The organism is Streptomyces ruber, assembly GCF_014648075.1.
In the GTDB taxonomy this organism is placed as follows: Bacteria; Actinomycetota; Actinomycetes; order Streptomycetales; family Streptomycetaceae; genus Streptomyces; species Streptomyces ruber.
Map to the genome: position 1 here is coordinate 632110 of NZ_BMQK01000002.1, position 57212 is coordinate 689321.

Annotated in this window: 45 protein-coding genes and 3 pseudogenes (2 of these 48 only partly in view); 30 read left to right on the plus strand and 18 right to left on the minus strand. The window is 70.7% G+C overall.

Annotated features, from left to right (window positions below; translation table 11 throughout):
• From IEZ04_RS07270 to IEZ04_RS07295, 6 genes are all read left to right on the plus strand, one after another.
• A protein-coding gene (locus tag IEZ04_RS07270) for a hypothetical protein (RefSeq protein ID WP_229820876.1) crosses the window boundary here: on the plus strand, positions 1–95 show its 3' portion. 76 nt of this gene lie to the left of the window's left edge; the window shows 95 of its 171 coding nt (coding positions 77–171); its start codon lies off the left edge, out of view; it ends in the stop codon at positions 93–95.
• Positions 92–538 carry a hypothetical protein gene (locus IEZ04_RS07275; RefSeq protein ID WP_189215850.1) on the plus strand — a complete coding sequence of 149 codons (447 nt, stop codon included), beginning with the start codon at positions 92–94 and terminating at the stop codon, positions 536–538. Before IEZ04_RS07270 ends, IEZ04_RS07275 begins: the two co-directional genes overlap by 4 nt.
• Positions 539–660: 122 nt before the next feature.
• The gene (locus IEZ04_RS07280; RefSeq protein WP_189215851.1) at positions 661–2118 is read left to right on the plus strand and encodes an aldehyde dehydrogenase family protein; all 1458 of its coding nucleotides are present in this window, start codon (positions 661–663) and stop codon (positions 2116–2118) included.
• Between the two features lie 68 nt (positions 2119–2186).
• Positions 2187–2501, plus strand: coding sequence for an SDR family NAD(P)-dependent oxidoreductase (locus tag IEZ04_RS07285; protein WP_189215852.1), 315 nt, complete (start codon positions 2187–2189; stop codon positions 2499–2501).
• 144 nt (positions 2502–2645) lie between these two features.
• A complete protein-coding gene (locus IEZ04_RS07290) occupies positions 2646–3005 on the plus strand; it encodes a putative antibiotic biosynthesis monooxygenase (protein WP_189215853.1) in 360 nt (119 codons plus the stop codon).
• Positions 3002–4243, plus strand: coding sequence for a low temperature requirement protein A (locus IEZ04_RS07295; protein ID WP_189215854.1), 1242 nt, complete (start codon positions 3002–3004; stop codon positions 4241–4243). Before IEZ04_RS07290 ends, IEZ04_RS07295 begins: the two co-directional genes overlap by 4 nt.
• A 399-nt stretch (positions 4244–4642) precedes the next feature.
• Here IEZ04_RS07295 and IEZ04_RS07300 read toward each other — a convergent pair whose 3' ends face one another.
• Positions 4643–5359, minus strand: coding sequence for an SDR family oxidoreductase (locus IEZ04_RS07300; RefSeq protein WP_189215855.1), 717 nt, complete (start codon positions 5357–5359; stop codon positions 4643–4645).
• Between the two features lie 78 nt (positions 5360–5437).
• Between IEZ04_RS07300 and IEZ04_RS07305 the strand changes: the two genes are divergently transcribed.
• Entirely contained in the window at positions 5438–6253 is an 816-nt protein-coding gene (locus tag IEZ04_RS07305) for a helix-turn-helix transcriptional regulator (RefSeq protein ID WP_189215856.1), read from the plus strand.
• A gap of 69 nt (positions 6254–6322) precedes the next feature.
• Here the strand turns inward: IEZ04_RS07305 and IEZ04_RS34645 are convergent.
• Positions 6323–6793: pseudogene (locus IEZ04_RS34645) on the minus strand (DEAD/DEAH box helicase); the annotation flags it as partial.
• Positions 6794–6909: 116 nt separating this feature from the next.
• Here IEZ04_RS34645 and IEZ04_RS07310 point away from each other — a divergent pair.
• The 4 genes from IEZ04_RS07310 (at position 6910) to IEZ04_RS07325 (ending at position 11867) form a co-directional block, all read left to right on the plus strand.
• Positions 6910–9669 (plus strand): ATP-binding protein, encoded by a 2760-nt coding sequence (locus IEZ04_RS07310; protein ID WP_229820877.1) that lies wholly within the window; start codon positions 6910–6912, stop codon positions 9667–9669.
• Positions 9670–9829: 160 nt separating this feature from the next.
• Positions 9830–10654 carry an alpha/beta fold hydrolase gene (locus IEZ04_RS07315; RefSeq protein WP_087788961.1) on the plus strand — a complete coding sequence of 275 codons (825 nt, stop codon included), beginning with the start codon at positions 9830–9832 and terminating at the stop codon, positions 10652–10654.
• 66 nt (positions 10655–10720) lie between these two features.
• Complete coding sequence (locus IEZ04_RS07320) at positions 10721–11044, plus strand: putative quinol monooxygenase (RefSeq protein WP_189215858.1); 324 nt, start codon at positions 10721–10723, stop codon at positions 11042–11044.
• A gap of 130 nt (positions 11045–11174) precedes the next feature.
• A complete protein-coding gene (locus IEZ04_RS07325; RefSeq protein WP_189215859.1) occupies positions 11175–11867 on the plus strand; it encodes an SDR family NAD(P)-dependent oxidoreductase in 693 nt (230 codons plus the stop codon).
• A 103-nt stretch (positions 11868–11970) separates the two neighbouring features.
• Here IEZ04_RS07325 and IEZ04_RS07330 read toward each other — a convergent pair.
• Both IEZ04_RS07330 and IEZ04_RS07335 read right to left on the minus strand, forming a co-directional pair.
• Positions 11971–12527 (minus strand): annotated as a pseudogene (locus tag IEZ04_RS07330) (DUF6328 family protein).
• A 30-nt stretch (positions 12528–12557) separates the two neighbouring features.
• Entirely contained in the window at positions 12558–13235 is a 678-nt protein-coding gene (locus tag IEZ04_RS07335) for a DsbA family oxidoreductase (protein WP_189215860.1), read from the minus strand.
• Positions 13236–14076: 841 nt separating this feature from the next.
• On the opposite strand from IEZ04_RS07335, the gene pcaDC reads away from it, so the two are divergent.
• The 3 genes from pcaDC to IEZ04_RS07350 all read left to right on the plus strand — a co-directional run bounded on the left by pcaDC (position 14077) and on the right by IEZ04_RS07350 (position 16928).
• Positions 14077–15384, plus strand: coding sequence for a bifunctional 3-oxoadipate enol-lactonase/4-carboxymuconolactone decarboxylase PcaDC (gene pcaDC, locus IEZ04_RS07340; protein WP_189215861.1), 1308 nt, complete (start codon positions 14077–14079; stop codon positions 15382–15384).
• A gap of 70 nt (positions 15385–15454) precedes the next feature.
• Positions 15455–16090, plus strand: a complete 636-nt coding sequence (locus IEZ04_RS07345) for an MBL fold metallo-hydrolase (protein WP_189216045.1) — start codon at positions 15455–15457, stop codon at positions 16088–16090.
• 58 nt (positions 16091–16148) lie between these two features.
• Positions 16149–16928, plus strand: a complete 780-nt coding sequence (locus tag IEZ04_RS07350; RefSeq protein WP_189215862.1) for an exodeoxyribonuclease III — start codon at positions 16149–16151, stop codon at positions 16926–16928.
• 48 nt (positions 16929–16976) lie between these two features.
• Here IEZ04_RS07350 and IEZ04_RS07355 read toward each other — a convergent pair whose 3' ends face one another.
• Complete coding sequence (locus tag IEZ04_RS07355) at positions 16977–18776, minus strand: SGNH/GDSL hydrolase family protein (protein WP_189215863.1); 1800 nt, start codon at positions 18774–18776, stop codon at positions 16977–16979.
• 170 nt (positions 18777–18946) lie between these two features.
• Here IEZ04_RS07355 and IEZ04_RS07360 point away from each other — a divergent pair, with 170 nt between their 5' ends.
• On the plus strand, positions 18947–19387 hold the full coding sequence (locus tag IEZ04_RS07360; protein WP_189215864.1) for a DUF6278 family protein: 441 nt from the start codon (positions 18947–18949) through the stop codon (positions 19385–19387).
• 217 nt (positions 19388–19604) lie between these two features.
• Here IEZ04_RS07360 and IEZ04_RS07365 read toward each other — a convergent pair whose 3' ends face one another.
• Both IEZ04_RS07365 and IEZ04_RS07370 read right to left on the minus strand, forming a co-directional pair.
• Positions 19605–21209, minus strand: coding sequence for an alpha/beta fold hydrolase (locus tag IEZ04_RS07365; protein ID WP_189215865.1), 1605 nt, complete (start codon positions 21207–21209; stop codon positions 19605–19607).
• A 123-nt stretch (positions 21210–21332) separates the two neighbouring features.
• Positions 21333–22067, minus strand: coding sequence for a hypothetical protein (locus tag IEZ04_RS07370; RefSeq protein WP_189215866.1), 735 nt, complete (start codon positions 22065–22067; stop codon positions 21333–21335).
• 105 nt (positions 22068–22172) lie between these two features.
• Between IEZ04_RS07370 and ggt the strand changes: the two genes are divergently transcribed.
• Complete coding sequence (gene ggt, locus IEZ04_RS07375) at positions 22173–23972, plus strand: gamma-glutamyltransferase (RefSeq protein ID WP_189215867.1); 1800 nt, start codon at positions 22173–22175, stop codon at positions 23970–23972.
• A 300-nt stretch (positions 23973–24272) separates the two neighbouring features.
• Here ggt and IEZ04_RS07380 read toward each other — a convergent pair whose 3' ends face one another.
• Positions 24273–26852 carry an ATP-dependent Clp protease ATP-binding subunit gene (locus IEZ04_RS07380; RefSeq protein WP_189215868.1) on the minus strand — a complete coding sequence of 860 codons (2580 nt, stop codon included), beginning with the start codon at positions 26850–26852 and terminating at the stop codon, positions 24273–24275.
• A gap of 976 nt (positions 26853–27828) precedes the next feature.
• Here IEZ04_RS07380 and IEZ04_RS07385 point away from each other — a divergent pair.
• The 9 genes from IEZ04_RS07385 to IEZ04_RS07425 all read left to right on the plus strand — a co-directional run bounded on the left by IEZ04_RS07385 (position 27829) and on the right by IEZ04_RS07425 (position 36951).
• Positions 27829–28080 (plus strand): helix-turn-helix domain-containing protein, encoded by a 252-nt coding sequence (locus IEZ04_RS07385; RefSeq protein ID WP_189215869.1) that lies wholly within the window; start codon positions 27829–27831, stop codon positions 28078–28080.
• 115 nt (positions 28081–28195) lie between these two features.
• A complete protein-coding gene (locus IEZ04_RS07390) occupies positions 28196–29569 on the plus strand; it encodes a hypothetical protein (RefSeq protein ID WP_189215870.1) in 1374 nt (457 codons plus the stop codon).
• Between the two features lie 157 nt (positions 29570–29726).
• A complete protein-coding gene (locus tag IEZ04_RS07395) occupies positions 29727–30569 on the plus strand; it encodes a nitrilase-related carbon-nitrogen hydrolase (protein WP_189215871.1) in 843 nt (280 codons plus the stop codon).
• On the plus strand, positions 30566–31876 hold the full coding sequence (locus IEZ04_RS07400; protein ID WP_229820878.1) for an aspartate aminotransferase family protein: 1311 nt from the start codon (positions 30566–30568) through the stop codon (positions 31874–31876). The genes IEZ04_RS07395 and IEZ04_RS07400 overlap by 4 nt, the downstream gene beginning before the upstream one ends.
• 80 nt (positions 31877–31956) lie before the next feature.
• On the plus strand, positions 31957–33357 hold the full coding sequence (gene hydA, locus IEZ04_RS07405; protein ID WP_189215872.1) for a dihydropyrimidinase: 1401 nt from the start codon (positions 31957–31959) through the stop codon (positions 33355–33357).
• 11 nt (positions 33358–33368) lie between these two features.
• The gene (locus IEZ04_RS07410; protein WP_189215873.1) at positions 33369–34391 is read left to right on the plus strand and encodes a TIGR03842 family LLM class F420-dependent oxidoreductase; all 1023 of its coding nucleotides are present in this window, start codon (positions 33369–33371) and stop codon (positions 34389–34391) included.
• A 97-nt stretch (positions 34392–34488) separates the two neighbouring features.
• Positions 34489–36027 (plus strand): NCS1 family nucleobase:cation symporter-1, encoded by a 1539-nt coding sequence (locus IEZ04_RS07415; protein WP_189215874.1) that lies wholly within the window; start codon positions 34489–34491, stop codon positions 36025–36027.
• A gap of 112 nt (positions 36028–36139) precedes the next feature.
• Complete coding sequence (locus IEZ04_RS07420; protein WP_189215875.1) at positions 36140–36469, plus strand: plasmid mobilization protein; 330 nt, start codon at positions 36140–36142, stop codon at positions 36467–36469.
• Complete coding sequence (locus tag IEZ04_RS07425; protein ID WP_189215876.1) at positions 36466–36951, plus strand: PIN domain-containing protein; 486 nt, start codon at positions 36466–36468, stop codon at positions 36949–36951. The genes IEZ04_RS07420 and IEZ04_RS07425 overlap by 4 nt, the downstream gene beginning before the upstream one ends.
• A gap of 10 nt (positions 36952–36961) precedes the next feature.
• On the opposite strand, the gene IEZ04_RS07430 is transcribed toward IEZ04_RS07425, so the two are convergent.
• Complete coding sequence (locus IEZ04_RS07430) at positions 36962–37435, minus strand: ATP-binding protein (RefSeq protein WP_189215877.1); 474 nt, start codon at positions 37433–37435, stop codon at positions 36962–36964.
• 168 nt (positions 37436–37603) lie between these two features.
• On the opposite strand from IEZ04_RS07430, the gene IEZ04_RS07435 reads away from it, so the two are divergent.
• Positions 37604–38179, plus strand: coding sequence for a helix-turn-helix domain-containing protein (locus IEZ04_RS07435; protein WP_189215878.1), 576 nt, complete (start codon positions 37604–37606; stop codon positions 38177–38179).
• Positions 38176–38331, plus strand: a pseudogene (locus tag IEZ04_RS07440) (DUF397 domain-containing protein). Before IEZ04_RS07435 ends, IEZ04_RS07440 begins: the two are co-directional and overlap by 4 nt.
• Positions 38332–38431: 100 nt before the next feature.
• On the opposite strand, the gene IEZ04_RS07445 reads toward IEZ04_RS07440, so the two are convergent.
• The 9 genes from IEZ04_RS07445 to IEZ04_RS07485 form a co-directional block, all read right to left on the minus strand.
• Complete coding sequence (locus tag IEZ04_RS07445) at positions 38432–41527, minus strand: restriction endonuclease (RefSeq protein ID WP_189215879.1); 3096 nt, start codon at positions 41525–41527, stop codon at positions 38432–38434.
• A complete protein-coding gene (locus IEZ04_RS07450; RefSeq protein WP_229820879.1) occupies positions 41528–43522 on the minus strand; it encodes a site-specific DNA-methyltransferase in 1995 nt (664 codons plus the stop codon).
• Between the two features lie 45 nt (positions 43523–43567).
• Entirely contained in the window at positions 43568–44338 is a 771-nt protein-coding gene (locus tag IEZ04_RS07455; protein WP_189215880.1) for a DUF4391 domain-containing protein, read from the minus strand.
• Entirely contained in the window at positions 44335–47511 is a 3177-nt protein-coding gene (locus IEZ04_RS07460; RefSeq protein WP_229820880.1) for a helicase-related protein, read from the minus strand. The genes IEZ04_RS07455 and IEZ04_RS07460 overlap by 4 nt, the downstream gene beginning before the upstream one ends.
• Before the next feature lie 46 nt (positions 47512–47557).
• Positions 47558–47713, minus strand: a complete 156-nt coding sequence (locus IEZ04_RS07465) for a hypothetical protein (protein ID WP_189215881.1) — start codon at positions 47711–47713, stop codon at positions 47558–47560.
• A gap of 109 nt (positions 47714–47822) precedes the next feature.
• Complete coding sequence (locus IEZ04_RS07470) at positions 47823–49187, minus strand: AAA family ATPase (protein ID WP_189215882.1); 1365 nt, start codon at positions 49185–49187, stop codon at positions 47823–47825.
• A complete protein-coding gene (locus IEZ04_RS07475; protein WP_189215883.1) occupies positions 49184–50695 on the minus strand; it encodes a hypothetical protein in 1512 nt (503 codons plus the stop codon). Before IEZ04_RS07475 ends, IEZ04_RS07470 begins: the two co-directional genes overlap by 4 nt.
• Positions 50692–51810, minus strand: a complete 1119-nt coding sequence (locus IEZ04_RS07480; RefSeq protein WP_189215884.1) for a hypothetical protein — start codon at positions 51808–51810, stop codon at positions 50692–50694. Before IEZ04_RS07480 ends, IEZ04_RS07475 begins: the two co-directional genes overlap by 4 nt.
• Positions 51811–51884: 74 nt before the next feature.
• The gene (locus IEZ04_RS07485; RefSeq protein WP_189215885.1) at positions 51885–52760 is read right to left on the minus strand and encodes a hypothetical protein; all 876 of its coding nucleotides are present in this window, start codon (positions 52758–52760) and stop codon (positions 51885–51887) included.
• Between the two features lie 135 nt (positions 52761–52895).
• On the opposite strand from IEZ04_RS07485, the gene IEZ04_RS07490 reads away from it, so the two are divergent.
• The 3 genes in view from IEZ04_RS07490 to IEZ04_RS07500 are tightly spaced (each overlapping or abutting the next) and all read left to right on the plus strand, a layout consistent with a single transcriptional unit that may run on beyond the window.
• Complete coding sequence (locus IEZ04_RS07490) at positions 52896–54536, plus strand: PD-(D/E)XK nuclease family protein (protein WP_189215886.1); 1641 nt, start codon at positions 52896–52898, stop codon at positions 54534–54536.
• Entirely contained in the window at positions 54533–55708 is a 1176-nt protein-coding gene (locus IEZ04_RS07495) for a pPIWI_RE_Y domain-containing protein (RefSeq protein WP_229820881.1), read from the plus strand. The genes IEZ04_RS07490 and IEZ04_RS07495 overlap by 4 nt, the downstream gene beginning before the upstream one ends.
• A protein-coding gene (locus IEZ04_RS07500) for a pPIWI_RE_Z domain-containing protein (protein WP_189215888.1) crosses the window boundary here: on the plus strand, positions 55701–57212 show its beginning. 1926 nt of this gene lie beyond the right edge of the window; the window shows 1512 of its 3438 coding nt (coding positions 1–1512); the start codon lies at positions 55701–55703; its stop codon lies off the right edge, out of view. The genes IEZ04_RS07495 and IEZ04_RS07500 overlap by 8 nt, the downstream gene beginning before the upstream one ends.

The window sequence follows — 57212 nt, forward strand, 5'->3', positions numbered from 1 at the left end:
CCCCGCGCGTCTACTGGGCCTCGATCGCGAACATGACCCGCCGCCTCACCACACCGAGTCCAGCCGGGCGCGACACCCTCGGACTGGCCGCGTGAACGTCATCGAGCTCCTGGCCGGCCTCCAGGCCCAGCACGACAGGACCGCAGCCCGTGCCGACGAACTGCGTGATCAGATCGAGCACTTGACCGCCGCCCTGACCAAGACCGAAGCGCGACTCGCGAACCTGGTCAGCACCCGGAAGGTCATCGCCGAACTCGCACCGGCTTCAGGCCAACCCGCACCGCCCGAGACGAACACCGCCCACCAGGCCATCGTGAACACCTTCAACCAGCATCCCGATCAAGAGTTCCGAGCCGGTGAACTGCACGAACGCCTCGGCATGCCCACCGACGAGGCATCCGTCGACATCACCCGCAGCCGCCTCGGACACCTCACCCGCCAAGGCTTCCTCACTCAACCCGGACGAGGCCGCTACCAGAAGCGGACTCGACGTCCACGGAGAGCCACCGGTCGGGTCTCAGCACTGCCCCGGTACTGAAGCAAGCGAGCCGTCGGCCGGATGTCAGTCAGCTGACGGAGGCTGTCGGCACGGTGGCCGAGCCATTCTCGTGGAGACATCGAAACCGCCCGGTACCCGGGCGAGACCACGAGGAGCGGACCATGAACACCATCGCGCAGCACTGGATCAACGGACGGTGGACCGGCTCCGGCTCCGTTCTGGAATCGATCAACCCGGCCGACGGCACCGTCGTCGGCTCGTTCTACGACGGTGGCGAGGCGGAGGCCTCGGCCGCCGTGGACGCAGCCGCCGCCGCGTTCGAGACCACCGAATGGGCGCGCACTCCCTCGCTCCGGACGACCGCGCTCAGCCGGCTGGCCGACGCCCTAGAGGCCCGGGTACCCGAGGTCGCGGCCATGTTGTCCCGGGAGAACGGCAAGCTGCTGGGTGAGACCACGTGGGAGGTCAGCGGTGCGGTCGGGTGGCTGCGGTACGCGGCGGCCTCTGTGCGCACCCAGACCGCCGGGCGCGCCGCCGAGACGGCACCCGGCCAGTACACCCACTCGGTGCCCGAGCCGCTCGGTGTCGCCGGGATCATTTCTCCCTGGAACTCTCCCATCATGCTGACCGTGCGGGCACTGGGCCCGGCGCTGGCCGCCGGCTGTACCGTCGTGGTCAAGCTTCCGGCTCAGACGGCGCTGACCAATGAGCTTTTCGCGCAGGTCCTGGCCTCGGTCCCGGAGATCCCGGCGGGTGTGGTCAGCGTGTTCACCGAGTCCGGCAACACCGGGGCCCCGTTCCTGGTCTCCTCGGACAAGGTCGCCGTGATCAACTACACCGGCAGTACGCCGGTCGGGCGCCGTATCGCGGCCGCGGCCTCCACCACGCTCAAGCGGCTCGGTCTGGAACTGGGCGGCAAGGCGCCCATGGTGATCTTTCCCGACGCCGATCTGGACATGGTGATCCCGACTGTTGTGCAGTCGCTGGTGCTGATGAACGGGCAGTTCTGCTGCACCGGCTCCCGTGTACTGGTTCACCGGGACATCGCCGACCAGGTGCGCACTCGGCTCACCGCCGCGCTCGCGCAGGTGCGGCTCGGGTCGGGCGACGACGAGAAGGCCCAGCTCGGCCCGGTGATCGACCGGGCGTCCGCCCAGCGGGTGGACGCGATCGTCGAGGAAGCCGCCTCGTACGGCACGGTGCTGCTGCGCGGCGGTGTGGTCACCGACGGCCCGCTGGCCGCCGGGGCGTTCTACCGGCCGAGCCTGATCGAGGTGGACCGCACCGACGTCCGGATCGTGCAGGAAGAGGTCTTCGGTCCGGTCCAGACGTTCGAGATCTTCGACGACGAGGACGACGCCGTGACCAAGGCGAACGCCACCATCTACGGCCTGGCCGCCTCGGTGTTCAGCTCGGACTCGATGAAGGCCCGCCGGATCGCCCGGCGCATCCGCACCGGCACGGTATGGATCAACACCTGGGGAGCCATCAGCGAGGACTTCGAGGAGGGCGGCGTCAAGGGAAGCGGTTACGGCTACCTGTGCGGCCCGCGAGCGATCGAGGAGTTCCAGGCCCTCAAGGTGTACGTGGAGCAGGACCACACCCAGTCCGCTCACTGATCAGATCATCACCTGGCCCGGCGCCCACCTGGGCGCCGGGCAGCCCTCCTGCACAGGAAGGGTGCACCATGGCCTCGATTCTGATCACCGGAGCGACGAACGCTCCTGGTCTCGCTCTGGCTGAGGAGCTTGCGGAAGCCAGGCACCAGTTGCTTCTGCACGGTCGTGACCCGCAGCGACCGGTGCCGGTCGCGCAACGTTTCGGGGCCGGGCAGTACATCGCCGGCCTGTCCGCTCCGGCCGAGACCCAGCGACCCGCGGCCGAAGTGGCGGCACGGCACGGTCGCCTCGACCTGCTGGTCGACAACGCGGGTCTGGCTTCACCTGGAACGGCACCATCCGAAGCATGCCGGCAGACGGATACCGGCAGCGGCTGGCGGTGAGACATCTGAGCCCTGTGCTGCCCACCCGGCAACTGCTGCCGCTGTTGCGCGCGGGCAGCCCATCATGCAGCGCCACCATCGCCTCGGTCGCGCAGGAACCGATGGAATCAAAACGATACGCAGCATTTCGATGTGGAGTGGTCCATGAACGAGAGAACCGTTTCCCATGCCTACGGTGCCGACGATCCCGGACTGCCGAGCCCACCGGCAGTGACAGACATCCGGCACACGCTCCGGGAGCAGAGCCGGAACGCGTCCGCGAACGCCGAACCCCGGCTCGGCCCCACCGTTCCGGCCGCCGTCCGGCGTTGGAAGCTGTGGCTCCTCACCGTGTGCGGTATCTACCCCACCATCGTCCTGCTGGGCCTGGCCACGAACCCTGTTCTGGAGGATCTGTACCTGCCGGTGCGACTCGCTGTACTCGTCCCGGCGGCGGCAGCAGCGATGGTCTGGCAGATCAATCCCCGACTGCAGCGGCATTTCGGAGCTTGGCTCACCAGATGACAAGCAGCCCGGCTCCGCCGCCGGTGTGCTCCGCGGCGCCCGCACACCACAGACCACTGCGCAGGCTCACGGCGCGAGGCCGCGACGAGACCCGCCGCGGCGTCTCCTCACTGGAGCTCTTCTTCGACCTGTGCTTCATCGTGGCCATAGCCCAGGCAGGCGCCCAGTTGGTGCACGCCATGGCCGAGGGACACACGGGCGAGGGGATCCTCAACTACTTGATGATCTTCTTCGCCATCTGGTGGGCGTGGATGAACTTCACGTGGTTCGCCTCGGCTTACGACAACGACGACGTGCTGTACCGGATCGTCACGCTGATCCAGATAGCCGGCGTGCTCGTCCTGACGGCAGGCGTCTCCCAGGTGTTCGAGGAACACGCGTACCTGGTCGTCATCCTGGGCTATGTGATCATGCGGCTCGCCATGACGGCGCAGTGGCTGCGCGTGGCGCGGTCGAGCCAGGGCCCCGAGCGGACGATGGCGCTGCGGTACGCCATCGGGCTGTGCCAGATCGGCTGGCTGGGGCTACTGGCCCTGCCGGAGGCCGGCCGCCCGTGGGTCTTCCTGGTGATGGCGCTGCTGGAGATGGCCGTACCGCTGTATGCGGAGCGGGCTCACCCCACGCCCTGGCACCCCCACCACATCGCCGAACGGTACGGGCTGCTCACGCTCATCGTGCTCGGCGAGACCATCGCGGCGGCCACCGTCGCCGTGAAGTCGGGGATCGACGAGCACGAGGCCCTGGGTGAGTTGCTGCCCATTGCCGCCGGCGGACTGCTGATCATCTTCGCCGCCTGGTGGGTGTACTTCGCGGTCCCCATCCACGGGCACCTCCGGTCCAACCGGCAGTCCTTCCTCTGGGGCTACGGCCATTACCTGATCCTCGTCTCGGGTGCCGCGATCGGGGCCGGCCTGGAGGTGGCGGTGGAGCAGGCGGTGGGCAGGACGCACCTTTCGGCGCTGTCGGCGTCGGCAGCGGTGACGCTGCCGACAGCGCTGTTCCTGCTCACGGTGTGGGCGCTGCACTCGCGCTTCTACAAGGTGGGGATCGCCCAGCAGTCGGTGCTGCCGGCCACGGCGCTGCTGGTGGTCGTCTGTACGTTCCTGGGTCACTGGGCGGTGCTCGCGGCGGGGCTGGTGGCGGCGCTGGCGGTGGCAGCCGGGGTGACGCTGACGGCGCTCGGGGCGAGCCCGGAGCGCGGGATGGGCGAGGAAGGCGTCGCGGTGCCAGTTCTGTGAGGGAACCCTCGCCGCCGCGGAAATCTGGCCGGCACGGCGTACGACGGCGCCCGTGCCGTGCGCCCGGTGCACCTGCTCAACGACGGCGACACGTTGTTCACGCCGACGGCGCCGGACGCACCCGCTCGGCACCGCGAACCCGCCGGCCCTGGACAACGTCCTCACGGCGGGGCGCGGACGCGGTGACCCACGCGACCGTACGCGCCGTGGGCACCGCCGAGTCGGTGCCCACGCCTGCTCGACGAACCGGGCACCGGCCTGCACGGCGAGGCCCAGGGCGACTTTCTCCGGTACGCCTACGGCCGGCTCGGACCCGAGCAGCAGGTCCTCCGCAGCCGGATTCGCCGGGCACGGGTCACCACCGCTGGGGCACCCGTCCCCGACGCCTCCCATGACTCGTCACCAGGGCACGGGGGTTCCGTCCCAGGAGAAGAAGCCACCGGTGGGGCCGTCGTCCGGCAGCAGGGCCAGGCGGAGGGCACCTTGGGCGGCCTCGGCCGGGTCGCCGCCGGCAGCGGCGGCCCCGGGAGTGAGATCAGTGGCCCGCAGGCCAGGAGCGAGCGCGTTGACCTTGAAGCCGTCGTGGGCGAGCGTCTGGGCGTACAAGACGGTGAGGGCGTTGAGGGCGGCCTTGGACGACCGGTAGGCAGCGGCGCCGCCGCTTCCCGGGGTGAACTGGGGGTTGGGGTTCGTGCTCCAGGTCAGCGACGCGGTGCCACTGGAGATGTTGACGATGCGCGGGCGCGGCGACCGGCTCAGGGCGGGCAGGAAGGCGTTGGTCACCGCCACTACCCCGAACACGTTGGTCTCGTACGTGCGCCGGAACTCCTCGACGCCGGTGCCGGCCGGCGGGGCGAGTGACAGCGAGATGCCGGCATTGTTGACCAGCACGTCCAAGCGGTCCACCTGAGCCGCGGCCTGTGCGATGCCGTCGGGATCACTCACGTCGAGGACCAGCGGGCGGGCCCCGGCGCCGATCTCCTCGACGGCCCGCTGCCCACGCCCGGGGTCGCGGGAGCCCACGTACACGGTGAGGCCCTCGGCGGCGAGCAGCCGGGCAATATGCTTGCCGATGCCCTTGTTGGCACCGGTGACCAGAGCTGTGCGTTTGTTCATGGCAACCACGCTTCCCTGGTCGCAGGCGCTCGGCCAGGGACAGTCTGTACCAGGCAGTGGGAGGAGACGGGAGGCGGTATGGCACGGCAGGAGCTGGCCCAGTACCTGCGGGACCGCCGGGCGGCCCTGCGTCCGCACGAGATCGGCCTGACGGAGACGGGCACCGCCCGCCGCACACCGGGCCTGCGCCGCGAAGAGGTGGCGGAGCTCGCCCACATGTCGGTCGACTACTACACGCGGCTGGAGCAGGCCCGGGGACCGCGGCCGTCGGCCCGGATCCTGGACGCATTGGCCCGCGCGCTGCGGCTCACGCCGGCCGAGCGCAGCCACCTGTTCCGCCTGGCGGGTTCGACCGCGCCGCCCGGCACCAGCGCCGTGCGGCGGGTGCGCCCGCACGTGGCCCGGATGCTGGACCGGCTGCCGGAGACCGGTGCCATCGTCACTGACGCGGCGTACCACGTCGTCGCCTGGAACCCCCTGGCCCAGGCACTGCTCGGCGCCGACCTCGGAGACGGGACGACGAACCTGGCCCGCCGCCGCTTCCTGGGCCAGGGGCGGACGTACGAGAGCTCCGGCGCCGAGGAATTCGGACACATCGCGGTGGCGCGGCTGCGCCGGGCCGCCGACCGCTACCCGCACGACCCGCAGCTGGCCGCCCTGCTGGCCGAACTGCACGAGGGCAGTGAGGAGTTCCGGCAGATCTGGCAGACACATCCGGTCCACGCTCCCGGGCACCGCACCAAGACCCTGGACCATCCGGAGGCCGGTGCGCTGCGGTTGAACTGCGACGTCCTGCTCGTGCCCGAGGACGACCAGGAGGTCGTCCTGATGACGGCCGACCCCGGATCACCTGCCGTGCGGGCCCTGCGCAGGCTGGCCAGGCAAGCAACCTGAGACGAAGGATGGGACGGCGTAGAGGCCGGTGATCTCGTTCTCGGCTCGCCAGCGCCGCAGGGTTTGTCAGCCCTGCGGCCAGATCAGGGATCCGGGTCGGTGGACCCGGGTGCGCAGTAAGGCCGCGATGGTCGCTGGGTCGCGCGGGGTGGAGAAGTGGAGCAGGGCGGACTCGGCAGCGGCGTCGGCGTCGTAGTGTTCCTGGTCTTCGCCGTCGTCCTTGCCGCCGGTGCCGGCGCCGATGATCCGTCGTCTTCGTCGCGTCGGACGTGGATCGTGCGCTGTCCGCTGGTGTGGGCGCGGGAGGCGAGCTGCTCGACGAGTCTCATCATGACTGCGCAGGCCTCTGGAGGACGGCGACGAGGGGGCGGTAGGCGGCGGAGGCGACCGTGTCGGCCGGTCTTTGCCGGGCGGGAGGAAGACCGGCACGATGATCCGCGCGCCCTTGGTGCTGTCGTTGCGGTGGGGCTGCAGCGCCCGACGGGTGTTCTGCATGATCTTCGTTTGGGAGCTGCGGGTGTCGGCGAAGCAGATGGCTTCAGGCTCCGTTTGCCGGTGGGTGCAATACTTCCTGGTCAGGCGCGTGGCTAGTGTTTCGACTGCTTCGCGAGGCAGGACGAGGGACGCGGCGGATGTGGGCGAAGTCAGGGACAGGCATGGGCGTCGGCCCGACCGGGCTGGTCGGCCGGGAGGGCGAGCTCGCCGAGCTTGCGGCGTTCCTGGACATGGCCGGGACGGACGGAGCTGTTCTGCTGCTCACCGGTGATCCGGGCGTGGGGAAGACGGCACTCCTGGACGCGACCGCCGAGCTGGCGGTGGCGAAGGGAGTGCGGGTCGTCCGCGGGAGCGGTGTCGAGTACGAGACGGACATCAGCTTCGCGGGGCTCCATCAGCTCGTCGGCTCGCTGCCGGACGAGCTCGGTCGTCTGCCGCGTTCCATGCGGGAGGCCCTCGAGGTCGCCCTCGGTCTCGGCGCCGGTCCCGCGCCGAGCCGGATCGCCGTCCTGAACGCGGCACTGTCCCTGTTCGACGAGGCCGCGAAGGAGCGGCCGTTGCTCCTCGTGGTCGATGACCTTCATGTCGTCGACCAGGCGAGCCGGGCCGCGGTGGGTTTCGTCGCCAGAAGACTGGGGGGCCGCCGCATCGGGCTGCTCGGAGCGCAGCGGGCGGAGTCCGGCGAATCCTTCCGGTCCACCGGTCTGCCGGAGCTCGAGGTCGCGCCGCTGGGTGACGCGGACGCCCTGCGGCTGCTGTCCCGACGCTTCGCTCACCTTCCCCGCCGGATTCTTTCGACCGTGGCCCACGAGGCGCAGGGAAATCCCCTGGCGCTGCTCGAGTTCGCCGGGTCCACCGGGGTGTCCGGCGACCGACACGGCCAAGGGACGGGGCGGGCGAGCGGCCCGGGGCGGGATGTCCGCGCTCTGTACGGCGCCCGCGTCGGACGACTGCCGCGGGGAACGCGTGAGGTACTGCTGCTCGCGGCTCTTGAGGGCTCCGGCGACATCGGCGTCCTCGAGGCGGCCGGCGGGCCGGGCAGCCTCGAGGAACTCGCTCCCGCGGAGCGTGACCACCTGGTCATGGTCACGGAGAACGGCCGCGCGGTGCGCTTCAGGCATCCGCTGGTCAGGTCCGCGGTGGTCGACGGCTCCACCGGTGAACAGCGGCGCGGCGCCCACCGCCGGCTGGCCGACGCGCTGGCCGACCAGCCCGAGCGGCGCGGTGATCACCTCGCCAGAGCCACGACGGCGCCCGACGAGGCGGTCGCCGCCGTCGTGGAGTCCGCGGCCCGGAGCAGCCTGCGGCGCGGTGACGCCGACGGCGCGATCGCGAGATTGCGGCGCGCGGCCGAGCTGAGCACCGACCGAGCGGACCGCAGGCGCCGCCTGTCGCAGGCCGCCTATGCCGCCGCCTGGGTCACAGGCCATCTGGAGGTCAGCCACGAGATCATGCGTGAGGTCGAGGGCAATCCGGCGGCCCGGTCGCTCTCGGCGGCCGCGACGGCCGGCTTCCTGGTGCTCGTCACGGAAGGCGACGCCGATACGGCCCATGCACTCCTGATGGAGGCGGTCGAGCAGGCCCCGGTGATGCCCGGACCGCCGCATGAGGAGCTGGAGACCGCGCTGTTCACCCTCACCCTCGTCAGCCAGTACTCGGGCCGGCCCGAGCACTGGCGACCTCTGGTCGACGTGCTCGCCCGGGTCCCCGAGGCGGCGCCCGCCGCCGCGGCGTCGCTGGGGCGCGTCCACCACGACCTCGGCTCCGTCACCGACGGCATGCTGCGCCGCCTGGACGAGGAGATCGCGCGGCTGAGGGACCAGAGTGACGCCGACGTGGTCATCCGCACCGCCCTGACCGCCTCGTACCTCGACCGGCTTCCGGGCTGTCGCGAGGCCGTGTCCCGGGTCATACGCGACGGCGGCGCGGTGGGATCGAGCATGCCGGCCCTGATGTTCGTCGCCCTGGACGACCTGTACGTCGGCCGGTGGCAGGCGTCGGCCGGCGCCGCGGACGAGCTCATCGCACTGTCCGAGGAGACGGGGTACCACCTGTTCGCCCAGGTGGGGCACTACGTCGCTGCAATGGCCGCGGCCCAGCGCGGCGCCCTCGACGCGTGCCGGGAGCACTGCGAGGACATCTGGGAGTGGTCGGGTCCCAGGGGCCTGCGGCGGCTGGAGAACTGCGCCCACCAGGCGGCGGCCCGGGCGGCCCTCGGCGCCGCCGACTTCGAGACGGCGTTCCGGCACGCCACGGCGATCTGCGCCCCGGGTGTGCTGCCGGCGTTCAACCCCGAGGCCGTGTGGTCCGCGCCGGACCTCGTCGAGGCCGCCGTGCGCTCCGGGCGGCACGCGGAGGCGCGACGGCACGCGGACGCGCTGCGCTGCGCCGGTGTCGGTCACCTCTCGTCGCGGTTCGCGCTGAGCGCGGCCACGGTCACGGCGATGACATCGGCTGCCGAGGACATGGTCCGGTGCTTCGAGGAGGCACTCGGGCTGCCGGGCGTCGAGCAGTGGCCCTTCGAGGTCGGCCGTGCTCATCTGGCGTACGGCGAGAGGCTGCGCCGTCAGGGGCTCAACCGCGAGGCCCGGGTGCAGCTGGCCGCCGCCCGCGGCCGCTTCGAGGAGCTCGGAGCGCGTTCGTGGGAGGCCCGGGCCGCGGCGGAGCTCCGCGCCACCGGGATGACGCGGACCGGCCGGGGCAAGGCCGGCGATGCCCTCACCCCGCAGGAGCTGGAGGTCGCCAGGCTGGCGGCGACGGGGCTGTCGAACCCGCAGATCGCGTCGCGTCTGTTCCTTTCGCCGCGGACCGTGTCGTCGCATCTCTACCGTGTGTTCCCGAAGCTGGGGATCACGTCGCGGGCCGGGCTCCGCGACGCTCTGGAGGCGCTGCCTCCCGAGCCTCCGGCCACCCGGCTGTGAGAGCCACCGGTCGGGTCTCAGCACTGCCCCGGTACTGACGTAAGCGAGCCGTCGGCCGGATGTCAGTCAGCTGACGGAGGCTGTCGGCACGGTGGCCGAGCCATTCTCGTGGAGACATCGAATCCGCCCGGTACCCGGGCGAGACCACGAGGAGCGGACCATGCCGTTCGTCACCACCGGCGACGGAGTCGAGATCTTCTACAAGGACTGGGGCTCGGGCCGACCGGTCATGTTCCACCACGGCTGGCCGCTGAGCTCGGACGACTGGGACGCCCAGTTGCTGTTCCTCGTCCGGCGGGGCTACCGCGTCGTCGCCCACGACCGCCGCGGGCACGGGCGCTCCGCCCAGGTCGGCCACGGGCACGACATGGACCGTTACGCGGCGGACGCCGCCGCCGTGGTGGCGCACCTCGGCCTGCGCGACGTCGTGCACGTCGGCCACTGCGCCGGTGGCGGAGAGGTCGCCCGGTACGTCGCCAGGCACGGTGCCGGCCGGGTTGCCAAGGCCGTCCTCATCGCAGCGGTCCCGCCGCTCATGGTCCAAACGAAATCCAACCCCGCAGGGCTGCCGGTGGAGGTCTTCGACGGCTTCCGCGAGGGCGTGGCCACCGACCGCTCCCAGTTCTACCTCGACATCGCCTCCGGGCCGTTCTACGGGTTCAACCGTCCGGGCGCGGACGTCTCCCAGGGCATCATCCAGAACTGGTGGCGCCAGGGGATGGCCGGCAGCGCGCAGGCGCACCACGAGGGGATCAGAGCGTTCTCGGAGACGGACTTCACCGACGACCTCCGGGCGATCGACGTGCCCACGCTCCTCCTGCACGGCGACGACGACCAGATCGTCCCGATCGCCAACTCCGCCCGGTCGGCGGTCACGTTGGTCGAGCACGTGACCCTGAAGGTCTACCCGGGCCTGTCGCACGGCATGTGCACCGTCAACGCCGACACCGTCAACGCAGACCTCCTCGACTTCATCAAAAGCTGACCCGGCTCGGTACCGACACACAGCCCGTCAGCACGGAACACAACACGGAACAGAGAAGGAATCACCATGACCGCAACACACACCGGCTACGTGACCGTCGTCTGGGACGCGAAGGCGAAGGCGGGCAGGGAGGATGACCTCAAGGCGTTCATCACCGCCGCCGTCACCCCCTCGCGCAACGACCCCGGCAACATCGACTACGAGTCCCACGAAGTCGAGGGCCGACCCGGCGAGTTCGTCATCTACGAACGCTGGGAGACACGCGCCCACCTCGACGCGCACCTCGCCGCGCCCCGGATGCGGGAACTCGTCCCGCAGATGCTCGAACTGATCGACGGATCCATCGAGGACGGCATCCGCCTGCTGCGTCCGTTCCGCCCCGCCCACTAGAGCAGGGCGCCCGCCGACGTCGGGGTCGACGCCGACGGAGCACACCGCCGCGAAACCAACCCCCTGGGTGCTCCCGGTGACCGCTTTCCGGGAGCACCCGCTCCGACGACACGCACAGGAGAGACACGACGTGACCACCACATTGATCACCGGCGGCAACAGGGGCCTCGGCCACGAGATCGCGCGCCGACTCGTCCAGGCGGGCCAGACGGTCTGGATCGGAGCCCGGGACGCCGGGAACGGACGCAAGGCCGCCGACCGGCTCGGCGCCGGCTTCGTCCAGCTGGACGTGACCGACGACGCGTCGGTCGACGCGGCGGTCGAGACGCTGCGCGCACGGGTCGGCCACCTGGACATTCTCATCAACAACGCCGGCATCCTCGGCGAAGTGACCGCACCCGAGGACATGACGGCCGACCAGATCCGCCACGTCTACGAAACCAACGTCTTCGGCCTGGTGCGCGTCACGCACGCGTTCCTGCCCCTGCTGCGGAAAGCGACCGCCCCGTCCGTCGTCAACGTCACCAGCGGTCTGGGGTCGTTCACGCTGACCCACGACCCGGAGCGGGTCGAGTCGCAGTATCCGCTCGCCGCCTACGGCTCGTCGAAGAGCGCGGTCACCATGCTGACCACGCAGTACGCCAGGACGATCCCCGACGTCCGCTTCAACGCGGTGGACCCCGGCCAGACCGCGACCGAGTTCACCGGCCACATCGGGCACAGCGTCGAGGAGGGCGCGGAGGCGGCGGTGCGTATCGCCACCCTGGGGCCCGACACGCCCACCGGCACGGTCACCGACCGCGCCGGCACACTCCCCTGGTGACGGCGGCAGGCCCGGCCTTCAGGCCGCGCACCTGAGGCGGACCGTGTTGCCCGTTGCTCCGGCATCCGGTCACGACGCCCTGCCCGCCTCGCGCCCCGGGCGCCTACGCGTCGTCGGTGGGGGAGCGCCGGGCGGCGCGGTGGCGCAGGCGCAGCGGCAGCACGTACCAGCAGAGGCCGAACCACAGCATGACCCCGCCGACGAGTACTTCGGCGAGGACACCGGGGACCACGAAACGCAGGATGAGCAGCAGCGTGCAGCCGATGGTCAGCGCGAGCAGGACCATGCCGCACATCATCAGGCGGCAGGCTGCCTCCACCTCGTCCTTCATACGCTGGCCGGACAGGAAACGGTGGATGGAGACGGGTGCCATGAGAGATCCCGTGGCCGACGCGCCCAGGACCACGGTGATGACGCAGATGACGTGGTCCACCGTCCCCAGTTGAACAGCGGGGTGAAGGCCACGCTCAGCAGGAAGCCGAAGAGGATCTGTACACCGGTCTGGGTGACCCGCGTCTCCTGCAGGACCTCGTTCCAGCGGCGGTTGACCCGCTCACGCGGGGACTCCGGCGCCTCGGCATCCGACCCCGGGCCGTGGCCGTCGTGGTGTGCGCAGCGAGCGGTCTCCTCCTCCGCCGGCTCGGCCGACGAGGACGCCACGTACGACGACTTCGTGGCCGGGACGAGGCGTCATTCCAGCGCGCGGCGGACGAGCGCGTCGTAGGCTCCAGGATCGTCGTCCTCGACCACGGGATGGCCTGCGCCGGGATCACCCTCCCAGCGCAGGCCGATGCCCGGGTTGTGGACGTTCGAGCCGTCCGGGAGGAAGAAGTGCGGGCTGCCCTGGACCTCGTCGCGGTGCTCTCGGTAGTCGCGCATCATCGCCCCGCGCGCGCTTCCCGTGTCGAGGGCCTCGGCCAGCGCGTCGGTGTCCACCCGGTCGCAGCCGGAGGCGATGTCGAGGATCTCGTGGTGCAGCGAGATGCAGCGGCTGTCGCGGAAGAACGCGAGGCGCAGCGCCATGTCCAGTTGCTCGGCGGCCGCGTACGACTGGGCCTTCGCGGCGTGCACGGCCTCGTTCGCCGGGGCGACGGTCACCGGCCAGGCCGACGGGTCCTGCTGCCACGGCTTGAAGCCGAGTTCCGGAGCCAGGGGCCCCACGACCGGGATCTCGGCGTCCAGGTAACGCTTCGGAATGGGGAAGCGGTTGACGTCCTCCAACAGGAAAAGACGGTGCTCCACCCGAAGCTGGTCCTGCGCCCGCGCCCGCTCCCGGGCGGCGTACAGCCTCGCCAGCCCCACCGTGGACCACGCGCACGCCACGTCCGTGTAGACGACTAGCGTGCCCGGCGCCACCTCGATCGTCATGACCTCTCCTCCGTTCCGGGGCCGCACCGCTGACCGGCTGCGCCCTGATACGTGTCCCCAGGAGTACCCCTCTGCTCGGGGCCGGCACTGCCGTCCGGATCGCCGGACCGGCCGGCGCGGCGTGTGCAGTGAGACGGCGACCGGCCCGGTACCGACCAGAAACCGCCGACCGCAGAGGCACGTCGAGGTGGCGGGGACTACCGGCCCGGCACAAACCCCACACTGACCGGACCATCCGCTCCCGACCTGACCCGACGGCGGTCGAAAGAGTCTCACCCCTGGCGTGTGGACCCAGCGGAGCAGTTTCGATCCCGGAACGTGTTCCCCTGTTGCGGTCGGGGGAGGTGGTGCTGCGGACGGGTCAGCCCCGGGAATCCGCCGCAACGTGGTGGCTTCCGGCCAGGCCCGCGACCGCCAGGGTGAACCAGCCCGGAGCGCTGACGGCCGCCCCCGCCCGGCAGGCCCGTCCGGGAAGGGCACCGACGGTCAGAAGGGCGTGGACCTTGGCCCTTGATCCTGGATGCACGAGACACTGGATCCTGAGGATTCGAGAACGGACATCTTGTGGTCATGAAGAACTGTCCGCCGCAGTCCAAGGCGGACTCGGTCGCGCCGTACCAGTCGCGGCCCGAGGCGACGATCAGGCAGGTCACTGCCGATCTGGGGAGCAACCCGGAGACTTCGCGGAACTGGGTGAGGGCGGCCGGTGCGAGCCGGCCCGCGGGCGCCGGACGGAGGTGTCGGCGCAGCCACCGACGCCGTTGGAGGCGGAGAACGCCGCTCTGCGCAAGAACGTCCGTGAGCTGGAGGAGGAACTGTGAGACGTGAGAGGGTCTGGGGCGTGAGTGAGACACCGTCGAACACCCTGCAATACCGCTTTGACGGGCCAGAAGAGGCCCCGGTCCTGATCCTCGGTCCCTCACTGGGTACCACATGGCACATGTGGGACCGCCAGATCCCGGAGCTGGCGAAGCAGTGGCGCGTCGTCCGGTTCGACCTGCCGGGCCACGGCGGTGCCCCCGCGCACCCGGCGGGCTCGGTCGCCGAGCTGTCGGCGCGGCTGCTCGCCACCCTCGACGGACTCGGGATCCAGCGCTTCGGCTACGCGGGCTGCTCCCTCGGCGGCGCGATCGGCATCGAGCTCGCGCTGCGCCACCCCGAACGCCTGGCCTCGCTCGCGCTGATCGCCGCCTCGCCGCGCTTCGGCACGGCGGACGAGTTCCGGCAGCGCGGCGTGATCGTACGGACGAACGGCCTCGACCCGATCGCCCGCACCTCGCCCGAGCGATGGTTCACGGGCGGCTTCGCGGCCGCCCAGCCCGCGATCACCGAGTGGGCCGTGCAGATGGTGCGCACCACCGACCCCGGCTGCTACATCGCGGCCTGCGAGGCGCTCGCCGTGTTCGACGTGCGGGCCGAACTCGGCCGGGTCGGCGTGCCGACCCTGGTCCTCGTCGGCTCCGACGACCAGGTCACCGGCCCCGCCGAGGCGCGCACCCTGGTCGCGGGCATCCCGGACGCCCGGCTCGCCGTCGTCCCCGGCGCCTCGCACCTCGTCCCCGTCGAACAGCCCGTCGCGGTCACGGACCTGCTCGTACGGCACTTCTCCTCCGCCTGGCAGCCCGTGCCCGGGTACGACACGGCCACCGGGCACGTCGCCATCCCTCCGGCCGCCGTCCCGCAAGCGGCGGTCGCCGTCCCGCCGCCGGCCGCCGGACCCGTCGCCGCGATCGCCCCCGCCACCGCGCAGCCCGAGGGCGCCGGCCGGTCCGACCCGTACGACACCGGGCTGAAGGTCCGCCGTGAGGTGCTCGGCGACGCGCACGTCGACCGGGCGCTGTCCTCCGCGGACGACTTCTCGGGGGACTTCCAGGAGTTCCTCACCCGGTACGCCTGGGGCGAGGTGTGGAACCGGCCGGGGCTGGACCGGCGCACCCGCAGCTGCGTCACCCTGACCGCACTGGTCGCGGGCGGCCACCTCGAGGAGCTCGCCGCCCACACCCGGGCCGCCCTGCGCAACGGGCTCACCCCGGCGGAGATCAAGGAGGTGCTGCTCCAGGCGGCGGTCTACTGCGGCGTCCCGGCCGCGAACAGCGCCTTCAGGGTGGCCCAGCGGGTCATCCAGGAGGAGACGACCCCGCAGGAGTGAGAGCACCCGGCCCCGCCCGGCCCCGGCCCCGGCCCTCGCCGTCCCGGCGAGGAGGAGCAGGATGGACCGTATGAAGCTCACGAAGAAATCGCACGCCTGCGTACGGCTGGAGAAGGACGGGCGGACGCTCGTCATCGATCCCGGCGGGTTCAGCGAGGCGGACGCCGCCGTGGGGGCGGACGCCGTCCTGGTCACGCACGAGCACCCCGACCACTTCGACGAGGGACGGCTCCGCGCGGCCCTGGAGGCGAACCCGGCCGCCGAGATCTGGACCAACCGGTCCGTCGCGGGGAGGATCTCCGCCGCCTTCCCCGGCCGCGTGCACACGGTCGGCCACGGCGACACCTTCACCGCGGCGGGCTTCGACGTCCAGGTCCACGGCGAGCTGCACGCCGTCATCCACCCGGACATCCCGCGCATCACGAACGTCGGCTACCTGATCGACGGCGGCCGGGTCTTCCACCCGGGCGACGCGCTCACCGTCCCCGACCGCCCCGTCGAGACGCTGATGCTCCCGGTCATGGCCCCCTGGAACAAGATCTCCGAGGTCATCGACTACGTCCGCGAGGTGAAGCCGCAGCGCGCGTACGACATCCACGACGCCCTGCTGACCGACCTCGCCCGGCCGGCGTACGACAACCAGATCGGCGCCCTGGGCGGCGCGGACCACCAGCGGCTGGCCCCGGGGGCGTCGGCCGAGGTCTGACCCCGCCGGCCGACCGCGGCGGAGGGCGTTGTCGTACCCTCCGGGTAGGTTGGGACGCATGCGCATCGCGACCTGGAACGTCAACTCGATCACCGCCCGTCTGCCCAGGCTGCTGGCCTGGCTGGAGAGCAGCGGCACGGACGTGCTGTGCCTCCAGGAGGCCAAGATCGCCGAGGAGAAGTTCCCGTTCGGTGAGCTGCGCGAGCTGGGCTACGAGGCGGCGGTCAACGCGACCGGCCGGTGGAACGGCGTGGCGGTGCTCTCCCGCGTCGGCCTCGAGGACGTGGTCAGGGGGCTGCCCGGCGACCCGGGTTACGAGGGCGCCGAGGAGCCCCGCGCCGTCTCCGCGACCTGCGGCCCGGTCCGCGTCTGGTCGGTGTACGTGCCGAACGGCCGTGAGGTGGGCCACCCCCACTACGCGTACAAGATCCAGTGGTTCGAGGCGCTGCGGGCCGCCGTCGCGGGCGACGCGACGGGCAGCCGCCCGTTCGCGGTGATGGGCGACTACAACGTGGCGCCGACGGACGACGACGTCTTCGACCGGGCGGCCTTCGAGGGCTCCACCCACGTCACCGAGGCGGAGCGCGCCGCCCTCGCCGCCCTGCGCGAGGCGGGCCTGACGGACGTCGTCCCCCGCCCCCTCAAGTACGACCACCCCTACACGTACTGGGACTACCGCCAGCTGGCCTTCCCGAAGAACCGGGGCATGCGCATCGACCTGGTGTACGGCAACGAGCCGTTCGCGAAGGCCGTCACGGACGCCTACGTGGACCGCGAGGAGCGCAAGGGCAAGGGGGCGTCCGACCACGCGCCGGTCGTGGTGGACCTGGACGTGTAGCCGTACAGCCGCTGCCGAGGAGGCGGGCGGCCCCCTCGGCGGCGCTCCTCACCCCCGCAGCATCCGCAGGTCCACCGACTCCGCCAGGGCCGCCAGCCCCGCGTCACCCGGGTGCAGATGGTCCCCGCTGTCGTACGCCGGGAGGATGCGCGACGGGTGAGCGGGATCACGGATCACCGCGTCGAAGTCGAGCACACCGTCGAACGCGGCCGCGCCCCGGCCCCGCAGCCACGCGTTCACCTCCTGGCGCTCGGTGTCGGCGGCCGCCGTGCAGCGCGCCTCGCCCTCGCACGGCACGATCGTCGCCGCCAGCACCCGCAGTCCCCGCGCGTGGCTCCGCGCGGCGATCTCCCGCAGCCCGGCGATCACCTGCTCCGACGTGGCACCCCAGCGGACGTCGTTGACGCCCAGGAAGACGACGGCGGTCCGGGCGGAGGTCTGCGCGAGGACGTCACGGTCCAGGCGGTGCAGGGCGTCGACCCCGCCCGTCTCGGTCGAGACCCCGTCGCCCGGGTAACGGTCGCCGACCACGCGGTTCGCGGAGATGCCGTGGTTGAGCACCCCGTAGCGGGGGACCGCGCGCTGCGCCCGCAGCCGGTCGGCGAGCACGTCGGGCCAGCGCCGGTTCGCGCCCGGCGTGGACTTCTCGCCGTCCGTGATCGAGTCCCCGAGGAGCACGACGGAGCCCGGCCCGCCGCCCACGTCGACCCCGGTCAGGAACGGCCACGAGGTGATCGTCGAGGTGTACGCGGCGGCCGAGCCGTCCCGCGCGTGGTCGCCCGGTCCGCTGACGTACGAGGTCTGCATCGCCAGCCGGTGCGTGGGCGCGGCCGTGACCGTCCCCGGCAGATGGAAGCTCACCAGCAGATCGCTGTCCCGTGGCACGTCGAAGGCCAGCGGATCGCTGTACGCCTGCGCTCCCGCCGGGATCTCGGTGCTCCCGGCGCCCCGGAACGACAGCGGCACCGGGGCGCCCCGCGAGCTCGCGCCCTCGGCGCGCACGGCGACCGTCGCACTCCCGATGCGCACCGGGGCGCCGGCGAAGGTGTTGTCGAGCCGGATCCGCACTCGGGGCCCGCCCGCCGAGGTGTGCACCACGAGCCGCAGCGTGCGGTCCGTCCACGGCCCGACGGACTGGTAGCCGGAGGTGGCGGCCGACCAGGTGCCGGTCCAGCCGTGCGCCGCGGGCCGTACCGCGAGGTCGAAGACGTGCAGGTCACGGTTGCGCGGCAGGGACACCGACGCCACCTCGCGCCCGCGTGCGACCGGCACGGTCACCACGTACAGCCGGGCCTTCTCGACCGCCTGGCCGTCCGGGCCGTTGACGTGCGGCAGCGCGACCGCCTTGGTGGCGAGCGGGCCGGTGCGCCAGTCCGGCGCGGTCAGCCGGTAGACGGAGCGCGTGCCGTCGGCGTACCGGACCGTGCCCCTGCCGCTCGCGGGGGCACCGCCCGTGCCCGCGACGAGGAAGGCCAGGGCGTCGCCCCGGCCGCGTACGCGTACGGACTGCCCGTCGGCGCGGGCGTTGTCCGGCTCGCCCGCCTTCCGGGCGGGCCAGTTCAGCCGGGCGCCCTGCACGGTCAGGTCCCGCCCGGGGGTCCAGCCCGCGGCCGCCAGGTCCTGGGCGGACAGGGAGCCGCCCGAGCCGTCGAAGTCCGCCTCGCCCGGGTGGTCGTCGTCGCTGACGGCCCGGTTGTCGAAGTGCCGCTCCAGCGGCAGCGGCCGGGCCTCCGCCGTCTCGGCCCGCGCGGTCGCCACCGGCGCGGTCGCCGCCAGCAGGCCGAGCACGAGCGCCGTACCCCACACACGTCTGAGCACTTCCGGCCCCTCTCCCACGATCACGCCCATGACCTCTGAGATGACAGGTGCGCCCCGAAACTAAGGAGTCGTCAGAAATCCGTCAACGAGGCGTGCTCGAACCCGGCGCGAATCCCGCGCGAACGCTCCGTCGCCGTCACGACACGCACGGTCCCGCGCGCCTGTGGTGCGGGGGGTGGTCCGGATGACACGCTGGCCGTATGAACATCTCTTTCCTGGGCAACTGGCGCAAGAAGCGCGGTCCCGCCCTCGGTGTCGCGGTGTTCTCCGGGCGGGCCGCCGAGCACGCGGGGCTCGCGGACCTCCTCGCCGAGTGCGAGCTGCTGCGCGCGCAGGCGAACCGGGCGGGCGTCGAACTCGACGACAGCGCCGCCTCGTTGGAGGCGGTGGACCAGCTCGTGCCGCGCTGGCGGGACGACGAGGAACTGCTGTCCTGGCTCGGCAACGACGCGGGGCTCTACCTGGGGACGGTCGTGGTCCGCACGGTCCCCGGCGCCGGCTGGGCGCTCCGGTCCGGCGGCCAGCCGGTCGTACGGCTCGCCTCCGGCCGCGAGATCGACGTGGTCGCCGCCGGACACGAGTGGGCGGTCAGCGGAGTTCCCGAGCTCTCCTGGGTGTACGCCGAGGTGGCGGAGGGGTAGTGGGCGGCGGCCGGCCCGCGCGCCCGGTCGAACACCCCTCCGTCCCGCCGCCGGGACGTCGACTACGATGAGCCGTTCAGCCCTGTGCGGGCCGGGACCCTGGTGAGCGCCCCGGCCGTGCCAGGGCGTCGCTGCCCGGTGGGGTTCCCGGCGGTCCGGAGGCCGTGGGGGAGAGCAGCGGCTCACAGGGCCAGGCCCGCCCGGCGGCAGCCGGAGATCACTGCTCGCGCAGCGGTACCGCCACATAGGAGGGATCGCTCTGCGGCGAGGAGAAGGTCAGCTGCGCGCCGGTCGGGTTGTGCTCGATGTAGAGCGGGTCGACCGTGTCGACGACGAGGGCGAGCCGGTGCCCGGCCGGGACGTCGTAGGCCGTGGAGAACAACTCCAGGTCCACGCCGAACGGCCGGCCCGGCGTCCGCCCGTGGAAGGTGTACGGCGCGCTGGTGACCAGCTTGCCGAGGCCGAGCGGCCCCACGTCGTACAGGTAGGCGACGAGGGTGCCGCTCGACTCGGTGCTCGTGAGCGTGGTGTGCAGCCGGGGCGTGCCGCGCACCTGCTGGACCGTCGCACGGCGCTCCGACTGCCACACGGCGGCGTGACGCCGCGGCAGCAACGGGATCGACGCCGTCGGGGGCAGCTTGACCAGCTGGTCGAGGAGGCTGGAGAGGAAGATGACCCCGCCGTCGGCGCCCGAGTTGACGTTCGCGTCGATCGTCGTGGTGCCGGCCAGGTCGATCTTCCGGCTGGTCGCGCCGACGGACTTCCAGTCCGCGTAACCCTCCCAGGCGCCCGTGGAACGGGACTTCAGCCGGACCGGCTGCTCGCGGCCGACGCCGTTGTCCTCGCCCTTGAGGTGGAAGTCCAGCCAGCGTTCGGTGTCGGTCCACACGTCGTTGGGCAGGCCGAGCAGCCCGGTCGCCTCGGCGGTGGCGTGGTCGCCGGGGCGCAGCGCGAGTCTCTTCGGGCCGGTCAGTTCCTCGTAGAAGTCGGCGTACTGGTTGGGCGGGAAGAGGGAGTCGCCCCAGGCGTTGGCCAGCATGACCGCCGTGCCGTGGGCGTTGATGCGGTCGACGTAGGTGGCGGGGGAGCGCTTCGCGCCCCAGTCGAGCATCTCCTGCTCCTTGGCCAGGTCCGAGGAGAGGAAGCCGTCGAGTATGCCCTGGAGTTCGGCGCTCGGCCGGCCCGTGAGCTGCGCGGAGCCGCCCAGCAGGGCGGCCGCCTGGGAGTGCTGGGTGCGGCCGGAGTAGATCGAGTCGATGAGGTCGGCCCAGCCGCTGAGCGCGGCGACGGCCTTGACACGGCTGTCGTGCGCGGCGGTGAGCAGGCTGATCCCGGCACCGTACGAGACACCCGCCATCCCCACCTTCCCCGCGTCGGCCGGGGTGTTGGCGAGCGCCCAGTCGATCACCTTGGAGGCGTCGGCGATGTCGGGCGGGCCGGCCACCTCGATGAACCCGCCGGACTGCCAGAAGCCGCGCACGTTGTAGCCGACCACGACGTAGCCGTCGGCGGCGAGCCGCCGCGCCTGGGCCAGGTACTCGATCTGGGGCAGGCCCCAGCTCGTCGGCAGCACGACGAGGGGGTAGTCGCGGGAGTTGTCGGCGCCGGGCGGTGTGACGACGTTGGCCTTGAGGACCGTGCCGCCGTCGCCGGTGATGTCGACGAAGCGGACGGCGGAGGCGGCGGGCACGGCGGTCTGGGCGGCCCGGGCGGCCGGGGCCAGGCCGGCGATCGTCCCGGCGACCAGGGCCGCCGAGACGGCACCGACGGCGGACGTGCGCAGGGCGTTGCGGCCGTCGCGGCCGCTGACACCAGGTCCCACGGGTCACTCCTCACTCGTGTCAGTGCAAAGTGACCAGAAGGTAACCGTGGCTCCTTACCGCAGGTAACCCGTCGGTAAGTTACGTGCGGGTAACGATTGTTGAGGTGTGAACGACGCGCGTGGTCAGGAAGGGGATGCCGGTGTCCGGGCCGGCGGGGTCGTCGCGGCCCGGGTCACATCGGCCACCAGTTCGACCACGTCCGGTCCGTACGCCTGCGAGTTGACCACCTTCAGCAGCAGGACGAAGGTGCCGGTGCCGTGCTTGCGGGCGAGCTGTTCGTGGTGGCGGGCGAGGTAGCGGGTCGCGGCCTGGTTGGTGATGGCGCGCTGGCCGCAGAAGAGGAACACCGGCCGCGACCGGCCCGCGGCGATCCGGGCCAGCAGGACGTACTCCGTGACCCCGGCCTCCATGCGGTAGCGCTCGGTGCCTATCGTGAACGCCAGCCGGTCCGGGCCCGCTTCCCGGTCGGTGTTCACCTGGACACCCGGCAGCATGGCGCCCATGTGGGCCTGCATACGGCGGTTCGAGTCCGGTCCGCCCACGCAGAACTCGGTCCGCTCCCCGAAGCCCTGCCGCGCCATGTCCTGGGTGACGACGTCGGCGTGCGCCCCGCAGTCCTTGATGAGGGCGGAGAGCTCCAGCAGTGCGAACACGTCGTAGCGGTGGACCGCAAGGTCGGGGCTGCCGGCGTCGCGGTTGACCACGAGCAGCGACTCGGAGTGGCCGGGCAGCCCGAAGAACGCCTGTCTGCGACGGAGCCTGCGCTTCCACAGGTAGGTGCGGGCCATCCAGCCCAGCGAGGCGCTGATGCCCGCCGCGATCACTCCGAGGGCGATGTTGCGCACGTCGTCAGTCATGGGCGCGCATGCTAGCGGGCGGTGCCGTCCCCCTCGCCCGGTGACCCTGACGGGACCATGGCAAGCGGGTTACGCTGCGCGGACGCACGTCGACTGGAGGTACGGATGCAACGCCCTGTCGCACGCACACTCGCGGTACTGGCCGTCTCGGCCGCCGTGGTCTCGGTCGGTGCGGCCGCGCCGCCGCCGGCCGCCGGGCGCGGCGCGGAGAAGGAACCCGTGGCCGTCGGCCACGGCGGCGCGGTCTCCAGCGTGGACGCGGACGCCTCCGCCGTGGGCATCGAGGTCCTGCGCAAGGGCGGCAACGCCGTCGACGCGGCGGTCGCCACGGCCGCGGCCCTCGGCGTCACCGAGCCCTACTCGGCGGGCATCGGCGGAGGCGGCTACTTCGTCCACTACGACGCGAAGTCCCGTACGGTGCGGACGATCGACGGCCGGGAGACCGCGCCCCGGACCGCCGACGAGAACCTGTTCACGGAGGACGGCAAGGCGATCCCCTTCGCCGAGGCCGTCAGCAGCGGGCTGAGCGTCGGCACCCCCGGCACGCCCGCCACCTGGCAGGCGGCGCTGGACCGATGGGGGAGCCGGAGCCTCGGCACCCTGCTGAAGCCCGCCGAACGGCTCGCCCGGGACGGGTTCACCGTCGACGAGACGTTCCGCTCGCAGACCGCGTCCAACGAGGCCCGCTTCCGGTACTTCCCCGACACGGCCGAGCTGTTCCTGCCGGGCGGCGAGCTGCCGGTGGTCGGCTCCACCTTCAAGAACCCGGACCTGGCCCGTACGTACGCGGAACTGGCGCGCAAGGGCGTCGGCACCCTGTACCGGGGCGGACTGGCCGAGGACATCGTCGACACCGTCAACAAGCCGCCCGTGGACCCGGACTCCGGGTACGAGGCGCGCCCCGGCGACCTGTCGGCGAAGGACCTGGCGACGTACCGCGTCGAGCACCAGGCACCGACGAAGACCTCGTACCGCGGCCTGGACGTCTACTCCATGGCGCCCTCGTCCTCCGGCGGCACGACGGTCGGCCAGGCGCTCAACATGCTGGAGCGCACGGACCTGTCGAAGGCGAGCGAGGCCCAGTACCTGCACCGCTTCATCGAGGCGAGCCGGATCGCCTTCGCCGACCGGGGGCGCTGGGTGGGCGACCCCGCCTTCGAGGACGTGCCCACGAAGGAGCTGCTGTCGCAGCGGTACGCCGACGCGCGGGAGTGCCTGATCAAGGACGACGCCGTGCTCACCAGCCCGGTGGCACCCGGCGACCCGCGGCACCCGGGCCGCTGCTCGACCGGGGGCACGCCCGCCCCGACGACGTACGAGGGCGACAGCACCACCCACCTCACGGTCGCCGACAAGTGGGGCAACGTCGTCTCGTACACCCTCACCATCGAGCAGACCGGCGGCAGCGGCATCACCGTCCCCGGGCGCGGCTTCCTCCTCAACAACGAGCTGACCGACTTCTCCTTCACCCCGGCGAACCCGGCCGTCCACGACCCGAACCTGCCGGGTCCGGGCAAGCGGCCCCGCTCCTCGATGTCGCCGACGATCGTGCTGGACAAGCACGACCGGCCGGTGGTGGCACTCGGCTCGCCGGGCGGCGCGACCATCATCACCACCGTGCTGCAGACGCTGACCGGCTTCCTCGACCGAGGGCTGCCGCTGGTCGACGCGATCGCCGCACCGCGCGCCAGCCAGCGCAACGCGGCCACCACCGAACTCGAACCCGGCCTGTGGAACAGCCCGCTGAAGGGTGAGCTGGAGGCCGTCGGCCACGTCTTCAAGGAGAACCCGGAGATCGGCGCGACGGTCGGCGTCCAGCGCCTGCCGAACGGCAAGTGGCTGGCCGCGGCGGAGACGGTACGGCGCGGGGGTGGCTCCGCGATGGTGGTACGGCCGGAACGGTAGGTGTGACGGCGGTGCCGCCGTCGGCCGGGCGGTGGCACCGTGGAACGGTTCGCCCCTGGGCGGCGCCACCGTGGGGGCCGTCGCCGGTTGGCAGGTGCCCTGCCGGTGCCGCCCGGACCGGAACCGGCCCCGATCCGGCCCGTGACCAGGCTCCGGCCTGTTGGCGGTGCCGGGGGGCGCCCCGCTCAGCGGTGACCCGGCACCGGTGCCGGGCGATCGTAAGCGCCCCGGCGGGTGCCGCCGTGGGGGCCGTCGGCGGGTGGCTGGGGCCGTCTCGGTGCCGGCCGGGCGGGTCTCCGCTCAGCCGTGACCCGGCCCCGGCTGAGCCGCCCCCGCCGGGGGAGTGGTGCGGAACGTCAGGCGGTCGTCCTCGACGTCCGCCTCCACCCGGCTGCCGGGGGCGAGACGGCCGTCCAGGAGCAGCAGCGACAAGGGGTTGTCGACCTCCCGCTGGATGGTGCGGCGCAGCGGGCGGGCGCCGTACTCGGGCTGGTGGCCGCGGCGGGCCAGCCAGTCGACGGCCTGCTCGGTGAGGTCGATGGTGACGTCCTGGGCGTGCAGCCGGCGCCGGGTCCGTTCCAGGAGCAGGTCGGTGATGCGCCGCAGCTGCTCCGCGGTGAGCTGCCGGAAGACCACGATCTCGTCGATGCGGTTGAGGAACTCGGGCCGGAAGTGCTCCCGCAGCGGGCGCAGGGTCCGCTCCCGGCGCGCCTCCTCGTCCGCCTCCTCGCCGCCCGCGGCGAAGCCCAGTCCCGCGCCGCGCCGGGTGACCGACTCGGAGCCGAGGTTGGACGTCATGACGATGACGGTGTGGGTGAAGTCCACGGTGCGGCCCTGGGAGTCGGTGAGCCGGCCGTCGTCGAGGACCTGGAGCAGGATGTTGAACACGTCCGGGTGCGCCTTCTCCACCTCGTCGAGGAGGAGCAGTGAGTACGGGTGGCGGCGCACCGTCTCGGTGAGCTGGCCGGCGTCCTCGTGGCCGACGTATCCGGGTGGCGCGCCGACCAGACGGCTGACGGTGTGCCGCTCCTGGTACTCGCTCATGTCCAGCCGCACCATCCGCTCCTCGCTGCCGAACAGCGCCTCCGCCAGCGCCCGGGCCAGCTCGGTCTTGCCGACCCCGGTCGGGCCGAGGAACAGGAAGCTGCCGATCGGCCGGTCGGGGCTCGCCAGGCCGGCCCGCGAGCGCAGCACCGCGTCGGCCACCGCGGCCACCGCCTCCTCCTGCCCGACGACCCGCTGGTGCAGATGCTCCCTGAGACCGAGCAGCCGCTGCTTCTCCTCCTGGGTGAGACTGCTGACCGGGATGCCGGTCTGCCGGGACACCACCTCGGCGATGTCCTCGGCGGTGACCTCCAGGTGCTGCCCGTCGTCCGCCCGCTCGTCGCGTCCGGAGGAGATCCGCTGCTGCAGTGTGCCGATGCGGTCACGGAGCCGGCCGGCCTCCTCGTACCGCTCGCCCTCGACCGCCAGGTCCTTGTCCCGGGTGAGCTGCTCGATCTCGCGCTCCATGGCCCGTACGTCCGAGCCCTTGGTGCGGGAGCGCAGCCGCACCCGGGCGCCCGCCTGGTCCACCAGGTCGATGGCCTTGTCCGGCAGCTGCCGGTCGGTGAGGTGGCGGTCGGAGAGGTCGACGGCGGCCACCAGCGCCTCGTCGGTGTAGCGGACCTGGTGGTGGGCCTCGTAGCGGTCGCGCAGCCCGCGCAGGATCTCCAGCGCGTCCGAGGTGGACGGCTCGGGCACCAGGATCGGCTGGAAGCGGCGGGCCAGCGCCGCGTCCTTCTCGATCCTGCGGTACTCCACCAGCGTCGTGGCGCCCACGATGTGCAGCTCGCCCCGTGCCAGCGCGGGCTTGAGGATGTTGCCCGCGTCCATCCCGCTGGTCTCGCCCGCCCCCGCGCCGACGACGGTGTGCATCTCGTCGATGAACACGATCAGCTCGCCGGAGTGCGCCCGGACCTCGTCGACGATCTTCGTCAGCCGTTCCTCGAAGTCGCCCCGGAAGCGGGTGCCGGAGACCACGCCGGCCAGGTCCAGCGCGACGACCCGGCGGCCGGCGAGGACGTCGGGCACGTCGTCGTCCGCGATCCGCTGGGCGAGGCCCTCCACGATCGCGGTCTTGCCGACGCCCGCCTCGCCGACCAGCACCGGGTTGTTCTTGCCGCGCCGGGACAGCACCTCGACGGTCTGCTCGATCTCCTCCTCGCGCCCGATGACCGGGTCGATACGGCCCTGCCGCGCCAGCTCGGTCAGATCGCGGCCGTACTTGTCCAGGGTCGGGGTGGAGGATTTCCGGCGCCGCTCGGAGCGGGGCCGCTCCTCGTCCGACGCCGACGGCTCCGGTGTCTCGGGCGGCAGCTTGGCGGGCGAGAACCGGGCGGCGTTCAGGATCGCCCCGGCGGCCGAGTCCGGGTTCGCGACCAGCGCGGTCAGCACGTGCTCGGGGCCGATGTGGCCGGAGCCGCCGGCCCGGGCGAGCTCGTGGGCGTCCAGCAGGGCCCGCTTGGCGGCCGGGGTCAGGGCGAGCGACGCGGGCGACGGCGCCCCGCCCTCCTGCGCGGGGTGGCCGGCCGGCCCGGCCCGCCCGTCTATCTGGCCGGCCAGGGAGTCGGGGTCCGCCCCGGCGCGGGCCAGCAGGCTCCGCGTGGGTTCGGAGCCCACCGCGGCCCGCAGCAGGTGCTGGGTGTCCAGGTCGGTGCTTCCGTGCTCGGCCGCGTACGTCGCCGCGTCCGCCACCAGCTGCCGCGCCTCCCGGCTCATCAGCCGTCCGATGTCGACGCGCTGGGGGCGCTGCCCGGCGAAGAAACGGGCGAGAAACGCCGAGAGCTCCGAGAAGGGATCCGAGTTGTAGCCCTGTGGACCGGTGTACCCGCTCGTCATGGCCTTCCGTTCCAGGTCGCCCGGGCCCGGGGCGGGGCCGGGGGCACCCTTGCCGATCGACGTGCTCGTTCCGCTCGCGGGTGCCCTGTCGTCACCCTGGTTACACCTGTCAGGACCCGCGCCCGGCTCGGATGCGGGTCCTCCGTCGCCACGGCGCCGTACGGACGCGCGGGCGGCACGAGGGCCGCCGTTCACGCGCGGGGCCGGCTGTACGGTGCGGCGGGGACAGTCGGGGCCGCCGTGCCCGTTGGACCCGCCGTGCCCGTCGGAGCCGCCGGACGCGTCTGGGGTCGCCGGGGCAGTCGGGGCCGTCGGGGCCGTCGGGGCCGTCGGACCCGCCGGCGTCGCCGGACCCGCCGGATCGGCCGGTTCGCCGGACGCGTCCGGAGCCGCCGGGACCGCCGGGGTCGCCGGGCCGTCGAATCCGCCGGTTCGCCGGACGCGTCCGGGGCCGTCGAATCCGCCGGGACCGCCGGGACCGCCGGGGCCGCCGGAGCTGCCGGACTCGCCGTGCCCGTCGGACCCACCGTGCCCGTCGGAGCCGTCGAAGCCGCCAGGACCGTCGGGGCCGTCGGACCCGCCGGAGTCGCCGGACCCGCCGGATCGCCGGACGCGTCCGGAGCCGTCGAGGCCGTCGAGGCCGTCGAGGCCGCCGGGGCCGCCGGGGCCGCCGTGCCCGCCGTGCCCGTCGGAGCCGCCAGGACCGCCGGGACCGCCAGGCCGTCGAATCCGCCGGATCGTCGGACGCGTCCGGGCCGCCGGGGCCGCCGGACCCGCCGGGCCGTCGAATCCGCCGGTTCGCCGGACGCGTCCGGACCCGCCGGGACCGCCGGTTCGCCGGACCCGCTGGAGCGCCGCCCCAGGTCCGCGGAACGCCGAGCCGGCCGTGTGCGATGCCGCCGAGGCGGTCGCCGGTCGCGGCCGGCCCCTCGCCGTTCCGGGGCGGTGGCGGCGGGGTGGTATTAGAATGGGTGGCATGGTGCGCACCCCTCTGACCCCCGAAGAGCACGAACGTGGCGAGCGGCTGGGGAGGACGCTGCGCGAAGCCCGTGGCGGCAGGAGCATGGCGGAGGTCGCCGCGGCCGCCGGGATCTCCGCGGAGACCCTGCGCAAGATCGAGACGGGCCGCGCCCCGACGCCGGCCTTCTTCACGGTGGCGGCCCTCGCCCGGGTGCTCGGGCTGTCGATGGACGAGCTCGCCGGACGGTGCGCCCTCGCCCCCGCCTGATCTCGTGCCCTCCGACCTCGCGTCGCACCGCTCCGAAAACTCGCTGTAGCCGCCCCGTAACACGGCTGGTGTTCCCTACCGGGTCGAAGTGTTCCGATCCGGCGGGAGTCGTGCGATGGCGGTCGATCAACTCGCGGTCGGCGTACGGGAGTTCGCGGGCTACCTGAACGGTCTGGTCGCCCGGCTCGACCCGGGCGGCGGCTGGTACGCGGTGTTCCGGCACCGGGACCCCGAGGGCATGCGTGCCTGCCTCGACGGCTGGGAGGTTCCTCCCTGGGACGTCGTGGAGGCGCTCCTCCACGACCTGGCCGGCGCGTACGGACCCGCCGCCGCGGCCCGGGAGACCGAGCGCGCCCGTTCCCTGCACAGAGCCTCGGTCGCCGCCCACGACCTCCGCCCCGGCGCCCGCGCCTCCCTCGGCGGCCACCTCGACGCCATGCTCCACGAGCAGCGCCGGGCCGCCGGGCGTACGGCCGAACTGGGGCGCCTGCTGGAGTCGGCCGCCACCCGGGAGGAGGCCGAGGTCCTTCGCGTGAAGCTGGCCTGGGCCCAGGACGACCACGCACGCGCCACGGCGCGCTGTGCCGAGCTGCGCGCGCGCCTGGAAGACCTCGACCGCCGCGCGGCCCCCGAGGGGCGCTCCGGGGGTGGTGACGTCGCCCCCACGCCGGTGCCCGCGCCCGCGCCCGCACCTTCCGCAAGCAACCGCCCCGAGCCCGAGCCCAGGCCCAGGCGGCGACCCCGCGGCAGCGCGCGCTTCGCCGGGATGATGAACGTCTTGGACGCCACAGCCGCCACAGCCGCCGCCGAGGAGGCGGAGGCGGCCCCGGCGGCCGCCGCCCCCGCCGTGACCCCGCCCGGGGCCCGTGCCCCTCGCGGCGCCCGGTTCGCGGGCGCCACCCAGGAGCCGGTGCGGCCCGCCCGTCCGCCGGAGCCCCGGCAGCCGTCGCCCCTGGACGACGAGGCGCGTCACGAGATCGACGGGACCGTCGGGACCCTGCTCGCCCTGCGCCGTGGGGGCCGCGGCGGCGAGGCGCACGCGCTGCTCGCCGAGCTCGCGCACTGGCCCGCCGCCCGCTTCCCGCCGCTCGCCGCCGCGCTGCACCGCGCGGGCCTCGGGGCCGACTGGGCGACCCTGCTGTGGGAGGCGGCGTCGCTGCCCGCCGGCCGGCTGGCCGCCGTCGCGGACGCCCTGGCCGGGGCGGGCCGTGGCGCGGACGGGGAGCGGCTGCTGCGGCAGGGGGTCGCCCGCCCGGCCGGGGAGATCGGGGACGCCGTGCTCGGGCTCGCCGACGAGGGGCGCGGGAGGGAGGCGCGTGCGCTGCTGGACGCGTACGTACGTGCCCGGCCGCCCGAGGAGACGGCGCGCAGCGCGGCGGCCGATCCCCGGCGCCTCGTACCCCTGCTCCTGGAAGCGGCAAGCGAGGTGTCGGAGCCGTACCGCCGTCACCTCGTGCACGCCCTCCGGGTCACCGGCCTCACGGCGTGACGCGCGCGGTCACCCGGAGGGGTGCGAAACGTGATCGACTCCGAAGGTTGACGGCGCCGGTCTTGCCCCGCCCGTCGGCGAGGCTTACGTTCGAGCCTCTACCGCCTGTGTCTACGGGCGTAGAGGCTCTCTGACGCCTCGTCGAAGGAGCAGCTCAATGGCCGACGTCGTACGCGCCGCCCTGGTCCAGGCGACCTGGACCGGCGACACGGAGTCCATGATCGCCAAACATGAGAAGCACGCCCGCGAGGCCGCCCGGCAGGGCGCCCGGGTCATCGGCTTCCAAGAGGTGTTCAACGCCCCCTACTTCTGCCAGGTCCAGGAGCCCGAGCACCACCGCTGGGCCGAACCCGTGCCGGACGGCCCGACCGTCAGCCGCATGCGGGACCTGGCGCGCGAGACCGGCATGGTGATCGTCGTGCCGGTCTTCGAGGTGGAGGGCGACGGTTTCTACTACAACACCGCGGCCGTGATCGACGCGGACGGCACCTACCTCGGCAAGTACCGCAAGCACCACATCCCGCAGGTGAAGGGCTTCTGGGAGAAGTACTACTTCAAGCCGGGGAACCTCGGCTGGCCCGTCTTCGACACCGCCGTCGGCAAGGTCGGCGTCTACATCTGCTACGACCGCCACTTCCCGGAGGGCTGGCGGCAGCTCGGCCTGAACGGCGCCCAGCTGGTCTACAACCCGTCCGCCACCTCCCGCGGTCTCTCCGCCCACCTGTGGCGGCTGGAGCAGCCCGCGGCCGCCGTCGCGAACCTGTACTACGTGGCGGCGATCAACCGCGTGGGCCGGGAGGAGTACGGGGACAACGACTTCTACGGCACCAGCTACTTCGTCGACCCGCGCGGACAGTTCGTGGGCGACGTCGCGAGCGACAAGGACGAGGAGCTCCTCGTCCGGGACCTCGACCTCGGCCTCGTCACGGAGACCCGGCAGCAGTGGGCGTTCTACCGCGACCGACGGCCCGACGCGTACGAAGGGCTGGTGCGGCCGTGACCGACGCCACGACGCCCGGGAACGCGACCGGCGGTCTGCTGGGCCGCCACCGGGCCGTCCTCCCCGACTGGCTCGCGCTCTACTACACCGACCCCGTCGAGATCACCCACGGCGAGGGCCGCCACGTCTGGGACGCCGCGGGCAACCGCTACCTCGACTTCTTCGGCGGCATCCTCACCACGATGACCGCGCACGCGCTGCCGGAGGTCACCAAGGCGGTCGCCGAGCAGGCCGGGCGCATCGTCCACTCGTCCACGCTCTACCTCAACCGGCCGATGGTCGAACTCGCCGAGCGCGTCGCCCAGTTGTCCGGCATCCCGGACGCCCGGGTCTTCTTCACCACCTCCGGCACCGAGGCCAACGACACCGCGCTGCTGCTGGCGACGACGTACCGCCGCAGCAACCAGATCCTGGCGATGCGCAACAGCTACCACGGCCGTTCCTTCAGCGCGGTCGGCGTCACCGGCAACAGGGGCTGGTCGCCCACCAGTCTGTCGCCCCTGCAGACGCTGTACGTCCACGGCGGCGTCCGCACCCGCGGCCCGTACGCGCACCTGGGCGACGCCGACTTCGTCGCGGCCTGTGTCGAGGACCTGAAGGACCTCCTCGGCCACACCCGCCCGCCGGCCGCGCTGATCGCCGAGCCGATCCAGGGCGTCGGCGGCTTCACCTCACCGCCGGACGGCCTGTACGCGGCCTTCCGCGAAGTCCTGGCGGAGCGCGGCGTCCTCTGGATCTCCGACGAGGTGCAGACCGGCTGGGGCCGCACCGGCGACCACTTCTGGGGCTGGCAGGCGCACGGGCGCAGCGGCCCCCCGGACATGCTCACCTTCGCCAAGGGCATCGGCAACGGCATGTCCGTCGGCGGTGTCGTCGCCCGAGCCGAGATCATGAACTGCCTGGACAGCAACTCGATCTCGACCTTCGGCGGTACCCAGATCACCATGGCCGCGGGCCTCGCCAACCTCACCTACCTGCTGGAGCACGACCTGCAGGGCAACGCCCGGCGCGTCGGCGGGCTGCTCATCGAACGGCTGCGGGCCGTCGCCGCGCGGGTCCCCGCCGTACGGGAGGTACGCGGCCGGGGCCTGATGATCGGCATCGAACTGGCCCGGCCCGGCACGGACGAGGCCGACCCGGACGCGGCGGCCGCCGTGCTCGAGGCGGCCCGCGCGGGCGGTCTGCTGATCGGCAAGGGCGGCGGCCACGACACCAGCGCCCTGCGGATCGCCCCGCCCCTCACGCTCACCGTCGCGGAGGCGGAGGAGGGCGCGGACATCCTGGAGGACGCCCTCCACAGCGTGTAGCCGCGGCCCGGCCGTCGCGTCCGGTACGCGACGGCCGGGCCGGCACCCCGCGAGCGCGGAACCGAAGAGGGAGCAGCAGCATGAGCCGTACCGTGATCCGCGGTGGTCTCGTCATCACCGCGTCCGACGAACTGCACGCCGACGTCCTGATCGAGGACGGCCGCATCGCCGCCCTCGCCGCGAGCGGCACCCCCGTCGCCGCGGCCTGGACGGCGGACCGCACCATCGACGCCACCGGCAGGTACGTGATCCCGGGCGGCGTCGACGCGCACACGCACATGGAGATGCCGTTCGGCGGGACCCTCGCGTCGGACACCTTCGAGACCGGCACCCGGGCCGCCGCCTGGGGCGGCACCACCACGATCGTCGACTTCGCGGTGCAGGGCGTCGGCCGCTCGCTCCGCGAGGGACTGGACACCTGGAACGCCAAGGCGGACGGCAGGTGCGCGATCGACTACGGCTTCCACATGATCGTCTCCGATGTGAACCAGGAGACGCTGAAGGAGATGGACCTCCTGGTGGAGGAGGGGGTCACGTCGTTCAAGCAGTTCATGGCGTATCCGGGGGTCTTCTACTCCGACGACGGGCAGATCCTGCGCGCCATGCAGCGCTCCGCCGACAACGGCGGCCTGATCATGATGCACGCGGAGAACGGCATCGCCATCGACGTCCTCGTGGAACAGGCGCTGGCCCGCGGCGAGACCGCTCCCCGCTTCCACGGCGAGGTCCGCAAGGCCCTGCTGGAGGCCGAGGCCACCCACCGCGCCGTCCGGCTCGCGCAGGTCGCGGGCGCCCCGCTGTACGTCGTGCACGTGTCGGCGGCGGAGGCGGTGGCGGAACTGGCCCGCGCGCGTGACGAGGGCCTGCCCGTCTTCGGCGAGACCTGCCCGCAGTACCTCTTCCTCTCCACGGACAACCTGGCGGAGCCGGACTTCGAGGGCGCCAAGTACGTCTGCTCCACCCCGCTGCGCCCGCGCGAGCACCAGGCGGCGCTGTGGAAAGCCCTGCACACCAACGACCTCCAGGTGGTCTCCACCGACCACTGCCCCTTCTGCTTCACCGGCCAGAAGGACCTGGGCCGCGGCGACTTCTCGAAGATTCCCAACGGTCTGCCGGGCGTCGAGAACCGCATGGACCTGCTGCACCAGGCCGTCGTCGACGGACACCTCTCGCGCCGCCGCTGGATCGAGATCGCCTGCGCGACCCCGGCCCGCATGTTCGGCCTGTACCCGAAGAAGGGCACCATCGCGCCGGGCACGGACGCCGACGTCGTGATCTACGACCCGCACGCCGAGCAGGTCCTGTCCGCCGCCACCCACCACATGAACGTCGACTACTCGGCGTACGAGGGCAGGCGGGTCACCGGCCGCGTCGAGACCGTCCTCTCGCGCGGCGAGTTCGTCGTCACGGACCGGGAGTTCACCGGGCGCGCCGGGCACGGCGTCTATACCCCCCGCTCCACCTGCCAGTACCTCGACTAGGAGGCGTGCCCATGGACTTCGGACTGGTGCTGCAGACCGACCCGCCGGCCTCGCGGGTCGTCGCCCTGATGCAGCGCGCCGAACGCAACGGCTTCACCCACGGCTGGACCTTCGACTCCGCCGTGCTGTGGCAGGAACCCTTCGTCATCCACAGCCAGATCCTGGCCAACACGCGGCGGCTGACGGTCGGCCCGATGGTCACCAACCCGGGCACCCGTGCCTGGGAGGTCACCGCCTCCACGTTCGCCACGCTCAACGACATGTTCGGCAACCGCACCGTCTGCGGGATCGGCCGCGGCGACTCGGCGATGCGCGTCGCCGGGCGCAAACCGAACACCCTGGCCCGCCTGAGCGAGGCCACGAAGGTGATCCGGGCGCTCGCCCGCGGCGAGGAGGCCGACCTCGGCGGCGGGACGGCCGTCCGCCTCCCGTGGGTGAAGTCCGGCGCCGAACTCCCGGTGTGGATGGCCGCGTACGGGCCCAGGGCGCTGAAACTGACCGGCGAGGAGGCCGACGGGTTCATCCTCCAGCTCGCCGACCTCTACCTGACCGAGTACATGGTCAAGGCCGTCAAGGACGCCGCCGTCGCCGCCGGACGCGACCCGTCGGAGGTGACCGTCTGCGTGGCCGCGCCGGCGTACGTCACCGAGGACGACTCGCCGGAGGCGCTCGCCCACGCGCGCGAGCAGTGCCGCTGGTTCGGCGGCATGGTCGGCAACCACGTCGCCGACCTGGTCGCCCGCTACGGTGCGGACTCCGCCGCCGTGCCGAAGGAGCTCACCGACTACATCGAGGCCCGGGAGGGCTACGACTACGCGCACCACGGGCGCAGCGGCAACCCGGACACCCGGTTCGTGCCGGACGAGATCGTCGACCGGTTCTGCGTCATCGGGCCGGTCGCGGCGCACATCGAGAAACTGACCGCGCTGCGCGAGCTGGGCGTGGACCAGTTCGCGGTGTACGACATGCACGACGCGCAGGAGGCCGTGATCGACCTGTACGGATCGCAGGTGATGCCCGTGGTCAACGGCTGACCCCGTATCCACCTCCTCAACGGCTGATCCCCCGCACCCGTGTCGACGCCACCCGCACGGCCTTTCCCGACGACCCACCGCATCGATTGGCCTGCCCATGACCGACACAGTCCCCCAGGGGCCGCCGACCCCCCAGACGACCGGCGCCGACGGCCGGGTGGAACTCGCCCCAGAGGCCTTCCCCGCCGACAGCCCCTTCGCCAACGAGGATCTGCGCCCCGTTCCCCTCGCCGAGCGCAAGTGGACCACGTACAACTTCGCGGCCCTGTGGATATCCATGGCCCACTGCATCCCCAGCTGGACCCTGGCCTCCGGCCTGGTCGCGATCGGCATGGACTGGAAGCAGGCGGTCTTCACCATCGCCCTGGCCAACGTCATCGTGCTGCTGCCGATGCTGGCCACCGGGCACGCGGGACCCAAGTACGGCATCCCCTTCCCCGTACTCGCCCGCGCCTCCTTCGGCCTGCGCGGCGCCAACGTCCCGGCGCTCCTTCGCGCGGCCGTGGCGTGCGGCTGGTTCGGCATCCAGACCTGGATCGGCGGCAGCGGCATCTTCGCCCTCGGCTCCAAAATCACCGGTGGCGAGTGGGAGAACGCCGGGCGGGTCGGGGGCCAGCCGTGGCCGCTGTGGCTGTGCTTCCTGCTCTTCTGGGCCGTGCAGATCGCGATCATCTGGCGCGGCATGAACTTCCTGCGGCACTTCGAGAACTGGGCCGCTCCCTTCGTGCTCGTGGGCGCCTTCGCGCTGCTGATCTGGATCGCGGTCCAGGCGGACGGCTTCGGCACACTGCTGTCGCAGCCCTCGGAGCTCGGCTGGGGCGCCGACTTCTGGCCGGTCTTCTTCCCGTCCCTCATGGGCATGATCGGCTTCTGGGCGACCCTGTCGCTGAACATCCCCGACTTCACCCGCTTCGGCGCCGGCCAGCGGGCGCAGGTATACGGACAATCGCTCGGCCTGCCCACCACCATGACGCTGTTCGCGCTCCTCGCCGTGCTGGTCACCTCGGGCTCCGAGGCGGTGTACGGCGAGGCGATATGGGACCCGGTGGAACTGTCCGCCCGGGCCGACAACGTCTTCGGCCTGCTGTTCGCGCTGGTGACCGTGCTGATGGCGACGGTCTCCACCAACATCGCGGCGAACGTCGTCTCACCCGCGTACGACCTCGCCAACCTGGCCCCAAAGCTCATCACCTTCCGCACCGGCGCGCTGATCACCGGGGTCATCGGCATCCTGATCTCCCCGTGGAAGCTGATCTCCACCCCCGAGTTCTACATATTCACCTGGCTGGGAGTGGTCGGCGGACTGCTCGGCACGGTCGCGGGCATCCTCATCGCCGACTACTGGATCGTCCGCCGCACGGTGCTCCACCTCGCGGACCTCTACACGCCGGGCGGCCGCTACTGGTACGCGGCCGGCTGGAACTGGCGGGCGGTGGTGTCGTTCCTGGTGGGCGGGGTGCTCGCGGTCGGCGGCTCGTACTCGACAGTGAACGCCGAGGAGGTGAGGTCGGGGCCCTTCCCGGCCGACGGGCTGATCCCGTTCCTCAAGCCGCTCGCCGACTACGGGTGGGCTGTGGGGCTGGGCGCGTCGCTTGTTCTGTACGTGGTGCTCATGGCGGGGCACGAGCGAACCTGAGCAGCGCCTGGCGGACCGGAGGTTGCCCCGCCAGGCTTCCCAGGGCGCTGCCAGGCGATTGCCCACCTTGATCGCACTCGCACTAACGTCATACGCGTATTACGATGCCGTCATGGCAAAGGCCCGGATCAGCATCAGCTTGGAGCAGGAACAATCCGAACGCATCAGGCAACATGCAGAACGAGCAGGAATGGATGTCTCGGCATATCTGGTGCATGCAGCGACGCGCCAGATGGCTGAGAGCGATGCCATAGAGGAACAGTTCGCCGAGGTGGACGCACTCATCGCCCGCGCGGAGCGGGCAGCGGACGGGCTGCCCGCCGAACCCGCTCCGGAGCCGACCGCGGCGCTGACGGAGCAGGAACGCCGCGAGGTCGAGGAGGCCCTGTCTCTCGTCCAGGGCCGGGACCGGCAAGGCCGTCGTCCGGGATACGCCGCGTGAGTGCACGGGTGCCGGTCTACGACACCGGCATGCTCATCGCCCTCGCCGACCGCAAGGCGAAGGCAGTGGCTCTTCATGAGGGACTGCGCACGGTCCCGCACCGGGCGCTGGTGCTCGGACCGGTCCTCGCCCAGGTGTGGCGCCCCCAGCCGGCGCTGGTGCACGCCCTGTCCGGCGTTCTGAAGGACTGCACGGTTCCGCAGGCACGTACGTCTGAGCCGCCCATGCGTGAGACGAAGGCGGGCCGTCCGGAGTGTCTGGCCTGTGCGACGGGTCCGGACCTCGCGGACTGGCGGCGCATCGGCACCGCTCTCGGGCAGGCCGCCCTGCCGGCGAAGAAGCGGCCGGACGCGGTGGACGCCTGGGTGACACTGGCGGCGGCCCGGCACGGCAGCGCGGTGATCTTCACCACCGATCCGGGAGACATCCATGCCTACCTGGGGGTCCTCGCGCCGACGGACGTGCACGTGGTCGCCGTCTGACGATCAACTGTCACGCGGGTTCGTCTGGCGTGCACGTTCGGGCCGAGGGTTCGCAGGCGCACTCGGCCCAGACCGTCTTGCCGCAGGGCGGGTACGGCTCGACGCCCCAGCGGCCGGCGAGGGCGGTGACCAGGGCAAGGCCGCGGCCGGACTCGGCATCCACAGGTGTCCCGCATTCGGCGGACGCCGACGGTAGGTGCTCGCCCCGGGCGTCGGTGACGGCGATACGAAGCAGGCCAGCCGTGGTGTTGAGGGTGAGGACGAGCCGAAAGTCGCGGCTCTTGACACGACCGTGCAGGGCGGCGTTGGCGGCGAGCTCGGCCACGATCTGCTCGGCGCGCTCGGTGACGTCGAGTGACACCGGCCACGCGCGGAGCTGCTGGACGGCGAGGAGACGGGCGAGCCGGGCTCCCTGACGGGTGGACGGCAGAAGCTGGGTGAACGTGTGTCTGGGAGCCGTGAGTTGGGGTGCGGTTGCGTGCATGAGACCACGGTGACGGGTGTGCGTGGGCGCGCTCCAGAGATGCGGGCCGTACGCTGTGTCAGCGTACGAGCGCATTCCGTAGGCGGTACGACGTCTCATGCGTCACGCTGGATGTCGTCGGGTGAGGGACGGCGAACAGCGCGGGTACGGGACCGGAGGTGGCCGCGGATGACCGACGGCGATGTGGTGGATGACGAGGACATGCCGGGCAGCCAGGCGGACCGGGAACCCGATCCCTCGGACAGCTTGCGGACGTTCGGGGCGGTCATGCAGGTATTGCGCGAGCACGCCGGGTACAGCAGAACCGAGTTCGCGAACCTGGTGAGCTTCTCCAAGCACACGGTGGAGTCGGTGGAACTGGGGCGGCGGATGCTGTTCGAGCGACCGACAGCGCCGTTCAGTTTCATCGTCGAAGAGCACGTCTTCCGGCGCCGGTTCGGGGACCCGGACCAGATGCGGGAGATGTTGGACCATGTGCTGGAGCTGAGCGCATCGCGGAACGTGACGCTTCAGGACGTGCCGTTGGAGGCTGGGTTGCATGCCTGCCTGGATGGGCCGGTGCAGTTGCTCGAGACTCCGAGAGGGCAACGGCTCGCGTACTCCGAGGGGCAGCGAAATGGTCGTCTGACCTCCGACGTGAAAGAGGTGAGCCTGCTCTGTCAGCGCTATGACACACTGCGCTCGCAGGCCCTGAACGCCAATGACTCGCGGGGTCTGCTTGAGCGACTCCGAGGAGAGCTATGAGCGCGAGGCCGGAACTGGCGTGGTTCAAGTCCAGCTACAGCGGCAGCTAGGGTGACAGCTGCGTGGAGGTCGCCATCACCGAACAGGCCGTGTGCGTACGGGACTCCAAGGATGTGTCGCGTCCTCACTTTGCTGTCGGTCGCGAGGAGTGAACGCAGTTCTTGGGGTTCTTGGCAGGAGGCATGAAAGGCGCGGGCGCCGAGCGATGTGCTGCGGGAGCGATGCTGGCCGATCCCGCAGCACGCCGTGATCTCAGGTGTCCCGTTCCATCACCGCGGTTGCCGCCTCGATGCCGTTGACGACTTCGTACTCGAGATCGTCTATCCCGACGCCCCGCGTTACCGCCGCGAAGTGCCTGCGAGCTGAAGCAATCTTTCCTTGTTCCTTGGGACGCAGGAGTTCCAACTCGTTGACGTCCTTGGTCTCGAAAACGATGTAGCGGCTGCCGTCGGTCCGTTCCACGGTCAGGGCCCAGTCGGGGTTGTAGTTCCCCAGAGGGGTCGGGATTTGGAACGATGGCGGAAGCTTGACGAAAGTCTTGACCTCGGGACGCTGTAGGAGTGCGAGCGCGAATTCCTTCTCCGGAGCCGAGTCGATGATCAGGTAGCGGTACACGGACTTGTCCTCGAACGAGACGGCGTTGCCGTCCGCGTCCGTGATGATGTTTCCTCCGGGGCCGGTGTAGCCGGCGAGGTCAGCCTCGTGGAACAGGCTTATCGGGTAGCGGCGGTCCGCTTCTGGGCGGGAGGCATCCACCAACTCGTAGCGCACTCCTTCGACAAGGAACTGCTCCTTGGTGATGTTGAGTAGGCGGCCTACCTGGTCGATGTACGCCTGCGGATTGTTCCGGAACTGTGCGAGGGTGCCCGACTCAGTGAGGACATGGGCGAGCGTGGCACGGGTCAACTGCGTGCGGTCCGCGAGGACGGACAGGATGTCGGGCAGGTCTTCACTGTCCGCGTAGGTGACGTCCGTGCGGCGCGCGGCCGCCGCTTCGGCCGTCAGACCGCTCTGGTCTATGCGCCGCACTCGGTGCGTGAGCCATTCGCCGCGGCGCTTGGGCACGGGGAGCATGGTGCGCAGCGCATTGACCATCGCGGCGCGCAGGTCGGACTCGTCGACCTCGACCCGGTACTCCGTGCGGTGCCGGATGCGGTTCCACAGCTCCAGGAACTCGGGGCTCTCCAGCCGTTCCTGGACGACCGGCACCGCGATGCGTTCGCCGGCCTTCTTGACGTCGATCGGCTTGGACAGGCGTTTGATGTACCCGAGTACCGCTTTGGTCGCGGCCTCCGAATCCATGACGTTACCGACGATCTTCGTGAGTTTCGCGTCGCCTGTCTGCACGGCCTCGCGCAGGCTGTCTTGTACCCTCCCCTTCGCGTCGACGTACCCTTCGAAGAACAGGGCCTGGTACAGCTGTTCCGCGGCGGCCGCGCCCACGGGGACGACGTTCCCGTCCTCCGCTCTGAAGGTTAGCCGTGCGAAGCCGTCCACTGTGACGACGCCGAACCGGATACCCAGGTCGTCGGCCATCTCGCGCTGGAGGCGCTCGGCGAACTCCTCATAGGACTCGTTCGCGATCACGGTGAGGCGGTTGGTGTCGAATCCGTGCACGCGGTTGCCAGACCCGTCCACGCAGAGGCGCAGGCCCCGGCCGATGGACTGGCGCCTCCACCGCTCGGTGCCCATGTTCCTCAGGACGCAGATCTGGAAAACGTTGGGGTTGTCCCAACCCTCCTGCAGCGCGGAGTGGCTGAAGATGAACCGAATGGGGGTGCCGGGCGTGGTCAGGCCGACCTTGTCCCGCATGATCTGCTCGTACGCCAGACTGGCCTGCTGGCGCCCCTTGTCGGTGGTCTCCTTGGTGTCCACCAGGACTTCGCTACCGCCCTTGCGACGGTCCACAGAGAAGTACCCCTGGTGGGCCTCTTTCGCGACCTCGTCGGCGGGAGAGTCGCCCAGCAGGGTGTTGAACTCCGGCTCGGAGGCGATGCGCGTGTACTCCTCCTCGAAGATCCGCGCATACTCGCCCGGAAGGGCCTCCCCGCCGGAGCCGTACTCACGGTACTTGGCCACGGAGTCGACGAAGATCAGGCTGAGTACTTTTATGTCGCGTCCGTGGATCGCGAACTCCTGCTCCTTGCGTAGATGCTGCCGGATGGTCTGAGCGATCATCTGACGGGCCCGCTCATCGACGCTGACTTCGGCGCCGATGCTGTCGCCCACACCGAGCGGATGCGTGACGGTGTCGAAGGAGATGCTCTGCTGTCCCTCGGCCGCGTTAATGGCGACCACCGTGAGGTCCTTGTACAGGTCACGCCCGGTCACATCTGCGAGGTTGCTGCGCGATCCGGTGTCAACGGTGATGGCTTTGCGCTTGAGCTCGTTTCCCTCCTCGACATCCGCCTCGACGCGGGCCGTAATCGCTCCGGCCTTGCCGCGCTTCGCCTCCAGGAACTTGACGTACGGGGTCGTCCCACTGGAAGACGTGATCAGCGAGTCGACCTCGATCTGCTTGACCAGCTCGTTCTCGTAGGCGGCGATGGCGTCGAGACGGTAGACGAGGTTTGCTTTGTCGTCTTTCGGGTGGGTGGCCGAATAGCGCAGAGCGGCCAGAGCATTGAAGTCCTCCAGTGCGCTGCGTCCCGCGCCCTTCTTCTTACCGTTGCCGGTGTCCCCATACACGCTCTGGGGTTCGTCGACGATGATGATCGGTCTTGTGGCCCGGATCAGATCGGCGGGCACCTCGAAGTCGAGATCCTCGGCCGGCTGGTAGATCTTGTTGGTCTTCTTGTTAATCGCCCCGACGGTGACGATCATGATCTCGATGCTCGGCGAGGTGGCGAAGGATCGGACCCGGGACGGGTTGCCGCCGTCGAACTGGAAGAAGTTCATCGGCGGGTTGCCGTACAGGGTCGCGAAGTGCTCACGCAGCATCCGGATAGACGTCTCGACGCCCTCCTTGATAGCCACCGACGGGACCACCACCATGAACTTGGTGAATCCATAAAGCTGGTTGAGCTCATAGATGGTGCGCAGGTAGACGTACGTCTTGCCGGTGCCGGTCTCCATCTCGATGGTGAAGTTCACCGAGTCGAGCGACGGCTCCAGGGCGAGGCCCGCGTCGTTCTGTACCTTGCGCAGATTGGCGAGGATCGTCTCCCGGTCCAGGTGCAGCATGTTGCCGTACCCCCGGTCGGACAGCCCCTCGAAGCCGGCGTGCGCGGACGGGTGCGCGTGCACGGTGAACTGGGAGGTCATGGCTTCCTGACCCTTGAACAGGCCCGTTACTGCATCGATGGCCCGACGCTGGTAGTCGAGGTCCGCATCGAAGGAAAACTTCATTCAGATGCTCCGCAGCGTTGTGAAGCCGGCCTGCTTGAGCGCGGCGGCGAAGTTGAGCTTGGTGGCGGAGTCGACGAAGCCGGTGTCGCGGACGACGACCGTGGTGTCGGCGTCGCCTGGCTCCTCGTCGCGCCAGGCCGCCAGAGCTTTGGCGACCTCGTTCGCCCGGTCGATCGTGATGTCGGTGCCGAAGTACGCGAACAGTGTGCCCGCGAGGTTGTACAGCGGGCTGCCAGCGACCTCGCGCGTCTCCAACGGTGTGGTCAACTCCACGCCCATGCGTAGCATCATTTCGACCAAGAGATCGTCCGCGGTACGCCCAGCCACGAGGTTGTCTACGGCTTCAAGCAGGTTTAGCTGGTCAGGGGTCCCATCCCAGGCCTTCACGTTACTGGAGGCCAGGCGGTACGACCGGAAGCCGGTGTCGATCGGGGCGGCGTCGGGACTCTGCTTGGACGCGATCTGGCGGCCCGCGCGGCGAAGGCGCTCGCGGGTGATGTCCGCGATCGTTTCGTAGCCGTCCATGTCGACCCGCTCGTCGAGCTGCACCAGGATGTAACGACGGTTGCCGCCATCGGCAGCGTTGAGGTCCATGACGGCATGCCCCGTGGAGCCAGACCCCGCAAAGAAATCAAGAATGACTGCATCGGGATCTGACTGCGTGACGAGAGAAATCCAGCGGGAGAGAACCATCGTGTCCTTCGGGAAGTCGAAGGGAGATTTCCCTTCGAAGAGCTCCTCCAGACTGCGACCGGCATGTGTTCGCTGGCGCTCAAATACGGAAAGGGGGACCTGGCCGGAAACCGTCTCCAGCGGCTTCTTCAGCCGCGGCGGCTTGGAAGGGTCGGAACGAAAAATCAAGTGCCCCTCATCGCGAAGTTTGAATAGGGTTGACTCTTCGCAGAACCATCCGTTTTTCGGGACCGCATACTGGATTCCGCTCCGAGGATCAGAGATGGGAGTGCGGCAGCGATTCGGTCGGTCTTCAGGGGCTCGCATATCTGTGTCAGAGGCGAGAGTTCCATCCGGAAGGAAGTAAACAAACCGTCCAAGTGCCTGAACCGGGGAGTCCTTAGGCTGACTCTTGAACCATGAGCGCATCTTGAGCTCGGCTGCTAGCTCATCATGGCCACTTTCCTCCCAGGCGATCTTCCCTTGAGCGAGCACGGCAGAGTATCCAGCCTTTTCCTCACGCCACCGCGCATCCATCTGTCGAAGGGTTCCCAAGCTCTTGGCATAGATGAGCATGTAGTCGTGCCCGACGGAAACGAATCGGGAGTCATTCTTTCGACCGCCCTGCCAAACCACGCTGGCGATAAAATTCTCGGAACCCCAAACGCGATCCATTAGGATCTTCAGGCGTGCGTGCTCGGTGTCGTCAATGGCGACGATGATGACACCGGTCTCCTTGAGCAGATGATGGGCGACGAGCAGGCGTGGGTACATCATCGAAAGCCAGGCGCTGTGTTTGGAAGCACCAGCTATGCGGTCTTGAGCCCGGTCGGATCCCTTACCAGTTTGAAGTACCCCCTCCTCGTCTCGTTGCCCGGCAACTGCCTCGTGCTCGGCCTGGGAGGTGACGCGCTTGTCGTCGTAGATGAAATCGTTGCCCGTGTTGTAGGGCGGGTCGATGTAGATCACGTCGACTTTGTTGGTGTATCCGCGCCGCAGCAGCTGCAGCACCTCGAGGTTGTCGCCCTCGATGACGATGTTGCGGGTGTTGTCCCAGTCCACGGACTCCTCGGGCTTCGGAAGGAGCGTGCCTGTCGCCGGAAGCGTGGACAGGCGCCGGGCCTCGGCCATGCCCGGCCAGCGCAGACCGAACGCCTCGGCGGTCGTGGGGGCGGCGTTCTCACCCAGGAGGTCCCGGAGGGCATCGATGTCGACGGTGCCGTCGACGACGGCGTCGGGGAAGAGACGCGCCAGTACGTCGAGGTTCGACTTGGCCTCGCCGGGGCCGGTCAGGTCGCCGACCGGTTCGAAGTCCAGGGTCACGGGTGATGTCTTCCTTGTGTGCTTAGGTGGTGATTTGCAAGCTGTTCAGGCGGTGTCGTGGTCGCCGTCGGCACTGTATAGGGTGCCTCTGACATGACCGATCTGTGTACGTAGTGTCCGAGCCGCCATATTAAGATCGATGCGCTGCTGCTGATTCCTCGCGCGTTTCGCGTCCCGCACGACCGTGATCAGTTCGCTCTCCAGGTCGGTCAACCGTCGGCGCAGCGCGACCGCGTCCGCCGCCCGCAGGGCAGTGCCGGCAGGGCGGCCGTCAGCGGCTGCGGTGCGCACGAGGTCGCGGTACAGCGCCCACATGTCCGTGCGGTCCAGCCGGTCCAGGTGGAGGGCGCCCGGTTCGATGCCTTTGGTCGGCACCATGACGTGCGCGTCTATCACGGAGGTCGATCTGGTGGGGTCTGTGCGGCTCACATGGCTGAGCGCCAGCGAGAGGGCCGTGATGCCGTCGGGCATGTGCGCGAACAGCACCACCGGCTTGGCCATGCTGCGATGGACGAGTTCGGCCACGCGGGTCCTGTCGGATGCCGAGGTCTTGTCGGCTAGGAAGGCCTCGAGGACAGGGACGTCAACGACAGTACGCTCGCCGTCCTGGTACCGAGACACCTGTATGGTCTCCGGGCGTAAAATGCCGACCAGGTGCGCCGAAGCCACCGCCTTGGTCAGTAGCCGGGCGTCGGCGGGGGTCTGATCCTCGAACTGGGCGGCGAGCATCTTCTTCGCGACACGCTGCTGCTGCCGGGCCTTCTCGGGCAGAGCCAGCAGGTCGGCACCGGCGTACTCGTGGGGAATGTCACTCACGGCAGCACCGCCAGCCATGCGATCAAATCTACGGCTTCCAGGCCGGGCGCGGCAGCCTCCGTTCCCAGTAGTGAGGGGCCTGCCGAGAACAGAGAGGCCACCATGCTTTCTTCGGCCTTTCCTGAAGCGGCTCGGACCGCCACCTCCAGAAGGTCGCGGTAGTGCTTCATGGACCTGCCCGACCTGGTCGCCCGGTCGAACTCCCCCAGGATGGCGGCGTCGGGTTCGGTGCTGCCCAGGCAGTGGTGGCGCAGGACGTCGAGGGCCAGCTTGGGTTCCTCGATCTTGTGAGCGAGGCTGCCGTCGTCGGTCACGTAGGCCAGCACGTACGGCGCCAGCGGGTACCCCTCGGAGAGAGCGAACGCGTCGTCCCGCACGCGCAGGAGGAAGACCGCACCAGGAGCGAGCCCGTCGTCGGCGAGGGTCTTGTCGAAGCGGGAGACGCCAAACAGGGCCAGAGGCCACCCGGCGATCTCCTGAAGCTCGTCCCGCGCACGAGCCGCAGCGTCCATGCGGAAGTCGGAGAGCGTCAGGTCGGTGATGCTCAGACCGCCGGCGAGGTCCTCCATGGTGGGAGCGGCCTGCTGCATCTGCTGCAGTTGCTTGCGCCGGTAGTCGAGGTCGTTCATGTCGCCGGACGTGACGTCCAAGACGTTCTCCTCACCGGTTGCGGAGACGTCCAGCAGGGTCATACGGCTGGACACGCGCGCCTCGAGGTTGATGTAGGCGTCCAGGTCCATGTTGGGCCAGAAATTGACGAGTTGGACACTCGTGTTGGTGGTACCGAGGCGGTCGACGCGGCCGAAACGCTGGACGATGCGCACCGGGTTCCAGTGGATGTCGTAGTTGATCACCGTGTCGCAGTCCTGGAGGTTCTGGCCCTCGGAAATGGTGTCGGTGGCGATCACGATGTCGATCTGCGGGTCGTCCGGATCGCCGTCTTTGGAGCGCGGTGAGAACGCGGTGAGGACGTCGACCATGTGGACGCGCTTCATCGGGAGGGTGCTCCGGGTGCTCTGCCCCGTGACCAGGGCCACGTGCACACCCAGTTCGTCACGTGCCCAGCGGGCCACATGCTCGTAGAGGTACTCGGCGGTGTCGCTGAACGCGGTGAACACCAGTGCCTTGCGATTGCCGTCGTTGGTGGGGTGCTCGACCTTGTCGCGCAGGAACCGCTTGAGCTCGGCCAGTTTGGCGTCGCGGTCGGCGTCGACCGCCGTCACCTCGGCGAGCAGGCTGGCCACGGTGTCCCGGTCGTGCTCGAGTTCCTGCCGCCACCGCACCCGGTCGATGTCAGCGAGGAATACCTTGACGCTGCCGCCGACGGTGTCCTCGAACTGGGGGTCGTCCAGGTCGATCTCCTCCAGGTCGGCGAAACTGTCAATGGACGTTCCTTCGGCCCCGGTCGCCTCGTAGGCGTCGATGCTGGCGATCGCGCTTTCCATGGTGGCCAGGATCTTGCCAAGGGTCTTGCCCAGGGAGTTGACCGAGGACTCCAAGCGCTTGAGCAGACCCACTCGCAGCAGGTGGACCACGTTGTTCTCACGGTCGGTCTGCCGCCACACGCGTCGGCCGCCCGTGCGCACCCTCTGGTCGTACAGGGCCGCGTATTTGCTCTCGTGCTTGGCGCTGACGTAGGAGGTGGGCTTGTAGGCGGCCAGATTCAGACGCAGGATCGACCGGTTGATCTCCTCCAGCGGGATCATCATGTCGGCCGTGTCAATGGGCGGGGTGAGGTTGACGGGAGCCAGGCGGGTGGGGAACCTCCCGACGTCCTTGGTGCCGTAATACTTCTCGATGTGCTTGCGGGAGCGGGCGATCGTGACCAGGTCCAGCAGCCGGATGTAATCCATGCCGAGCGTGCCGACCAGGGACTTCGTACTGCGGGTGGCCGCAGGGAGGCGCTGCCACTCGTTGAAGTGCCTCTGCGCCTTGTTCAGTGTGGTCTCGATACTTCTGATCCCGTCCGAAGCCAGTGCCCGGTCGTCTCCCTCGGTGGCGAACAGAACCTGGTTCTTCAGGTCAGCCAAGCGTGTGTTCACAGGCGTTGCACTGAGCATGAGGACCTTGGTCCTTACTCCAGACCTGAAGACCTCGTCCATGAGGCGCTCGTACCGGGTCGTCCGTCCCTTGACCTGAGGGTTGTTACGGAAGTTGTGGGACTCGTCGATCACGACGAGGTCGTAGTTGCCCCAGTTGACGTTCGCCAGATCGATGTCTCCCGACAGCCCGCCGGTCCGGCTGAGATCAGTGTGGTTGAGGACGTCATAATGGAAGCGGTCCGCAGCCAGCGGATTCCGCCTGTCGTTGCCGCGGTAGATGGTCCAGTTCTCCCGCAGCCGCTTGGGCGCCAGGACGAGAACACGGTCATTGCGCAGCTCGTAGTACTTGATGACGGCGAGGGCCTCGAAGGTTTTCCCCAGGCCCACACTGTCGGCGATGATGCAGCCGTTATGGCGCTCAAGCTTCTCGATCGCGCCGAGCACGCCGTCACGCTGGAACTTGTAGAGCTTCTTCCACACGACGGAGTCGTGCAAGCCCGTTCTGTCTCGCTCAGCGGTCTCCTCGCTGGCCTCCTCGACGAAGTCCTTGAACAGGGACGTCAGGATGCGCAGGTAGACGGACTCGGGGGCCCTGTCCTCGAAGAGGGCCCGGGCGGCGTTGAGGAATTCCTCCTGGACGGTACTGCTGGTGCCGTCGTCGTGCCACATCCGCTCGAAGCGGACCACGGCCTGCGCTACCTTCTCCGCTTCTGTGGTTTCCAGAGGGAAGTACAGGTCCTGGGACGCCACCAGACCGAGGCTCTCGGCCTCAAGGCCCGCGCCGTCGACGACATAAGGGAACGGCCCGTCGACGCTCGTCCAGGTACCGCGCGTGCGCCGTTTGAGCGCCCTTGCCTGAAGATGTTCTTCGGCCCAGTTCAGGAACGCGCGGGCGACGCGGTGCTGATCCAGCCGGGCGCGATGGAGATTCTCCTCCTCAAGGCCGTTTAAGGCGAAGTCGTCGAGACTGTGGCCGTGCAGGAGCAGGCGCAGGTCGACTTGGGCCAACTCCTCTTGGAGCGCCTCGTAGACGAACACGGAAAACGACTCAGTCAGCGAGTCCAGGCGCGTGGCGCCGGTCAGATGCTTGCGTAGCCGGTCGATCGTGCGGCCCGCGTCGCTGGGGACCATGAAAGAGGAACCTCCGGGGCTGTGGACGTGGATTTACTGTCGTAGGTCACACCGGGTGACCGGTGATCGACAGGCGGTCTGGATCAGGCGGCGACCCTGGAAGCAGTTCCCCTGTCGGCTGCCCTTGCTCGTCCAGTTCCCAGTGCCAGGCCGGCTTCGCGAACGGCGAATTGATGATCGGGTTCTCGATCACTACTGCCATGCTCTAGATACCCCCCTCATGCCACATCTGCGTGGACCGTACATCCTGCCACTGCCACTGCCCCTGCCACTGCCACTGCCACTGCCATTGACACCCCATTCGTGCATGATCACGCCGCCCGCACCCGATGCTCCCCCCGCTCCAGCCACCCCATGACCACCTGATGTGCCCGCCACCCGTCCGGAAACTTAGGCGGCACATCCAGGTACACAGGACTGCTCCGCGGATGCCGGTCCAGCAGATCGCGAATGCCGGCGCGAGCCACCACGATGCAGGCGAAGCGGTGCCGGGAGAGCAGGACGCACAGGCGGCCCGTCTCCAGGTGGAAGGCGGAGGCGTCCTGGCGGCCGGAGAGCGGGTGCCAGACGAGGGTGACGTCGAACTCGCGGCCCTGGAGGCGGTTGGCCGTGTCCACCGTGATGCCGGTCAGGCCGCGGGCGGTGAGGCGGGAGCGGACCGCGTCCGCCTGCACGGTGCGGGCCGTGCCGATCGCGATGCGGTCCGCGGTCAGGGGCTCCCCGTTCACCAGTGCGCCGCGCTCCAGCAGCCGGGCCGCCGTCGTTACCAGGGCGTCCGCCACCTCCGGGTCCTGGTCCAGGGTGTGGCGGGCGGGGAGTTCCAGGTGGCCCCAGCCGGAGGCGGCGGCCCGGGCGAGGACATCGTCCAGAGGGCTGGAACCGTGCGGCAGGATGCCGTACGAGAGTACGCGCTCCGGTGCCGTCGTGCCGGGGACGAATCGGTAGAAGGGGTAGAAGGCCTGCTCGACCAGGGGTGCCGCCGTCTCCGGCAGGCGCCAGGAGACGGGGAGCTGGTGGCGTACGAGGTCGGGGTTGTGGGCGAGGGTGACGTCGACCGCGTTGCGCAGGGGGTCCCAGGTCAGGCCGTGCCAGCGGTCGGTCTCCACGGTGGCGAAGGGGTCGAGCTGGCCGGGGTCGCCGACGAAGAGGACCTGCGAGTCGTTCTCGGAAAACAGTGGGGCCGTCGCCAGGAGTGCGTCCGAGCGCATCTGGTACGCCTCGTCGACGATGGCCCACCGCCACGGCGCGCACTTGTCCGGGGTGACGAACGACCACTTCTTCGCGGTGGAGACCACGACGGGCAGATCGCGCAGGTCCGATACCTGGCTGCTCCCGGTGACGTTGGGGTGCCGGGTGACGCGGGGCGGGAGGGTGTGGCCGCCGGCGTGGAGGCGGCCGAGCGCCAGGCCGGGGTGCTCCCGCGCGATACGGTCCACCAGGTCGTCGACCTGCTCGTTGGTCTGCGCGACGATCATGAGCTGATGGCCCGCGGACGTCAGATGCCCGGTGGCCTTCACAACCAGCGTGGACTTCCCGGCCCCGGGAGGCGAGTCCACGACGACGCCCCGGCCGGGTGCGGTGTCGAGGCTGGTCAGGATGCCCGCGACCGCCCGGTCCGCGCGTTCGCCGGGGGTGAGGGCTTCGGGCTCCCCGGTGTCGGGAAGGAGGGCGGTCACTCCCAGGTCTCCTCTGCGTCCTCGTCGGTGGGTTCGTACGGCTGCGGCGGACCGCCGTGGGTCCAGGGGGTGTTCTCCTCGTCGGGCAGGGCGGACGGCATGGCCGTCGGGTTGAGCGTGGTGTACGTCAGCTCCTCGCCGGTCTCCGCGAGGGTGCCGGCCGGTGCCGGCGGCTTGCGCTTGTTCGCGAAGCCGCCCTTGAGCTGGAGCACCACGGTGTGACCGCCGTCGTCCTCCTGCCGGACCTCGAGGATTCGTGCCTCCTGGCCGGGCCGGGCGGGAGACTTCACAGTCGTGCCGACCGCGAGGCCGACGCGGGCGTCGGTACGGAGTGTGATCGTCGGGCGCCACACCTGCGATCCGGGACGGGCGCCGGGGACGAAGCGGTCCTCGTCCCTGGCCGTCACCGTGCCCGTGAACGCCTCGCCGGTCAGCTCGTACTCCGCCATCACCAGCGGGTCGTCGTACGCGCGTTCCGCCTCGTAGCGGGCGACGGCGTCCTCCAGCCGGGCCAGGCGGCGGGCGGCTCTGACGGCCTGGTCACGGCGGGCCTGCGGGCGGCCGTCGGCGTCCAGGTACTCGGCGTACTCGGAGAACCAGCGCCGGTCGAGGGCCCAGCGGTCGGGGACGTGGGCACCTTCCGGCAGCTCGCGAAGCAGCTCCACGCCACGCCACATCAGCCGCCAGGTGGGCATCATCTGGCCGCTCAGTTCACGGTCGATCTGGCGGCCGACCGCCTCGCGTCCGCGGTCGTCGGGCGCCTCGTCGTAGCGCGTCATCAGCTCGTGGAGGGTCCGGTCGAAGACCGGGTCCGTGGACGGGCCGGCCGGCGGCCACACGGCGGGGTCCTCCGCATCCCGCGCCGCCTGCGCACCGTCGCTGCCCTCCGGCGGATCGATCCAGGCGAGCAGGGAGGCGAGGTGGGAGTCCTCGGAAGGGCTCTGGCCCGTGGCCCAGTGCGCGGCGAGCAGCCGGGTCATCGCGAGAAGCACACTGGAGTTCGGGAACTCGGCCAGCTCCGCGCACCAGGTCAGCCACTTGCCGAGGGCAGGCACGGACGGGTCGACCGCGTACGGCCCCTCGGTGGCGCGCAGCCTGGTCAGTCGGCCGAGCAGGCGTACGTACGCAATGCCCTCGCCGTTCGGCACGAGGAGCTGCGGGGCCCGCTGGAAGCGCAGGCGTTCCTCCTTCTCCTTGCCGCGGCCGATGGTGTAGGGCTCTGTCTCCGTCCGGCACCCGTCGATGTACGCGAGGAGGAGTGCGGCGAGCCGCTCGGCGAACCGGAAGCGTTCAGCGCGGTTGCGCGGCTGGCGAACGGTGAGGAGGGTCGGGTGGTCGGGGTCCGTACCCGCCAGTGCGGCGAGGGGCGCGCACGCCTCGCCGGCGAGGGTGAGCGGCACCAGGACGAACGGCTTCTCGTCCAGGTGCTGGTGGCGGACGGTCGTCAGCGGTTCGGCACGGCCGGTGCGGGACGCCGTGAGCGTCGCGACGGTGGACAGGACGCTCATGCGGCCCCCCGGCGGAGTCGGCGCAGCCGGGCGGCGGCGCGCAGCAGCTCGGTGGCTTCCGCCTCGGCCTCTCCCGGGGCGGTGACGCCGTCCAGGTAGTCGAGCGCGATGCGGGTGGAGTCGATGCCCGGCAGGTCGTTGCGCACGCCGCTGCCCAGGCGGGCCGGCGAGGCACACCCGTCGGCCTGGTCGCGGCAGTAGCGCGCCATCTCGCAGAAGGACAGGCAGGATGGCGTGTAGGAGGCGTCCAACGCCTCTATGGAGGAGGAGAGCTCGTCCGTGCTTCGGGTCGGGTCCAGGGTGGCCGTCTCGGGGAGCCGGGCCGCGAGGTCCTCGGCGCGCCGCAGCCGCGAGAGCTGGAACTGAAGGGCGTCGAGTTCCTGCCGGAGGTCGATCAGGCTGCCGTAGGGGCGGTTGGAGAAGTCCTTGGGGCAGACGAGCAGGAACTCGTGCGAGATCTGCTCGGTGGGCAGGCCGGCGGTCTCGAAGACGCTGCGCAGGGCGAGGACGTACACCGCGGCCTGCTTGGCCGCCTCCGCGACGGCGGTCGGATTGGCCTGGCCGTCGATCGCCGCGAACGAGCGGATCAGGACGACGTAGAACTTCCCCCCGATGCGGTGGGTGAGCGCGTCCGGTTCCAGGTACGCCGTCTGGCCGGCGACTTCGAGGGTGAGCACCGGGCGGTCGAGAATGAGCCGTACGTCCTGGCCGGAGGCCACGTGCGCGATGAGGCGGCGGGTCTCCCGCTCGCGCATGTGCAGGGCCGTGTTGCCCCCCACCTCGTTGAGGTCGGTGACATGGGCCTCTGCCACGGGGACGGAGAGCTGCTCGCGCAGGAGCCGGATGAGCTCGGCGTACCCGCCCCATTTCACGAGGCCGTGGAATGCCTGTTCGCGGGCGAGGGCGAAGGGCGACTGGCCGAAGCGCGGCTCGTATCCGACCTGCTGGGCGAGGAGTGCCTTGTCCACCCCGGCGGCGTCGAGGACGGCGCGGCGGGTGCAGGCGGGATTGGCGGTCAGGGCGGTGATCTTGCGGGCGGTGTACGGCTGAGGGGGCTGCGGTCCACGCAGCCGCGCGAGTCGGCCGTCGGGGGGTCCGGACTGCTGCGAGGGCATCGTCTCTGTTTCGGGAACGTCTTCGGGAGCTGATCGGCGTGCGAGGCGTCTGACGTCAGCGCCGTCGAAAAGGGTCAGGGCAGGGTTCCACCCGCGTTGCGCAGGGCGTCGCGCATGGGTGCCGCACCGAACAGTTGCTGTATGTCCGCGAGTTGGGCCCGGGCGCGCTGTGCGGCCGCTTGCCGCTGCTGGTCGTCCTCCTGCCGGTGGACGGCCGCTTCGGCGTGGGCGGCGGCGATCACGCGGGCGGGGTCGGCTTCCGGGGCCGCGGCGTCGTAGGCACCGGGGATCGTGAGGGCGAACCGGCGCAGCAGCCGCCAGGCGGCGTCCGGGGCCGGATGCCCCGCGGCGGTGAGCCGCTGGATCTGCTCGGCGGTTCCCACCGCATGGGTGAGGAAGTCGGCGCGCGGGCTGAGCGGGCCGATGATCCGCCGTTCCACGGGCCAGGTGGACAGGGCCAGTAGTCCCCGTGCGGGGACGAGGCGGTCGTGAGTCAGCGCCGCGCAGATGTAGTACGGGCGGGCATAGCCCTGTGCCGTGAAGGAGCGCTCCTCGTCGCGGCGGAGGGACGCGAGTTTGGTGGCGACCAGTGGCTCGGTAAAGAACGCCTCGTACGTGGACGAGATGAGTTTCGGGGAGGCAGGGGCGCCCAGCAGGGTGAGTGCCTGGTGGACCTGCTCGCGGATCGGGATGGAGCCGTGCGTCGGGCGCTCCTTGCGGCGCGGAGCGTCTGTGGTCGCCGACGCCTGCGGGACCGGAGGCTCGGGCAGGAGCGCCTCGCTGTCCGGGCCGGCCTCGGACTCGAGGGCATGTTCCCACGCTGCCTCGGCCTCGCGCAGTGCGCGACGGATGCGCGTGGTTTCGGCCTTGTCCCGTGCGCGCACAGCACCGCGCAACTCGGTGCGCAGGTGGGACAGGCGCTGCTCGAGTTCCTCCAGTGATGCCGCCATGTGGGCAGCTTAGCGCAGGAGCCAACCTGTGCCAAGAAATTCCAATGAATTCCAAAGTTTCTGCTACGGTCGAATACGGCGGCGCACCCAGCCGGTGCGGAAGGGTGCCGTCTGCTCCGAGACAAGGGGGAGGCAATGAGCCACGACACGACGGCATGGCGCAAGCCGCACTGGCTGACCGGGAACGACGGCCTCGTTCGCGTGGGGCCCGGTACGGGCGGGAGCGAGGAGCACACCTGCCCCTCGCACGCCGCCGCCAAAGCCCGGCCCGGTCTCTGGCCGGCCCGGCGTCTCCGGCTCCCGAAGCCGGAGCTCGAGACGTTCACCCTCGGGCCGGTGATGGACGCCGTCGACCGGGTCGAGTTCCACGGTGAGACATCCGACCAGGCCCTGGCGGTGCTGCGTTCCCGCACTCCCGCCCTGCACCCCGGTCACCTGACGTATGCCGAACATGCCCTTCGTACGTACGTGAGAGCGTGCGCCGACGACAAGGCGCAGCGGCTCCGGCCGGTCCGCCCGTACTGGGTGGCCCAGCGGGAGAACGGCAAGGTCTGGGAGATGTACGCCTGGTGGCGCAGGTACGAGTCGGCCGGCGGACGACTGCGCGAGTATCGACGGCTGCGGCACGGCGAGGCCAAGGACTCCGAGCCCGGCGAGATCGCCATCGCCGTGTACGTGGCCGTTCACGGGCGCCAGGCGGCCTGGCCTGAGAAGTGGGCGCGCACGTTCCGGCCGTACGGTCCCACCGTCCGGCCCGAGCGGGTACGCGTCGTCGAAGTCGGGCTCGCCGACGGACGGCCGCGCGTGCAGTTCGACGGGACGGCCGAGGAGGCCGAGGCGTACTACGCCGAGCACGGGCACGCGTATGTGACCCGTGTCGTGGCGGGCGGCAGGCCGGTACCCGGCTCGTCCTGCGTCGACTGCAAGCAGTTCACGGGCTGCGAGGCCGTGCCGCGCAGGCCAGGCATCCTCGGACTCTCCTCGCGGGTGGCACCGCTGAGGAAGGTGTCGGTCAGCGATCTGCGCTATCACGCGGCCTGCCCCGCACAGGGATTCCTCCGTGCCCTGCACCTGCCCGAGTCCGACGAGTACGGCAGTGCGGCCAGGCTCGGCCAGGCGGTGCACGGCTGGATCGAGAAGCTGCACCGGCGCCCGGGACGGCCGCCGTGCGCGGCCGGCGACATGCCCCCGGAGGGCGAGAACTGGACAGAGGGACGCTGGCGGGTCTCCGACGAGGACGCCGCGACCGGTCGGGACATGCTGCTCCACCACGTCGACGCCTGCCCCTTCCGGGACGCCGCCCTCATCCAGCGGGTCGAGCCCGAGGCCCTCCGAGTCGTCCACGACACCGCGGCGCAGGCCGTCGTCATCGCCAAACCCGACCTTCTCTACCAGGAGGACGATTCGTGGGTATGGCGGGAGCTCAAGACGACACGGAGACGGCGTCATCGCCAGGCGGACCTTCTTGAGACCTACCCCCAAATCGCCCTGGCCGTCACGCTCCTGGCGCAAGGAGCGCTGGGAGGCGAGCCGGACGGCTCGCGCGTCGAGGTGGAGATCCTCCGGCCGGACGGTTCCGATCTGCACATGATCGACCCGACGGACCCGGGCCGGCAGCGGAAGGCGCTGTCGGTACTGCAGCGATACGCCGGTCCGTGGCGGGAGGACGAGACATGGGACGCCCGGCCCGGACCGCACTGTCAGTTCTGTCCGGTATCACGGTGGTGCCCGAGCGCCGCGCCCGACGGCGCCGTCACGGGAGAGGGGGAAACGTGACCACGACCGACATGAGGGATGCACGGTCCGAGGACGCCGTCGGCACGGACGAGGGGCTGCTTCGCCAGATCGCCAGTGCACTGGCGTGCCTGTCCCGGCAGAGGACCGTGCCCAACCCGGTCTACCCGGCGAAGGTGCAGAACGCGTACAACCGACTCGTCCTGCACTGCCTGCGCCGGGGCGAGGAACCGCCGGGCAGCGTGCCGCAGATGGTGCGCTGGGCCTGCGAACGACCCCTGGCCGAGTGGCCGCTGGAACTGTCACCCGACAACTTCCCCGGAGCGGCCCTGCTCGTCGATCCGGAGACCCGGCTGCCGCACCAGTTGTGCCTGGAGTGGGAGGTGAATGCGGCCGACCCGGCCGCCGAACTCTTCGAGAACGAGCGCATCCGGGAAGCACTCGCCGTGTGCCGCGCGGCCAAGAACCCGCAGGCGTACACCGCGTTCCGGACCCTGCTCACCTCCAGGCCCGTGCTGACCGGCGCCGAGCTGGCGCTGCTCGGCGGCGATCCGGATTGCGGCATGCTGCTGCACGACGTGATCAAGCGTTGCTACGAGCCCGTACCCGCCTCCTACCTGCGGCGCGGCACGTACCGGCAGTGCGCTCGCTGCCGCTGTCTGATGGTGCCGCTGCTGCACGGTGGCCACCGGTGCGAACTGGACCGGTGCCGCCGCGACGGCACCACGGACGAAGGCACGCCGCTCCGTGCCGACAAAGGCGGGATCTTCCAGCTCAGCCGCCCCCTGCGGATGTTCGTCACCAGTCCCGGGCTCGCGGAGACCGATCTGCAAGCCGCCCTGGAGAAGAAGTTCGGGATCACCGCCGAGATGTGGCCCCACTACGACGCGTACGACCTGCGCGTCCCTCTGCCGGGGGGACGGCATTGGGCGGTGGATGTCAAGGACCGGGTGAACCCCGTTCTCCTGGCGCGATCCCTCACACCGTTCAGGAACGAGCCGCCGTACGACCAGGCGTTTCTCGTCGTGCCCCGCTACCGCTTCCGCGACAACGAGGCGTATGGGCGGCAGTTCCGCCGCAACCTGCCGGAGGACCTGGCCGACCGGGTCACCCTCCTGGACGACCAGGCCTTCCTGCGGCTGGTCGCCGATGCAATCACCACCTCGTGCGACAAGGCGGGAGACCCGCGTACCGAAGGAGGACGTCATGCGTGACCGCAGCGGATGGCACCGGCGCTGCTCACCGCAGCAGCTCACCGAGGTATGGCCGGCCGATCTCGGCACCTTTCGCCCCGGTGACCTTCTCGACGTCGAACTGGGCCTGTATCTCCTGCAGGATGTGACGCCCACCCGCACCGCCACCGACGTCTGGCCGCTGCTGGGTGGTTACCCGTACAGCGAGGTGTTCGGAGACGTCCGCACCGACGATCAGCGGCTGCGCGTTCTGCGCGCCCGCCACTACCTGTGGGACATGCGGCGACGGCACGCCTGGACGGAGGCGCTGGCTGACTATCTGAAGGTCCCCCAGCACCTGCGCGGATACGACGTCGACGGACCCGGCTCCGTGCCGCGTCGTCGCGAGCCGTCGCGTGCCGTACGCCGTTTCGAGATCTTCGAAGAACTGCTCAGCACCCCTCCGCGGTTCGCGACACGGTCCCTTCCGTTCGCTGAGGAGGGAGAGCACACCTTCCGGGTGCAGGACCGTACCCACTCCGTGGTGTTCGACGAGGAACTGCTGACGGACACCTTGCCGCGTGCCCACGCGCTCGATGCACCACCGGCCGGGCACGGCGAGCCCGTCGACGTTACCTGGGAAGAGCTCGAAAAGGCCGCCGACGAGATGGACACCGTCGAGGCGACGGCGCCGGAGGGGCCGCGCAACGGCTGGGCCGGGCGGCTCCGGCGGGTGAAACTGCTCGTGCGTGACACGGAACTCGGCCGCTTCACCGAACAGGGACGGCTGAGGATCGACCGGCTGCTGCACCTCGTGGGGATGGTGGGAGCCGGCAAGTCCACCCTCCGGGACATCCTGACCTACCACCTCGTGACCCGGACGCCCCGCCGGGTCACCATCGTCGTCGGTGACGTGGCCGAGACGCTCGCCGTGGTGGAGCAGTTCAACCGGCTCGGTGTACGGGCGGCACCGATCCTCGGGCACTCCACCCGGGAGCGCAACATCAACCGGCTGCACCGCCGCACCGCCACGGCCGGCGCCGCCACCATGCTCGGGCACGACCACGCCGGCTTCGCCTACCTCAGCAGCGCCTGCCCCGTCGACGTGCTGCGCGGCCTGGAAGCCCGCCGCCCGCTCGGCGTCCGTGAAGCACCGTGCATCACGCTGTACACCGTCCCCGAGCAGGAAGCCACGGATGGCGATGCCCTCCTCGACGACGAGAACAGCACGCAGCAAGGTGCACGAGGCCCGAAGCCGCAGCGGAGACTGTGCCCATTGTGGAATCGCTGCCCGCGTCATCGCGGGGCTCGCGACCTGGTCGACGCACAGGTGTGGGTCGCCACCCCGGCCGGGCTGGTGCACAGCTCCGTCCCGCTGCACCAGCACCAGGAACAGCTGCGGTATCTCGAACTCGCTTGCCGGCTCAGCGACCTGATCATCGTCGACGAGGCGGACCGGGTCCAGATGCAGCTCGACACGGCCTTCGCCCCGGCCAGTACTCTCGTGGGCAAGGCCCCGAACTCCTGGTTCGACGAGGTCGCCGTC

What these genes read in the sequence shown, in the direction of transcription:
- IEZ04_RS07280 (WP_189215851.1), top strand. Translation starts at nt 661, where the DNA reads ATGAACACCATCGCGCAGCACTGGATCAACGGACGGTGGACCGGCTCC.
- IEZ04_RS07285 (WP_189215852.1), top strand. Translation starts at nt 2,187, where the DNA reads ATGGCCTCGATTCTGATCACCGGAGCGACGAACGCTCCTGGTCTCGCT.
- IEZ04_RS07290 (WP_189215853.1), top strand. Translation starts at nt 2,646, where the DNA reads ATGAACGAGAGAACCGTTTCCCATGCCTACGGTGCCGACGATCCCGGA.
- IEZ04_RS07295 (WP_189215854.1), top strand. Translation starts at nt 3,002, where the DNA reads ATGACAAGCAGCCCGGCTCCGCCGCCGGTGTGCTCCGCGGCGCCCGCA.
- IEZ04_RS07300 (WP_189215855.1), bottom strand. Translation starts at nt 5,359, where the DNA reads ATGAACAAACGCACAGCTCTGGTCACCGGTGCCAACAAGGGCATCGGC.
- IEZ04_RS07305 (WP_189215856.1), top strand. Translation starts at nt 5,438, where the DNA reads ATGGCACGGCAGGAGCTGGCCCAGTACCTGCGGGACCGCCGGGCGGCC.
- IEZ04_RS07310 (WP_229820877.1), top strand. Translation starts at nt 6,910, where the DNA reads ATGGGCGTCGGCCCGACCGGGCTGGTCGGCCGGGAGGGCGAGCTCGCC.
- IEZ04_RS07315 (WP_087788961.1), top strand. Translation starts at nt 9,830, where the DNA reads ATGCCGTTCGTCACCACCGGCGACGGAGTCGAGATCTTCTACAAGGAC.
- IEZ04_RS07320 (WP_189215858.1), top strand. Translation starts at nt 10,721, where the DNA reads ATGACCGCAACACACACCGGCTACGTGACCGTCGTCTGGGACGCGAAG.
- IEZ04_RS07335 (WP_189215860.1), bottom strand. Translation starts at nt 13,235, where the DNA reads ATGACGATCGAGGTGGCGCCGGGCACGCTAGTCGTCTACACGGACGTG.
- IEZ04_RS07345 (WP_189216045.1), top strand. Translation starts at nt 15,455, where the DNA reads ATGAAGCTCACGAAGAAATCGCACGCCTGCGTACGGCTGGAGAAGGAC.
- IEZ04_RS07350 (WP_189215862.1), top strand. Translation starts at nt 16,149, where the DNA reads ATGCGCATCGCGACCTGGAACGTCAACTCGATCACCGCCCGTCTGCCC.
- IEZ04_RS07355 (WP_189215863.1), bottom strand. Translation starts at nt 18,776, where the DNA reads ATGGGCGTGATCGTGGGAGAGGGGCCGGAAGTGCTCAGACGTGTGTGG.
- IEZ04_RS07360 (WP_189215864.1), top strand. Translation starts at nt 18,947, where the DNA reads ATGAACATCTCTTTCCTGGGCAACTGGCGCAAGAAGCGCGGTCCCGCC.
- IEZ04_RS07370 (WP_189215866.1), bottom strand. Translation starts at nt 22,067, where the DNA reads ATGACTGACGACGTGCGCAACATCGCCCTCGGAGTGATCGCGGCGGGC.
- ggt (WP_189215867.1), top strand. Translation starts at nt 22,173, where the DNA reads ATGCAACGCCCTGTCGCACGCACACTCGCGGTACTGGCCGTCTCGGCC.
- IEZ04_RS07380 (WP_189215868.1), bottom strand. Translation starts at nt 26,852, where the DNA reads ATGACGAGCGGGTACACCGGTCCACAGGGCTACAACTCGGATCCCTTC.
- IEZ04_RS07385 (WP_189215869.1), top strand. Translation starts at nt 27,829, where the DNA reads ATGGTGCGCACCCCTCTGACCCCCGAAGAGCACGAACGTGGCGAGCGG.
- IEZ04_RS07390 (WP_189215870.1), top strand. Translation starts at nt 28,196, where the DNA reads ATGGCGGTCGATCAACTCGCGGTCGGCGTACGGGAGTTCGCGGGCTAC.
- IEZ04_RS07395 (WP_189215871.1), top strand. Translation starts at nt 29,727, where the DNA reads ATGGCCGACGTCGTACGCGCCGCCCTGGTCCAGGCGACCTGGACCGGC.
- hydA (WP_189215872.1), top strand. Translation starts at nt 31,957, where the DNA reads ATGAGCCGTACCGTGATCCGCGGTGGTCTCGTCATCACCGCGTCCGAC.
- IEZ04_RS07410 (WP_189215873.1), top strand. Translation starts at nt 33,369, where the DNA reads ATGGACTTCGGACTGGTGCTGCAGACCGACCCGCCGGCCTCGCGGGTC.
- IEZ04_RS07415 (WP_189215874.1), top strand. Translation starts at nt 34,489, where the DNA reads ATGACCGACACAGTCCCCCAGGGGCCGCCGACCCCCCAGACGACCGGC.
- IEZ04_RS07420 (WP_189215875.1), top strand. Translation starts at nt 36,140, where the DNA reads ATGGCAAAGGCCCGGATCAGCATCAGCTTGGAGCAGGAACAATCCGAA.
- IEZ04_RS07430 (WP_189215877.1), bottom strand. Translation starts at nt 37,435, where the DNA reads ATGCACGCAACCGCACCCCAACTCACGGCTCCCAGACACACGTTCACC.
- IEZ04_RS07435 (WP_189215878.1), top strand. Translation starts at nt 37,604, where the DNA reads ATGACCGACGGCGATGTGGTGGATGACGAGGACATGCCGGGCAGCCAG.
- IEZ04_RS07445 (WP_189215879.1), bottom strand. Translation starts at nt 41,527, where the DNA reads ATGAAGTTTTCCTTCGATGCGGACCTCGACTACCAGCGTCGGGCCATC.
- IEZ04_RS07460 (WP_229820880.1), bottom strand. Translation starts at nt 47,511, where the DNA reads ATGGTCCCCAGCGACGCGGGCCGCACGATCGACCGGCTACGCAAGCAT.
- IEZ04_RS07465 (WP_189215881.1), bottom strand. Translation starts at nt 47,713, where the DNA reads ATGGCAGTAGTGATCGAGAACCCGATCATCAATTCGCCGTTCGCGAAG.
- IEZ04_RS07475 (WP_189215883.1), bottom strand. Translation starts at nt 50,695, where the DNA reads ATGAGCGTCCTGTCCACCGTCGCGACGCTCACGGCGTCCCGCACCGGC.
- IEZ04_RS07480 (WP_189215884.1), bottom strand. Translation starts at nt 51,810, where the DNA reads ATGCCCTCGCAGCAGTCCGGACCCCCCGACGGCCGACTCGCGCGGCTG.
- IEZ04_RS07485 (WP_189215885.1), bottom strand. Translation starts at nt 52,760, where the DNA reads ATGGCGGCATCACTGGAGGAACTCGAGCAGCGCCTGTCCCACCTGCGC.
- IEZ04_RS07490 (WP_189215886.1), top strand. Translation starts at nt 52,896, where the DNA reads ATGAGCCACGACACGACGGCATGGCGCAAGCCGCACTGGCTGACCGGG.